The organism is Dorea amylophila (assembly GCF_025567265.1).
Taxonomy (GTDB): domain Bacteria; phylum Bacillota; class Clostridia; order Lachnospirales; family Lachnospiraceae; genus Dorea_A; species Dorea_A amylophila.
The window spans coordinates 1-57,671 of the sequence record NZ_JAOQJW010000009.1 but is presented as its reverse complement, the minus strand read 5'-3'; the positions used below and the strand labels follow the sequence as shown (position 1 = coordinate 57,671).

The 57,671-nt window shown below is 35.5% G+C and carries 62 protein-coding genes and 1 pseudogene (1 of these 63 running past the window's edge); 57 read left to right on the top strand and 6 right to left on the bottom strand.

The window, feature by feature from the left end; all coding sequences use genetic code 11:
• The 7 genes from OCV72_RS07170 to OCV72_RS07140 form a co-directional block, all read left to right on the top strand.
• Positions 1-421: the 3' portion of an accessory gene regulator ArgB-like protein gene (locus tag OCV72_RS07170; protein ID WP_055056082.1), read on the top strand. The gene continues 134 nt to the left of window position 1, outside the view; only the last 421 of its 555 coding nucleotides appear in the window; its start codon lies beyond the left edge, outside the window; the stop codon is at positions 419-421.
• 105 nt (positions 422-526) lie between these two features.
• Positions 527-1,246, top strand: coding sequence for a LytR/AlgR family response regulator transcription factor (locus tag OCV72_RS07165; protein ID WP_055056081.1), 720 nt, complete (start codon positions 527-529; stop codon positions 1,244-1,246).
• A 16-nt stretch (positions 1,247-1,262) separates the two neighbouring features.
• On the top strand, positions 1,263-2,555 hold the full coding sequence (locus tag OCV72_RS16615; protein WP_055056080.1) for a sensor histidine kinase: 1,293 nt from the start codon (positions 1,263-1,265) through the stop codon (positions 2,553-2,555).
• A 185-nt stretch (positions 2,556-2,740) separates the two neighbouring features.
• Complete coding sequence (locus OCV72_RS07155; protein ID WP_055056079.1) at positions 2,741-3,070, top strand: winged helix-turn-helix domain-containing protein; 330 nt, start codon at positions 2,741-2,743, stop codon at positions 3,068-3,070.
• 187 nt (positions 3,071-3,257) lie between these two features.
• Positions 3,258-3,869: a hypothetical protein gene (locus tag OCV72_RS07150; RefSeq protein ID WP_055056078.1), complete on the top strand. Its 612-nt coding sequence runs from the start codon at positions 3,258-3,260 to the stop codon at positions 3,867-3,869.
• Between the two features lie 315 nt (positions 3,870-4,184).
• The gene (locus OCV72_RS07145; RefSeq protein WP_055056077.1) at positions 4,185-4,364 is read left to right on the top strand and encodes a hypothetical protein; all 180 of its coding nucleotides are present in this window, start codon (positions 4,185-4,187) and stop codon (positions 4,362-4,364) included.
• Between the two features lie 5 nt (positions 4,365-4,369).
• Positions 4,370-4,951 (top strand): hypothetical protein, encoded by a 582-nt coding sequence (locus OCV72_RS07140; protein ID WP_055056076.1) that lies wholly within the window; start codon positions 4,370-4,372, stop codon positions 4,949-4,951.
• A gap of 192 nt (positions 4,952-5,143) precedes the next feature.
• Here OCV72_RS07140 and OCV72_RS07135 read toward each other — a convergent pair whose 3' ends face one another.
• The 4 genes from OCV72_RS07135 to tnpA all read right to left on the bottom strand — a co-directional run bounded on the left by OCV72_RS07135 (position 5,144) and on the right by tnpA (position 9,388).
• Entirely contained in the window at positions 5,144-6,391 is a 1,248-nt protein-coding gene (locus OCV72_RS07135; protein WP_055282856.1) for an IS256 family transposase, read from the bottom strand.
• A gap of 287 nt (positions 6,392-6,678) precedes the next feature.
• On the bottom strand, positions 6,679-8,340 hold the full coding sequence (gene tnpC, locus OCV72_RS07130) for an IS66 family transposase (RefSeq protein WP_055056075.1): 1,662 nt from the start codon (positions 8,338-8,340) through the stop codon (positions 6,679-6,681).
• A gap of 311 nt (positions 8,341-8,651) precedes the next feature.
• Positions 8,652-9,011 (bottom strand): IS66 family insertion sequence element accessory protein TnpB, encoded by a 360-nt coding sequence (gene tnpB, locus OCV72_RS07125; protein WP_081019426.1) that lies wholly within the window; start codon positions 9,009-9,011, stop codon positions 8,652-8,654.
• Entirely contained in the window at positions 9,005-9,388 is a 384-nt protein-coding gene (gene tnpA, locus OCV72_RS07120; RefSeq protein ID WP_055056074.1) for an IS66 family insertion sequence element accessory protein TnpA, read from the bottom strand. The genes tnpB and tnpA overlap by 7 nt, the downstream gene beginning before the upstream one ends.
• A gap of 226 nt (positions 9,389-9,614) precedes the next feature.
• Here tnpA and OCV72_RS07115 point away from each other — a divergent pair, with 226 nt between their 5' ends.
• The 10 genes from OCV72_RS07115 to OCV72_RS07070 all read left to right on the top strand — a co-directional run bounded on the left by OCV72_RS07115 (position 9,615) and on the right by OCV72_RS07070 (position 18,283).
• Entirely contained in the window at positions 9,615-9,743 is a 129-nt protein-coding gene (locus OCV72_RS07115) for a hypothetical protein (protein WP_257465767.1), read from the top strand.
• Between the two features lie 58 nt (positions 9,744-9,801).
• A complete protein-coding gene (locus OCV72_RS07110) occupies positions 9,802-9,939 on the top strand; it encodes a hypothetical protein (RefSeq protein ID WP_155512665.1) in 138 nt (45 codons plus the stop codon).
• Positions 9,940-10,036: 97 nt separating this feature from the next.
• On the top strand, positions 10,037-10,693 hold the full coding sequence (locus tag OCV72_RS07105; RefSeq protein ID WP_055056073.1) for a P-loop NTPase family protein: 657 nt from the start codon (positions 10,037-10,039) through the stop codon (positions 10,691-10,693).
• A 14-nt stretch (positions 10,694-10,707) separates the two neighbouring features.
• On the top strand, positions 10,708-11,073 hold the full coding sequence (locus OCV72_RS07100; protein WP_128865981.1) for a hypothetical protein: 366 nt from the start codon (positions 10,708-10,710) through the stop codon (positions 11,071-11,073).
• Between the two features lie 96 nt (positions 11,074-11,169).
• A complete protein-coding gene (locus OCV72_RS07095; RefSeq protein ID WP_055056071.1) occupies positions 11,170-11,499 on the top strand; it encodes a winged helix-turn-helix domain-containing protein in 330 nt (109 codons plus the stop codon).
• A gap of 59 nt (positions 11,500-11,558) precedes the next feature.
• On the top strand, positions 11,559-12,056 hold the full coding sequence (locus tag OCV72_RS07090; RefSeq protein WP_055056070.1) for a hypothetical protein: 498 nt from the start codon (positions 11,559-11,561) through the stop codon (positions 12,054-12,056).
• Between the two features lie 93 nt (positions 12,057-12,149).
• On the top strand, positions 12,150-12,314 hold the full coding sequence (locus tag OCV72_RS16780; protein WP_081019425.1) for a helix-turn-helix domain-containing protein: 165 nt from the start codon (positions 12,150-12,152) through the stop codon (positions 12,312-12,314).
• Between the two features lie 354 nt (positions 12,315-12,668).
• Entirely contained in the window at positions 12,669-12,872 is a 204-nt protein-coding gene (locus OCV72_RS07080) for a plantaricin C family lantibiotic (RefSeq protein WP_055056069.1), read from the top strand.
• Positions 12,873-12,972: 100 nt separating this feature from the next.
• On the top strand, positions 12,973-16,110 hold the full coding sequence (locus tag OCV72_RS07075) for a type 2 lanthipeptide synthetase LanM family protein (protein WP_055056068.1): 3,138 nt from the start codon (positions 12,973-12,975) through the stop codon (positions 16,108-16,110).
• 70 nt (positions 16,111-16,180) lie between these two features.
• Positions 16,181-18,283, top strand: a complete 2,103-nt coding sequence (locus OCV72_RS07070; protein ID WP_055282854.1) for a peptidase domain-containing ABC transporter — start codon at positions 16,181-16,183, stop codon at positions 18,281-18,283.
• Positions 18,284-18,322: 39 nt separating this feature from the next.
• On the opposite strand, the gene OCV72_RS07065 is transcribed toward OCV72_RS07070, so the two are convergent.
• Both OCV72_RS07065 and OCV72_RS07060 read right to left on the bottom strand, forming a co-directional pair.
• Positions 18,323-19,717 (bottom strand): sensor histidine kinase, encoded by a 1,395-nt coding sequence (locus OCV72_RS07065; protein ID WP_055056066.1) that lies wholly within the window; start codon positions 19,715-19,717, stop codon positions 18,323-18,325.
• Positions 19,717-20,409 carry a response regulator transcription factor gene (locus tag OCV72_RS07060; protein WP_055056065.1) on the bottom strand — a complete coding sequence of 231 codons (693 nt, stop codon included), beginning with the start codon at positions 20,407-20,409 and terminating at the stop codon, positions 19,717-19,719. The genes OCV72_RS07065 and OCV72_RS07060 overlap by 1 nt, the downstream gene beginning before the upstream one ends.
• Positions 20,410-20,572: 163 nt before the next feature.
• Between OCV72_RS07060 and OCV72_RS07055 the strand changes: the two genes are divergently transcribed.
• The 40 genes and pseudogenes from OCV72_RS07055 (at position 20,573) to OCV72_RS06860 (ending at position 57,573) form a co-directional block, all read left to right on the top strand.
• A complete protein-coding gene (locus tag OCV72_RS07055; RefSeq protein ID WP_055056064.1) occupies positions 20,573-21,496 on the top strand; it encodes an ABC transporter ATP-binding protein in 924 nt (307 codons plus the stop codon).
• Complete coding sequence (locus OCV72_RS07050) at positions 21,489-22,274, top strand: ABC transporter permease (RefSeq protein ID WP_055056063.1); 786 nt, start codon at positions 21,489-21,491, stop codon at positions 22,272-22,274. Before OCV72_RS07055 ends, OCV72_RS07050 begins: the two co-directional genes overlap by 8 nt.
• A 2-nt stretch (positions 22,275-22,276) precedes the next feature.
• Positions 22,277-23,059, top strand: a complete 783-nt coding sequence (locus tag OCV72_RS07045) for an ABC transporter permease (protein ID WP_055056062.1) — start codon at positions 22,277-22,279, stop codon at positions 23,057-23,059.
• Positions 23,060-23,086: 27 nt separating this feature from the next.
• Positions 23,087-23,512 (top strand): hypothetical protein, encoded by a 426-nt coding sequence (locus OCV72_RS07040; RefSeq protein WP_117467776.1) that lies wholly within the window; start codon positions 23,087-23,089, stop codon positions 23,510-23,512.
• Positions 23,513-23,745: 233 nt separating this feature from the next.
• Complete coding sequence (locus OCV72_RS07035; RefSeq protein WP_055056060.1) at positions 23,746-24,408, top strand: DUF6973 domain-containing protein; 663 nt, start codon at positions 23,746-23,748, stop codon at positions 24,406-24,408.
• Positions 24,409-24,543: 135 nt separating this feature from the next.
• A complete protein-coding gene (locus OCV72_RS07030) occupies positions 24,544-24,918 on the top strand; it encodes a helix-turn-helix domain-containing protein (RefSeq protein WP_055056059.1) in 375 nt (124 codons plus the stop codon).
• Positions 24,919-25,647: a LytR/AlgR family response regulator transcription factor gene (locus OCV72_RS07025; RefSeq protein WP_026648513.1), complete on the top strand. Its 729-nt coding sequence runs from the start codon at positions 24,919-24,921 to the stop codon at positions 25,645-25,647.
• Entirely contained in the window at positions 25,634-26,944 is a 1,311-nt protein-coding gene (locus OCV72_RS07020) for a sensor histidine kinase (protein WP_055056058.1), read from the top strand. Before OCV72_RS07025 ends, OCV72_RS07020 begins: the two co-directional genes overlap by 14 nt.
• A 98-nt stretch (positions 26,945-27,042) precedes the next feature.
• Complete coding sequence (locus tag OCV72_RS07015) at positions 27,043-27,456, top strand: hypothetical protein (RefSeq protein WP_026648511.1); 414 nt, start codon at positions 27,043-27,045, stop codon at positions 27,454-27,456.
• A gap of 141 nt (positions 27,457-27,597) precedes the next feature.
• Positions 27,598-27,747 carry a cyclic lactone autoinducer peptide gene (locus OCV72_RS07010; protein ID WP_081019423.1) on the top strand — a complete coding sequence of 50 codons (150 nt, stop codon included), beginning with the start codon at positions 27,598-27,600 and terminating at the stop codon, positions 27,745-27,747.
• Between the two features lie 4 nt (positions 27,748-27,751).
• Positions 27,752-28,333: an accessory gene regulator ArgB-like protein gene (locus OCV72_RS07005; protein ID WP_055056057.1), complete on the top strand. Its 582-nt coding sequence runs from the start codon at positions 27,752-27,754 to the stop codon at positions 28,331-28,333.
• 223 nt (positions 28,334-28,556) lie between these two features.
• A complete protein-coding gene (locus OCV72_RS07000; RefSeq protein WP_055056056.1) occupies positions 28,557-28,799 on the top strand; it encodes a hypothetical protein in 243 nt (80 codons plus the stop codon).
• A gap of 502 nt (positions 28,800-29,301) precedes the next feature.
• On the top strand, positions 29,302-29,997 hold the full coding sequence (gene vanR, locus OCV72_RS06995) for a VanR-ABDEGLN family response regulator transcription factor (protein WP_055056055.1): 696 nt from the start codon (positions 29,302-29,304) through the stop codon (positions 29,995-29,997).
• Positions 29,998-30,008: 11 nt separating this feature from the next.
• The gene (locus tag OCV72_RS06990) at positions 30,009-30,515 is read left to right on the top strand and encodes a VanZ family protein (protein ID WP_055056054.1); all 507 of its coding nucleotides are present in this window, start codon (positions 30,009-30,011) and stop codon (positions 30,513-30,515) included.
• A 14-nt stretch (positions 30,516-30,529) separates the two neighbouring features.
• Positions 30,530-31,594, top strand: coding sequence for a sensor histidine kinase (locus OCV72_RS06985; protein ID WP_055056053.1), 1,065 nt, complete (start codon positions 30,530-30,532; stop codon positions 31,592-31,594).
• A gap of 131 nt (positions 31,595-31,725) precedes the next feature.
• Positions 31,726-32,613 carry an ABC transporter ATP-binding protein gene (locus tag OCV72_RS06980; RefSeq protein ID WP_055056052.1) on the top strand — a complete coding sequence of 296 codons (888 nt, stop codon included), beginning with the start codon at positions 31,726-31,728 and terminating at the stop codon, positions 32,611-32,613.
• Between the two features lies 1 nt (position 32,614).
• On the top strand, positions 32,615-33,853 hold the full coding sequence (locus tag OCV72_RS06975; protein ID WP_055056051.1) for an ABC transporter permease subunit: 1,239 nt from the start codon (positions 32,615-32,617) through the stop codon (positions 33,851-33,853).
• Positions 33,854-33,996: 143 nt separating this feature from the next.
• Positions 33,997-35,550 (top strand): radical SAM protein, encoded by a 1,554-nt coding sequence (locus OCV72_RS06970; RefSeq protein ID WP_227159163.1) that lies wholly within the window; start codon positions 33,997-33,999, stop codon positions 35,548-35,550.
• A 63-nt stretch (positions 35,551-35,613) separates the two neighbouring features.
• Positions 35,614-35,814: an Apre_1838 family putative sactipeptide bacteriocin gene (locus OCV72_RS06965; RefSeq protein ID WP_081019422.1), complete on the top strand. Its 201-nt coding sequence runs from the start codon at positions 35,614-35,616 to the stop codon at positions 35,812-35,814.
• Between the two features lie 64 nt (positions 35,815-35,878).
• The gene (locus OCV72_RS06960) at positions 35,879-37,654 is read left to right on the top strand and encodes an ABC transporter ATP-binding protein (RefSeq protein WP_055056049.1); all 1,776 of its coding nucleotides are present in this window, start codon (positions 35,879-35,881) and stop codon (positions 37,652-37,654) included.
• A gap of 494 nt (positions 37,655-38,148) precedes the next feature.
• Positions 38,149-38,478 (top strand): winged helix-turn-helix domain-containing protein, encoded by a 330-nt coding sequence (locus tag OCV72_RS06955; RefSeq protein ID WP_055056048.1) that lies wholly within the window; start codon positions 38,149-38,151, stop codon positions 38,476-38,478.
• Positions 38,479-38,665: 187 nt separating this feature from the next.
• The gene (locus OCV72_RS06950; RefSeq protein WP_055056047.1) at positions 38,666-39,274 is read left to right on the top strand and encodes a hypothetical protein; all 609 of its coding nucleotides are present in this window, start codon (positions 38,666-38,668) and stop codon (positions 39,272-39,274) included.
• A 365-nt stretch (positions 39,275-39,639) separates the two neighbouring features.
• Complete coding sequence (locus OCV72_RS06945; protein ID WP_055056046.1) at positions 39,640-40,272, top strand: PBECR4 domain-containing protein; 633 nt, start codon at positions 39,640-39,642, stop codon at positions 40,270-40,272.
• A 94-nt stretch (positions 40,273-40,366) separates the two neighbouring features.
• On the top strand, positions 40,367-40,546 hold the full coding sequence (locus OCV72_RS06940) for a hypothetical protein (protein ID WP_025578814.1): 180 nt from the start codon (positions 40,367-40,369) through the stop codon (positions 40,544-40,546).
• A gap of 278 nt (positions 40,547-40,824) precedes the next feature.
• A complete protein-coding gene (locus tag OCV72_RS06935; RefSeq protein ID WP_025578817.1) occupies positions 40,825-41,181 on the top strand; it encodes a helix-turn-helix domain-containing protein in 357 nt (118 codons plus the stop codon).
• Positions 41,182-41,207: 26 nt separating this feature from the next.
• Positions 41,208-41,663: a sporulation initiation factor Spo0A C-terminal domain-containing protein gene (locus OCV72_RS06930; RefSeq protein ID WP_025578820.1), complete on the top strand. Its 456-nt coding sequence runs from the start codon at positions 41,208-41,210 to the stop codon at positions 41,661-41,663.
• 639 nt (positions 41,664-42,302) lie between these two features.
• On the top strand, positions 42,303-42,848 hold the full coding sequence (locus tag OCV72_RS06925; RefSeq protein WP_025578821.1) for a recombinase family protein: 546 nt from the start codon (positions 42,303-42,305) through the stop codon (positions 42,846-42,848).
• The gene (locus OCV72_RS06920) at positions 42,848-43,102 is read left to right on the top strand and encodes a DUF6870 family protein (protein WP_025578823.1); all 255 of its coding nucleotides are present in this window, start codon (positions 42,848-42,850) and stop codon (positions 43,100-43,102) included. Before OCV72_RS06925 ends, OCV72_RS06920 begins: the two co-directional genes overlap by 1 nt.
• A gap of 150 nt (positions 43,103-43,252) precedes the next feature.
• Positions 43,253-44,920 carry a recombinase family protein gene (locus OCV72_RS06915; protein ID WP_055056045.1) on the top strand — a complete coding sequence of 556 codons (1,668 nt, stop codon included), beginning with the start codon at positions 43,253-43,255 and terminating at the stop codon, positions 44,918-44,920.
• Positions 44,913-46,604 carry a recombinase family protein gene (locus tag OCV72_RS06910; RefSeq protein ID WP_055056044.1) on the top strand — a complete coding sequence of 564 codons (1,692 nt, stop codon included), beginning with the start codon at positions 44,913-44,915 and terminating at the stop codon, positions 46,602-46,604. The genes OCV72_RS06915 and OCV72_RS06910 overlap by 8 nt, the downstream gene beginning before the upstream one ends.
• Positions 46,594-48,168 (top strand): recombinase family protein, encoded by a 1,575-nt coding sequence (locus OCV72_RS06905; RefSeq protein WP_055056043.1) that lies wholly within the window; start codon positions 46,594-46,596, stop codon positions 48,166-48,168. Before OCV72_RS06910 ends, OCV72_RS06905 begins: the two co-directional genes overlap by 11 nt.
• Before the next feature lie 134 nt (positions 48,169-48,302).
• On the top strand, positions 48,303-48,773 hold the full coding sequence (locus tag OCV72_RS06900) for a hypothetical protein (RefSeq protein WP_055056042.1): 471 nt from the start codon (positions 48,303-48,305) through the stop codon (positions 48,771-48,773).
• A 179-nt stretch (positions 48,774-48,952) separates the two neighbouring features.
• Positions 48,953-49,531: a hypothetical protein gene (locus OCV72_RS06895; RefSeq protein WP_044961781.1), complete on the top strand. Its 579-nt coding sequence runs from the start codon at positions 48,953-48,955 to the stop codon at positions 49,529-49,531.
• Positions 49,532-49,544: 13 nt separating this feature from the next.
• The gene (locus tag OCV72_RS06890; protein WP_021651973.1) at positions 49,545-50,450 is read left to right on the top strand and encodes a bacteriophage abortive infection AbiH family protein; all 906 of its coding nucleotides are present in this window, start codon (positions 49,545-49,547) and stop codon (positions 50,448-50,450) included.
• Between the two features lie 142 nt (positions 50,451-50,592).
• A complete protein-coding gene (locus OCV72_RS06885; protein WP_055218782.1) occupies positions 50,593-50,841 on the top strand; it encodes a hypothetical protein in 249 nt (82 codons plus the stop codon).
• An 11-nt stretch (positions 50,842-50,852) separates the two neighbouring features.
• Positions 50,853-51,599, top strand: coding sequence for a hypothetical protein (locus OCV72_RS06880; protein WP_022462583.1), 747 nt, complete (start codon positions 50,853-50,855; stop codon positions 51,597-51,599).
• 25 nt (positions 51,600-51,624) lie between these two features.
• A complete protein-coding gene (locus OCV72_RS16875) occupies positions 51,625-52,146 on the top strand; it encodes a DUF4314 domain-containing protein (RefSeq protein ID WP_416386355.1) in 522 nt (173 codons plus the stop codon).
• Between the two features lie 61 nt (positions 52,147-52,207).
• Positions 52,208-52,741 (top strand): annotated as a pseudogene (locus OCV72_RS06870) (ABC transporter ATP-binding protein); the annotation flags it as partial.
• Between the two features lie 15 nt (positions 52,742-52,756).
• Positions 52,757-55,129 carry an ABC transporter permease gene (locus tag OCV72_RS06865; protein WP_055057152.1) on the top strand — a complete coding sequence of 791 codons (2,373 nt, stop codon included), beginning with the start codon at positions 52,757-52,759 and terminating at the stop codon, positions 55,127-55,129.
• 62 nt (positions 55,130-55,191) lie between these two features.
• Positions 55,192-57,573 carry an ABC transporter permease gene (locus OCV72_RS06860; RefSeq protein ID WP_055057153.1) on the top strand — a complete coding sequence of 794 codons (2,382 nt, stop codon included), beginning with the start codon at positions 55,192-55,194 and terminating at the stop codon, positions 57,571-57,573.
• Positions 57,574-57,671 lie beyond the last annotated feature (98 nt).

Sequence of the window (57,671 nt, the reverse complement as noted above, 5' to 3'; positions counted from 1 at the left end):
GATTTGCAAAAAATTCATATGTACAGCAGTGTTCTTGGTGGCATATGCCGGTATACGAAAGTATGCCGGCGGATATCATGCAAAAAGTTCGAAAGGATGCTATGCTTGTACAGGGATTGTTACTTCGTTTTCCATACTTCTTTTTTATATTCTTGAATATGTAGAATTATTCGTGATATATATTATTTTAGGTATTTGTGCAGGGGCTATTAGTACTTTTTCTCCACAAGAAACTTCAAATAGACCGTTAAGTCGAGAGGAATTGACAATATATAAGAAAAAAACAATAAAAACTTTAATTATAGAAGGGATAATTTGTCTGTTATCCCTATTTTTTAAGGAAATTATAAATGGAATTATATGTGCTTGGGTTATAGAAACAATTATGTTACTGATTGGGAAAGGAAGACAAAAAACATAAGTGATTTTCTAGATATTATTTATTAAAAATAGTGAAAAATCCTCTTTTTTTAGGTATGATATAAAATTATAAATATACTTGCGTTGGATAACGGAGGTGATACAAATGATAAAAGTAGCTATTTGTGATGATGATAAACAGATATGCAGCAAACTGATTGCTATAGTGAAAGAATATTTTGCCGATATCGGAAGACCTGTGTGGGTGGCTGAATTTACAAGTGGTTTAAAATTATTAAAGGCAAATATTCGTTTTGATGTCATATTTTTAGATATAGATATGCCAGGGCTTAATGGAATAGAAACTGCAAAGAAGTTAAGAAACTGGGATGTAAATAGTAAAATTGTTTATGTAACAAATTACAGTAAATATGCAAGTTGTGCTTATAAAGTACATGCATTTGATTATGTTGAAAAACCAGTGCGAGAAAATAGAATCTTTAACGTTCTAAAAGAAGTTATACATTACTTAGATAATTCAATAGAAAAACAGAAATTTGCATTTACAACAGAAAAAGGAGTTTTGACATTAGAATTAGATGATATATATTATTTTGAGTATATGTCAAGGCGAGTTTTGATTAATACATCACAGGGTGAGTACATAGCTACGTACAGTTTGAAAGAATTGTATGAAAAATTTAATAAATATAATTTTGAATCGCCACATAAGAGCTTTATCATAAACATGCTACACATTAAACGCATCAAAGGGTTTGATATACTTATGGAAAACGGAGGTACTATCCCATTGGCACAGAAACGTGCAGTAGGATTTAAAGCAAAGTTTAATGATTTCTTGCAATCAACATTTGATAAAATTTAAATGGGAGGTGTTTGACGTGCTTCGGCTTATAGGGGTTATGTGTTCCTGTATAGTAACTGGATATGTCTTTTTTGATGTTATGGAATCTTTATATGAAAGAAAATTTAGTTATAATAAACTAACATTTACAGGAATATATGTCATATATGTGATTTTGAGTGTCGGAATAGCATGGTTTGGAATTCCGATATTAAATGTTTTGTTTTCAACACTTTTGTTATACGGATTAAGCAAAAGTTTGTATATAGCACATGATAAAAGTATATTAATTAATTCTGGAATAATAATTATCTATTTGGCAATTGCGGATATAGTGGTAACAGTTATTTTCTCCACAGTGTTACAAAGTAGTACATATAATACTATAACCAATCCTAAATATTTTTTGGTATCAGGTATAGGAAATGCAGTTATTATTTTATGCACATATAAGTTAGTAATACAAATTTTGCAACACTGTCAAATAAATACTATTTCAAGAATTTTACATTTCTATATGATTTTTCTTATGGTTTTTGAATTTAGTATTTTAGGTTATTTCGTCAAACACGAAATAGGGAAAAAAAATAATATAGAATTATTAATTGTAAGTTTTGGGGTGGTAATTCTTGATGCGGGAATTCTTTATTTGTATAAGATGTTATCCAAAAAGGCTACAATGGAAAAAAGAGCAGAATTAGTTGAACAACAATTAGAGATGACGCAGAGGTATTATGAAGGTCTACAAGATAATTATGAACAAATGCAGCAGATACTACATGATACCAAAAAACATATACAAGTTTTGAGTGAACTGACTGGAAACGATAAAACAGATTACGAAAAGGAATTGATTAGTAATATTACAGAAATTCAACCACAATTTTATTGTAGCGATAAAATAGTTTGTGCAATCATATGGAACAAAATGCAGATATGTGAACAGAGAAGAATTGAATTTGAAGTAAATATGCAAGATATTACTTTTGATTTTATGGATAAAACAGATATTACAGCTTTATTTGCTAATTTGTTAGATAATGCTGTAGAAGCGTGCGAAGAAAGCAGTATTCAATGTAAAAAAATCATTTTACGTATCCATAGATTTAAAGAATATATTGTTATAAAGGTGTGTAATACAATAGGTACAAAACCTAAAATTAAAGAAGGGAAGTTGGTTTCAACTAAAAATGGGCATCTCGGTATGGGCATGATGATTTTAGAAAACCTAGCAAATAAATATTGTGGCAATATGGACTATGAATATTCAGATACATATTTTGAAACAAATTTAATTTTATCAGTATACAATGGAATGTGTGAGCGATAGTGTATTAGAATACTCACAATAGGAAATTTGGAACAATGGGTAGGGCACATTATGCTTTGCCCATTGTTTGTATCTAAATAACAAAAAATGTATTATTTGGGATAACGTATAAAGTATCAAGAAAATTGTTAATAGCATAAAATAGTATGATCCAATTTAGTAGACGCTAATGGAGGTGAAAATGAATGCAAACCGTTTTTCCAGAATATAAATCTGAAATTGTATTAGGAAATGGTAAATTTCAACTTGATTCCATGTCATATACTGTTATTTATGAAGAAAAAGAAATCAGTTTAGCTCCCAGGGAATTTGAAGTTCTGTATCTTTTAGCACAAAGACCAAATTGGGTTATTCCAAAGAAGAATATCTATTGTTCGGTCTGGGGGAGTAATTATTATGATGATCAGATTCCGTACAAAACAGTGGAACACGTAGTATGGAAGATACGAAAAAAGATGGGGCATGATATTATAGAAACATTGATCAATGTAGGGTATAGACTAAAAAAGATGTAAAGGCAGGATAGTGTGAGTAAAAGTTTTTATATTCTGATTGAATTTTTGGAAGATACGCCATATAATATTGGCAACTACTAAGAAGGCGCGCACATACGTCATTTGACTAAATATCATGTTGTAACCAGAAATTAATATAAACCCTTACAGAACTTTTGTGGATAATCCAAAGAAAAGGAGGCTGCCTATGAACGTATATGAAGAAATAGATCAGGAAACAATGATGCTGCTTTTAAATTCTTTGTGTAAACGGACAGTGGAAGGAAAACAGATATGGGAAAATATGGAGTATAATCCTATTTCCTTTTTACAAAAAGATATTTATGAAAAAGAAGGTACCTGTATATCACAAATGTTTGAAGCAACGACAGTATTCAATGGTATTGAATATGAATTAGAGCTTTCAGAGTCAATCGAACTTCCGTCTGGCAAGGGAGATATTTTTGGAACCATTTCTTATGAAACAGAAGACGGAGAAGAGAATACGTATGATTTCTCTTTATTTTTTGATGTAGAGAAATATGATGATGCGAATGCGGAAGAATTGCAGGGTATTTTTGGAAACTCAATCATTGTACAGTTTACAGATGCAATGGTGGGAGTATTTGAAAATTCAGATGCGGTAGCGGAGGGATTTGCTTATGCAAGATACTTTCATCAAACAGGAATTGATCCGGAATGGGAAACCAATCCTCTTGTGAAATTGGGTGAGAAACTGATGCAAGAGCACACAATGTTGGATTTTCATAAAATAGTATTGGATACAGATTATAGAAAAAGTTTATGGAAACGACCATGAACCTTCTATAACAGGATACAAATTTTGGGGAAACCATTGATATTTCTTAGGATATCACATATAATATAGTTAAGCCAAAAGGTTTCGTGTAGCGGCACGTAAAAGCTGTACTGCGTCTAGGCAGGGTAAATATTGGGACTATTTTATACTCGAAAGAGTATTACGCCCACACCAGGGAGATACGGTGAGTCCGCACCGGGGACTGAATGATACCGGCGACATTTCAGACATTCGGAAGGGTGTCGCGGCTGACAGCCAGCATAAAACCGCTTTTTAGAACAAAGAGAATGATAAGAGAAGAGGAGGTGCTTTTATATGGCTACATCAAGTATTCTTACCAATGTTGTAATTGAAGATCCGAAAAAAGCAGAAGCATTTGTAGATGCACTTGAAAAGTCCAGTCAAGATCCAGTATGGAAACCTTCTGCACCGTCTATTCCAATATTAGATAGTGTAGAAGAATTACGCAGATTCCTGGGTAGGAAAAGGAACTAAGAGAGATGTATTATGCAGTTGTAAATATTTTAGATTATATAGAACTTATAGGAGAGGAGTCAGTGGTTGATGTCCTCTCCGGTTTTTCGTGTCCGAAGAATAAAGAAATAGAAAATTTTGTCCGGAATAATGCGGTAGAGTTCGCAAAACGGAAGATGTCCATTACTTATCTTTTGTTAGATGAGTATAGCAGGGTTTTGGCAATTTTTGCAATCACACATAAAGCAGTGCAAATCTGGGGAAAAAATCTTTCTTCTACGTTGCAAAAAAAGATACAGCGGTATGCACAAAAAAATGAGAAGACAGATGAATATGCTCTTTCTGCTTTTCTGATCGGTCAGTTTGGAAAAAATTATCAGCATAAAGACGCACCTGTTCCAGATGGCGGAAAGATGATGGAAGCGGTATTGACCATTCTTAAACATGTACAGCGTGAAATTGGCGGTGGCGTTGTGTACTTAGAGTGTGAGGAAAAGCCGGAGCTATTGAATTTCTATCAGAACGAGAAAAACAGATTCCGGAAATTCGGAGAACGTTTATCAGAAAAAGAAAATGTGAATTATATTCAGATGCTACGAATTTTATAAAAAAGAATAAGGATACATAAGGGAGAGCGTTTCAAGTTTTGTGTAAACAGAAAAAACTGATATAAGATATGTCATTAGTTATCGAGGACAGAACCTGTTTTTCAGGGTTCTGTCCTTGTTTGTATTATAATGCAGTTTTAAGGCATGTCAAGCAGGACTGGCTGTGCCAGCCCTGCCTAGCATGCATTCTGCTTATAACCTTTCCAATCTTTCTTCGAAGAAAATTTCCAGCTGAGAATGGATCTGTCCCCAATCCTGACGGTGTCCGGTCCATTTCTTGGTGATATCTATCATGGCCAGATACAGCATTTTCAAGAGACTGTCATCGGATGGAAATACCGTCTTGGATTTGGTGACTTTTCGGAGTTGGCGGTTAAATCCTTCAATCGTGTTCGTGGTATAGATCAGACGTCTGACAGCTTCCGGATACTTAAAATACGTTGAAAGATTTGCCCAGTTATCTTTCCACGACTTTGCAATCTTAGGGTATTTCCCGCTCCATTTTTCGTCAAAGCTGTCCAGTTCTGCCAATGCAACTTCTTCTGTAGGAGCTGCATATACACGCTTCAGATCTGCCATAAGTGGTTTGATCTCTTTGTAAGAAACAAATTTCGTGGTGTTCCTGATCTGATGGATGATGCACTGCTGGATCTCGGTCTGGGGAAATACTGCTTCAATTGCCTGTGGAAAACCGGTCAGTCCATCCACACACGCAATTAATATATCTTCTACACCCCGGTTTTTCAGGCCATTCAGGATGGAGAGCCAGAACTTGGCACTTTCATTTTGGCCAACATACATTCCGAGGACATCCTTACGTCCTTCCATATCGATCCCAATCGCAATGTAAACAGCACGTTTTACAATCCGCCCCTCATTACGGGCATGGAAATGGATCGCATCCATAAATACAACAGCATACACACTTTCTAATGGCCTTTCCTGCCATTCTTTTACTATTGGCAGGATCTTATCAGTAATCCGGCTGACAGTACTGTCGGAGATCTCAAGATCGTATAATTCACGCATGTGGCTTTCTATATCGGCAGTAGTCATTCCTTTTGCGTACATGGAAATGATCTTTTCTTCCATGTCCTGCGTAATCGAATTCTGATACTTCTTTACAACCTGTGGTTCGAAGTCACCTTTTCGATCCCTTGGAATATCAATCTCCATATCTCCGTAACTGGTATGTAACGTTTTCTGGGAATATCCATTCCTGGAATTATCGGTTTCTTTATTTCGATAATCATACTTGGAATATCCCAGTTCTTCATCCAGTTCCTGATCAAGGGCACCTTCCAAAATGATAGACATCATATCCCGCATAATGGAATTAACATCTGTTCCATCTTTTACTTTTACATTGTTTTCTTTCAGGTAGTTTCCCATGAGTTCTCTAAGCGCTGCTTTTTGTGGTGAATCCTTTTTTCTTGCCATAAAATAAACCTCCAAACTGAGTAATTCTATCTTACATCAGTTTGGAGGTTTACACAAACTTTGGGATACTCCCACATAAGGTGCAGGTGATTTCAAAATCTTGGGATCACCTGTTTTTGTATCAAGCACTAATATTCTCTAAAAGATGAAAACTCATATCAAATTATTTCTGACAGAACCAGAGTTTCACATGGTTTTCACTTCAATAGCACATCAATTTCAAAAGAAAATGTTATCTTTTAATCGTAAGCGATGAATAATCACCCGGTCACGACTTCCTGGGAACCTTAAATATTCAGGTTCCCACGTTCTTCAGGTCTTACTTTTTCGATATCTATGATCCCGGTACATCTTTCTTTTATAAAGTCACTCCATGGCAGCAGCTGTTTTATGCCTGCGGGCTCATTTTTATAGTCCGGCATATACAGCAGCAAGGTGTAGAGATAATGATAGATGTTCAGGTTATTGGCTTTCGCTGTTTCTATGAGACTCAATACAATGGCACTTGCCGTTGCTCCATCAGCAGTATCATGAAACAGAAAGTTTTTACGCCCCGTCACATAGGTTTTTGCCCGACGTTCCGCTGCATTATTAGAGATCTCGCATCTTCCATCCAGTAGATAATTCATAAGGGTCTCTTTATGATTAAAGGCATAGTTTACCGCTTTTTCAAGCTTACTCCCGCCAGCAGGCTCCAGGGTTTCCAACCATGTCCAGAATTCATTCCAGATGGCAGGTTCTGTTTCCTGGCGTTTCTGTTTTCGTTCTTCCTGTGGAAGTTCTTTGTAGAGACGTTCCATATAGAAAAGACGGTTACAGAATGCAACTCCTTTTTCGGCAGGGAGCAGGGAACTGTCTTCTGCAGTTCCCTGCGGAGGTTCTGCAAGTTCCTGTTCAGAATTAATGTCCAGAAGTTTCAGCTTTTTCTGACGTGCTTTTGGGACTGCTTCAAAGAACTTACGCCTGCAGTGGGCAAGACAGCAGACCAGGACAACATCTTCGATCCTGCCGTATGCACTATACCCATCACACTGGAGCATCCCAGTGAAACCATGGAGAAATTCTATCGGATAATCCCCGCTCCGTCCGGGTCTGTAATCATACAGGATGATCGGTGGTTTTCCATCAGTCCCGCTCAGGTAGATCCACATATAGGATTTTGAAGTGGCAGTTTTTCCCTCTTCATGAAGCACCTGACAGGGTACCTCGTCTGCATGGAGGATCTCTCTTGCCAGCAGTTCCTGATGCATTACTTCATAGACTGGAGAGAGATATTCCAATGAACAGTAATTGTACCAGTGCGCTGCAGTTTCTCTTGGGACAGGCACCCCTTTTTCCATCCAGTCTTTTGACTGACGGTAAAAGGGAAGGTGCAGAAAGCTTTTCTGGTACATGACCATTGCCACCATATCCGGCGATGCGGGACTATGGGCAAGAAGCGGTGTCGGTGTTTTTGCCTCTACGATCATTGTTTCATCCTCCTGCCGACATACAGGACACATAAGGGTTTCCTGCATGTAATGGACCCTTACCACTTTTGCCGGAGTGATACGCAGTTCTTCCCGGACAAACTTATACCCCAGGTGTTCCATCGGGGAACCACAGTCCGGACAGATCCTTTCTTCCGGGGGAACATCGCAGGAGATCTCTTTTATGGGAAGGGCCTCATACAGATCTGCACGAACAGACTTTTTTCTTCTGGTCCGTGTATGTTCTTTTACAACGGTCACCGTTTCTTCCTCCTGGATTCCTTCCTCCTGATCAGGACGCCTGGTCTTTTCGCTGGATGTTCCAAAGATCTTCCTTTTCAGTTCATCTATCGTCTCGTTCAGGTTCGCAATAGTGCTGCGGAGCTCTTTTATGGTAGCTCTGAGATCCACAATGGTCTGTTCCTGTTCTTTATTCGTGTTTAATAAAAGCTGGATCATATCTTCTGTATCATGAGGCATGGCATTTCCGTCCTTTGTTTTCTTATCCCTATTATAAAAGAAGTACGGGGATATGGCAAACAGACGGGACAGATGGTACTGTCAATCTGACGGTACCTCAGTTGTGGATATCTTTCCTAAAAAAATGAAAGATATGCCTGTATGCTCATTCTTTTAGGAAAGATATCCACCTGCTGTTTTAAAACAGATGTTTTTTTGAGTCTCATCCACATCGCATTCGAAAGGAAAAAAGAAAGCAGTGGATAAGTGTCTGGCGGCTGCCTGCTGTCACGGATATAGAAAATTTAAAATTCTCTGTTTTGCACAAAGGATCAGAAATCTTTTTTTCTGCCTGTGCCTTTGATTGCTTTGGGCTGATCGATGGAAAGACCTTCCATAAGCCACCGGAATTCCTGACGCGTCAAAAGACGGGCTTCCGAAGCATTCCGCGGCCACTGGAACCTGCCGTTTCCGTCAAGCCTTTTCTGGAGCAGCACAAAACCATCCTTATCAAAATGGAGTGCCTTAAGTTTACGGCTATCCCTTCCACAGAAAAGATAAACTGCATTTGCATACGGATCGAGTTCATAAGTATCGCGTATGATAGCCATAAGCCCGTCGAAACTTTTTCGCATATCTGTACGTCCGGTGATAACGAAGATCTTAGACACACCGGACAGATCACCTAACATAAATCCTGCAGCGCTGATAACGTATGAAATATGGTCTCACGGTCTGCTGCGTTGGTGATCTCAATCTGGAAACTGTGATAAGTGATCTTTATAACAGAGTCTGGAATGGTATCCGTTTTGAGCTGCACTGAGGATGGGCAGACTGCCGGTTCCTCAAAAGAAAGCGGTACAACTTCCTGTTTTCCTGAAAAAGAAGAATGGACTGGTTCCGGTATCTCACAGGCTTTTTGTCGAAGTCTTCGTATCTGGTAATAAAAGTTGCTTGTATGGATATGATGTTCCTGACACCAGCATTTATCAGAAAGACCACTGGACCGGCATTCCTGGATCAGATCCAACCATTCTTTATCTGTACGTCTTGGATTTTTTTTAGGCATAAAAATTCAACTCCTGTTTTTTATTTGGAGTGAGATTAGCACAGGTACCAGAAGAACTGAAGTGAAATGGTCCTAAGTGCAAAAAACTGGAAAAGTTATAGAGATACCACTCCTTAGAGGGATTATCTCATAAATTTTGGATACTGAAAAACCGGTGGATTATTCATCGCTTACTTTTAATCCATAGGAAGTTCCTATAAAACGCTTGTAGAAAGGAGGATGTGACATGTTTGAACCATTATCAATGTTAAACGGAACATCATTAGACGAGGCTATGTTGACAGACTTTGTCCCTGCGGCAAGTGCGGGAGGCGCAATTTTAAGTATTATTGTAATTGCGATTGTTCCTATGTAGTTTTGGACAGGGCGGTGGGCAGGTATCTGCCCATCGCTTTGTAGAAAAGGAGGTTATTATGAAGGAATTAGAAAAAGTAGTACAGGAAGAAATGTTTGAAATCGAAGTACAGTACTGTGATCCTGATGATTGTTTACAAGATTGTATGGAGAGTGGATACAATAACTGTACAGCAGTAGTAACTGGTTGGTGGTAAAACTTGCAAATGCAGGCAAAGGCAGTTTAGAAAAAGGCACTAGGTAAGAATAAAATTTTCTGTTATCTAGTGCCTTTTAATGTGAGGGAGAGAAACTATGTATCCACTTCTAGTTGAAAATATGACAGACGAGGAAGCCTATATACAAAATTTAAACATTGAGGTAAATTCCAAAGAAGTTTGCTTTTTTATGTGTGGGGAAAATTTTGGACGGATACTTTTTGAAATCTTTTGCGGATATAGAAAACCGAAAACAGATGAGATATTTGTATGTAATAAAGACTGGCTTGATTTGGACGAAAATAGTCGTTCTCTTTTAAACAGGCGCTTGTTTGGGATAGCGGCAGAAGAGTTTCCGCTGATTGAATTTATGACGATTGAAGAAAATATTTCTATGCCAAGTCTGTTAGACGGAGATAAAACCAATATAGAGGAATTGGTTAAGGCTTTTGACATAGGGTACTTATTACAAAAATATCCTTCGGATCTTAATCATAGAGAAGAAATGAGATGTATCTGTGCGCGTGCCTTTTCCGGAGGCAGGAAGGTTGTTGTGATATTCGATTTATTCAAAAGAATGCAAGAGCAGAGCAAGGCAGAACTTGCAATACTTACTTATCATGCAGCAAAAAGTTTGGGAATATCTGCTCTTTACATAAGTGAAGATTTAGACGAAAATTATGGCGCTTATGATTTTATATACAAATACCGACCGGAGAAAAAGGAATTTTCTATTATTGATTTTCGTGCATGAATGGAGCTGTAGAAATGGAACGTGATAGAGAATGTAGACTGCTGTTAAATGATTTGAACGATATTCTTTCTGAACAATGTTTGGAACAAAGAGTTAGGTGCAGGTATTTGAATGATCCGGTGCAAGAGTTGGCAGAGTGTATCAATCAACTGCTGGATATTTGTGAGAGGGCAGTAACAATGACACTGGATATAGAAAATGATTATCGTACTATGCGGGCGGAACTGCAGAGCAATATCCGAAATCCGCTAAGCTGCATAAAAACAAGTTGCTTTCTAATCAATTCACTTGCAGAAAAAAATATCCAGTCTGAAAAGCTCCAAGAGTATCTTCAAATTATAGAAAAAGCAGCGGAGGATATAGAGAGTGCATTAAAATAACTGATAATTGAAGAAGTGCTGGGCGAGGAGTTTTCGTCCAGTATTTCTTTCTGGAATGAGAAAAGTTGAATTTACAAATCAAGAGGAGACATACACATGAAGTATGTTTTTCCAGAATATAAAGAGAATGTAGTGTTGGGCAACGGGAAATTACAGTTAAATCCAATGTCCTATCAGGTTATCTACGAAGGAAAGGAGATAGACCTGACACCCAGGGAATTTGAAGTTTTATATCTACTGGCTTTAAAGCCAAACTGGGTAATGCCAAAGACAACTATTTATCATTCTGTATGGGGTATTCATTATCATGATGATCAGATACCATACAGAACAGTAGAATATGTGATATGGAAGATAAGAAAAAAGATGGGACATGATATTATCGAAACGTTGGTCAATGTGGGGTATCGGTTGAAAAAGTTATAGTTTTTGGGAGATATAATTGAGATGAAATAGTATGTTATTATTAATGGAGGATTTATTACATGAACGGAAATAAGAAAAGTGCAAAACAGTATCACCAATCTGTAATTACTGCTTTAGAGAAAAAAGTAAATGACATGAAAGATTCCGCTTATTCAGGATTGTATAGTGAAATAGCATTTATCATTGGAATAGCAGTTATCATGATAGATACCTTTTTTCCACCAGAGGAAACGAAAGTTAATTGTGTATGGAAAATAATACTGATAGCTGTATCTATAGTCTGTATGCTTTATTTCGCCAAAAAAGTGAAAACAGTGAATGAAGTGGAAGAAGAGAAAAAGTTTTGGCCGAACTTTTTTATTCAATGGGCAACAAGTTTAGGATATATAAACATGCCTGTAGCTGTGATAGCTATTTTGGTAACCTTTGATAAGGGCAAAGCATGGACATTATTTATGATGGGGGTTGCTGTAATTCTGACAGGTTTAACTTTAATAGAAGCACTTGTAAAAACTTCTAAAATTTTAAAAAAAGAAAATGTTGGTAAGCGGAAATAAGATTGATTAAAAAAATTGAGGTAAAAGGTAGACGGTGTATTTGATATTATTTACATCTTTTTGTTGAAATTTGATAATCATTTTTGGTGATGAATATTACATCATTATTATTCCAATCTGCTGGAAAATACAGATAAAAGGATTATGGATATTTATCTTGAATTCGGATTTGAAAGCCAAAGGACGTTTAACCAGGCGTTTCAGCAGAAGTATGGGAGGACACCTAGCAAATATCGAAAAATATGGTGGGATAATTGAATATTATGAGAGTTGCAGAGAATATATAGGGAAATATTATTTGCGGTTTGAAAGAATTTGGAGCGGATATGCGATTTAGCGCATATCCGCTTTTGACATTGTAGAAAAGATTTTTGTTTTGAACGGTTACGTTGGTAGACAGTAATATTTTTATATGGAAGATGTGAAAAAATAAAACTATTAATATTCTAACAAAAATTACATAGACAGTCGATTTTATTACATGAATAAAATTTCAAGAAATAAAAGGTGTATTATCTAAAATGTAAGGAACAGAAGAAAATAATTCAACCATTTCAATTTAGAATTAGTATCTGTACTGTACAAAATTGATTTATGAAAGGAGAAATAATTATGAGTGAAATGAGAAATCCTATTACAAGAGAAGAAAACTTTAGCAATCCAGCTGGTAACGTTATGATGGAGCTGCAGGAAGCAGATTTAAACAAATTTGTAGCAGGAGCTGGTGAAACCAGAAATTCCGGCGGAGTTTTATGTACAAGTACAGCAGAATGCTATTTTGGTACTTTGCTGAAACCTTGCTGCCCTAAGAAATAAACACAGGTGTTGATAAAGAGGGTAAGCGTTAATTGAAGTTTGTGCAGTACAGATACGAATTGTGAGTTGAAATGGAAAGCAGAATGGGGTGTTTAAGAACATGAATACTGAGAGAGCATCATATTTTACAGAAAGAAGTTATACAACATCAGAAGCAGAAAATAAAAAAGATATATTTGAATATTGGAAAAAGATTTTAGGAGAAGATACATTAAGAGTTGCTGAGAAATGTTATGGTATTGATTTAGTAAAAGTTTTAAATTCTGAAAATTATGTATGTGAAAACAATCACGTGATGTCAGAAATGGAAAAGGTAAAAATAGAATTATTTGAAAAACCAATCAATTATAACTATTCCGGATTCAAAGGAGAAAAATTGGCATTTGATAATTTTTTTATACCTTTAATCAATTACGGAATAGACATATTAAAAAATGGAACAAGTCTTTTTTTGACGGATTCTATTATAGATACATACGCAAATACCTTATTAGAGAGATTAGGGAAGATCAGTCTTGGAATATTAATGTTTGAAATGTATCTTTGTAAGAAGACGGGAAAACTGAATGGAAGAAATTCAGAGGAAGAATACGATTATTATAATAATAATTTTTTAAGTAAGAAATCGTATAAACAGGAGATTTTCAATATATATCCATGTTTACTACGTTCAGTTACAGAAACCGTAGAAAACTTATCTTCTTATTATGTACTTTTATTAGAAAGACTTAATAAAGATAAAAATGAAATTGCGAATAAATTTTGTGGAGGTTTAGAATTTAAAAATGTAGTTGAAATAAGTTCTAATATCTCGGATTCTCATAAAAAAGGGAATAGGGTAAGTATTCTTAAGTTGGATAATGGCACTAAAATTGTGTATAAACCACGTTCATTAAAAATTGAAAAAGTGTATTTCGATTTTCTGGGAAAGATAAATGCTGGTTGTAAATATGAGATGTATGAACCAAAAATATTAGATTGTCAGGAGTATGGTTGGGAGGAATTTGTATATTATAAAAGTTGTAAAACAGAGGATGAAATCAGACGGTATTTTTATAGATTTGGAATATTGATTTTCGGTAGTTATATTCTTAATACAAATGATTTACATGAAGAAAATGTGATTGCCGCAGGAGAATATCCAATTATTATAGATGCAGAAACTATACTAGACAACCGTAGAAGAGGGAGAACAAATTCTGCAAAGGAGGAAATAAATTATATCCTTCATGAGTCAGTATTATACTCAGGTTTATTGCCACACTATAGGTTTTCAAATTTGGGCCAAGGCGTAGATATGAGTGCAATTAAAGGTAGTGAGGGAAAGGAATATCCTATAGTTATTCCTAAAATAGCGGATTTATGTACTTCAAATATGAGATTTGTATATGAACATCCTACAACTGGAGTAAATCAAAATCTTGTTAAATTAGATGGAGAAAATGTATCAGCATTTCATTATCTAAAAGAAATAAATGCAGGATTTGAAGATGCGTATAAATATGTTTTGGAGAACAAAGAAAAGTTTCTTGAATATGCCGACATGTTTGGTAATTTAAATATTCGCCATTTAGTTCAGGATACCCAAAGATATTCTATGTTATTACACACATCTTTTCATCCGGATTTTATGCAAGATGGAAGAGATAGACAAATGTTTTTGTGTAGTTTATTTAAACAGTATGAAGCTACACAAGGAGATAAAGGTGTTGTGAAATGTGAGATAAAAGACATGTTAAACATGGACATTCCATATTTTTATCTCAATACATCAGGTAAATCTCTTTTCGGATCAGAAGGTGAGAAAATCGAAGACTATTTTGAATATACCAGTTTGGAACACTTAAAGAAAAAGATAGTATTGTTAGATGAAGATGATTTAAAAAGGCAATTAATGTTCATGAATATTATTCTGACAGAGATAAACGAATTTCAGGTTGAGGATAAAAAGATAGAGCTTCAACAAATGAAAATGATTCCGCACAGAGAAAAAAATAAGGCTCATCTGTTAAAAGCTGTTCAGAAATTGGCTGATTCTCTTATAAAAACTGCTGTTTTTAATAAAGATAGAACAGAAGTTAATTGGATTGGTGTTACTCTAATAGGAAATGAAGATGACTGCTCATGGGATATAAGACCACTTGGTACCTATTTATATGAAGGAATGTCTGGGCTAGCAATTTTCTTTAACGCATTGTATGCTGTTGATCCCCAAAAGGAGTACCTTATTATATGCAATGCGATTGAAAAGGAATTATTTACATACACAGATGAGATGTGTGAACGAAATGAGGGAATAGAAAATGAAAGCAGTGGCGCCTTTGGTGGAGAAGCGTCTATAATGTACACTTATGAGGTACTGTATAAAATTACAAATAAAGAAAAATATTTGGATTATGCAAAAAAGCACTATAAAATATTAAAGAAAGCGATTACCAGAGATAACAGTTTTGATCTGGTCTATGGTAATGCAGGCGCAGTTATTACATTGATCAATATGTATCAGCTAACTGGAAATAAAGAGTATATCGCTTCGGCAGAAATAGCAGGAGATATAATAGTAAATGCTCAGGAAAAGGAAGGCTCTATTAAAGGCGGATGGAATGGAGATGGAAGAACTTCGCCGTTAGCGGGATTTTCACATGGAGCATCTGGAATAGTTTTAGCACTGGCAAAACTATGGCAGGTAACTCAGAAAGAGGAGTATTTATTATCACTGCTCGATGGCATTAAATTTGAAAATTCTTTATTTGTGAAAGAAAAAGGAAATTGGAAAGACGAAAGGGTATATGCAGGAGAAAAAGCATCTGATGGAGGAAGTTTTACCGTTGCTTGGTGTCATGGCGCTGCAGGCATATTGCTTAGCCGATCTAAAGTAAATGTCATATTGAATGGGCGGTATTCGGATTTGATAGAAAATGATATAAAAGTAGCAGTGAATACAATATTAAAAGAGGGAATTTTAGGAAACAATTGTCTATGTCATGGTAATTTAGGTAATACAGAAATTTTATTTGAATATTTAAAAGACCATTCAGATAAAAAGATAGAAAAATATTATGTAGATATTCGTGATATTATTGCTGAGAATGTATGTAATGGTGTATTTGATTGCGATAATGCGTATCTATATGGATATAAATTGCAAGGATTTATGACAGGACTATGTGGCATGGGATATTCTTTGCTGCGAGATATAAAAAAGGATTTACCTTGTGTAATTGCTCTGGAAGTCTAAAATGATAGTATTGGAAATAATAGAATTTATTATTTCCAATACTAATTTATTATACTAGGGAGGTGTATTTATGCACAAAAAAAGTGTGCCATTGATTCGCCAGATGGGGACAACAGACTGTGGTATAGCAGCATTGACAATGATCTTCCAATATTATAAATATAAGATAGATATTAGTGAATTAAAAGCTACAACAAGTATTGGAAGAAATGGTATGTCTTTAGCAAAAATGAAAGAAATTACGGAAGAACATAATTTTTCATTCAAGGCGTATGGAAACTACGAAACCGAAGAAAATTTGATAAAATGTTTACCGATTATCATGTGTTCAAAAGAAAATCATTATGTTGTAGTTGCGGAGAAAAAATATGGGAAATATATACTTTTAGATCCTTTAAAAGGAAAAGAAAAGGTTGATTATTCATATATTAAAAAGAATTTTTTAGATGTACTTGTATGTGTTCGACCAACAGAAAAGAATTATAAACGTGAGAAACGTGAGTCTTTTCTTATACCTATAAATAAAAGCAAATTATTTCTGGCAAGTATTCTAACGTTGGTTACACAGGGAATTATATTGATTCCACCGCTCATTATAAAAAAAATAGTCAATGAAATAACGTATGATACATTAGGCTTCAATTTTGTAAAATATGCGTTACTGATATTATCAGTGGCATTAAGTTATTTACTTGCAAATTTAGCTAAAAAAAGGGTAATACTTATTTTACAGAATAATATATACAAAGATACTATATTTTTAATGCTGAATAAAATATTTGATATTGATTTAAGTTATTTTGAAAGCCATTCATCAGGAGATATTGAAAATCGCTTTAATAGTGTCAGTGATATATACGAATTTATATCAACAGCTCTAATTTCAACAGTGATAGATGTGGTTACTGCTGTTTTTTGCGGAATAATGATGATAACACAGTCAATACCATTGTTTGCAGTTATAATAGTAATGACTGTTATACAGATAACAATAGTAATGATTTTAAATCAAAAAGCTAGAATAAAGGTTAAAAATTATATTGCAGATCAGAGTGCATTACAGGCACGAATGGTAGAAACTTTGACTAATATCCAGCAAATAAGGTGCATGAGAATAGAGAATATGCTGAGTGATAGTCTGAAACAGGATTATAAGCATTTAATTAAGAGATTACGTGAGCGTGTACAAATAAGTGATATTATGGAGTCGGTGGTGGGGGCTTTTTCAATAGCTTCTTCATTGATACTTTACGTTATAGGAGGATACTTGGTTTGTGATAATAGGTTGGAATTAGGAACGTTAATAGCCTTTGTCACACTTGCCGGATATTTTACAGGTCCATTTCAAACTCTATCTTTGGTGGTACCTCAAATTAATGTTTTAAAGGAAACAATGATTCGTTTAAAAGAGTTAATGAATTATAAATCTAACCGTAAAAATGGTACTCAGCATATTAATTCATTTGAGTCTATGGAAATGCAGCAAGTAACATTTTCTTACTATGGAAGCACGAAGCCAGATGTAGAGAATGTTAGTATGATGCTAAAAAAGGGGGAGAAGATAGCATTTGTAGGAAGTTCAGGAAGTGGAAAGACTACAATTACAAAATTATTATTGAACGTCTTTTCTCATTATCAAGGACAAATTTTAGTAAACGGGGAAGATATAAAACAAATATGCAAAGAGGATATAGATCGGATATTTGCCATAGTTACTCAGGTTCCAATGGCAATGAATGGAACAATTAGAGAAAACGTGGATATTACAAATACGTTGACAGATGAGGAAATATATCATTATTTAGATTTAGTAGAACTGAAAGATGATATAGAAAAATTCCCATTGGGACTTAATACATTTGTGGGAGAAAATGGACAGAACATTTCAGGAGGACAAAAACAGCGTATTGCTATAGCAAGAGCATTGGCACTGAAACCGGAAGTTATTATTTTTGATGAAGCCACAAGCAACTTAGATCCTCTTACAGAACGAAGAATATGTAATAATTTGAAACAACTACATATTACCCAGATTGTAGTTACACATAGACTGAATGTCATACAAGATGCTGATACAATATACGTAGTTGAAAAAGGAAAAATAATTGAATCCGGAACACATGTGGAACTACTTCAGTTAAAGGGAGCATATTATGATAGTGTAAATAATTAAGAACAGGTGAAAGTCAGATAATGGCTTTCACCTGTTCTTTTAAGAGATCTTTTCTTCATACGGATCAATATGTTCAATAGGTATCTCTAATATGACCTTTAAGCCATGAGGAAGTATATTTTCATATTTGATATTTCCGTTATGGGCGGTTAATATTTGGTAAACCAATTTTAGACCAAATCCATGAACAGACTCCCCATTTGAATTGTACATATTATTAGGAAAAATACCACTATTCATTTTTTCTATTTGTGTAGAAGTCATACCGCCACCATTATCAATGACGGAAATAATACAGGTATCATTTTCTTTTAAAATTTCAACTGTTATTTCACAACCATGAGGATTATGATTAATACAATTTTGAATTAGATTGCTTAGCATTCTTGAAAAAAGTTCCGTATCTCCTTTGATCAATACTGGAATCATATCAGATGATGAATGAAAATCAAAAGAATATTTGTTGTCTATTGGTCCATTCATAAAGCCAATGATTACTTGGCGGGCAATCTCCACAGGAGAAAAACTGGTTTTTATTAAAGGCTGCATAGAGTATTCTAGTCTTGAAGTTAAATTTAAATCTGCGATTAGGCTACGGAGTTTTTCGCTTTGTTTACGAATTATACTTGCTTGTAGTTGTACAGGTTGCGAAGCATCTTCATTTTTTTCGATTTCAGAAGCATATCCCAAAATAATAGAAAGAGGTGTCCGGACATCATGCGAAACACCATTAATCCATTCGGCACGCGCCTGTTCTTTTTGTAGAAGATGTTTTCCAGCCTTATTTAGTTCAGCATTTATACTTGAAAGTTCACCTGTTTCTGAAAGGGTAATGGGTTTTCCCTGAGCAATAGAGTCAATACCGTCAATGATTGGCACTATAGATTTTTCTATTTTATGTGTATTACGCCAGAATAATATAAATATCAGTAATATATTAAAACAAATCATTAAAAAGATACCGACTATTAGGCTGTGAATATAATTAATATCTATTGAAAAATTGTATTTTGTTATACTATTAGGTTCGCACCCGATAACCAATAAGCCGGCAGAATGTTCTTGGATAAAAACAGGATATTCTTGTAAGTACCACCGACTAAACTTGGCTATTTGTAAATTTGAATAGGTTCTTGGCAATTCTTCGGGTAAAAATTTTTCCCAAATGACATTTCCTTGTTCGTTTAAAATCATCGCCCAGGCACTTTTATTTTTTAGAATATTTTCTATATAATCAGTAGAAGAAATTGTTCCATCTACATTGAGCGTGATATTTTTGCTAATGGTTTGGACGGGTATATCTGGATCAGTAGAATTATTCCATGCCATGAGTAAAGTCCCACATATTAAAATAATATTTAGTACAAAAAATAAAATCAATATAATAAGGGTGGAAAGAAGATATTTTTTAAAAAAACGCTTGGCAAGCTTCATTATTTTACTCCTTTCACTAGCAATTTATACCCTAGCCCCTTAACTGTTAGCAGTGAAACAGGAGAAGAAGGATTTTTTTCGATTTTTTCTCGAAGATGCCGAATGTGTGTCATGAGGGTAGTTTCATACCCTTGCCACATTTCACCACAAGCAGTTTGGCAAAGAGTTCCTATTGTTACAATGTGATTGGCATTATCTACAAGTTTTAATAATATATTGTATTCTTTAGCAGTCAAAGGAATAATTTTATTTTCACGATGTATTTCTGCCTTATCAATATCTATAAAAGAATTTTCTAATTCTATAATTCGTTTCTCTGTAGGATAACTTCTTTTTAAAATAGCTTGAACACGTAACAATAGTTCTTTAGGCAAAAATGGTTTGATTAAATAATCATCTGCTCCCAATTCAAAACCAGAAAAACGATCTTCGGCTGCATCTTTGGCGGTCAGCATAAGAACCGGAAGTTTACTGAGGGCTCTGATTTCTTGCAATACCTCAAATCCGTCCATACCAGGTAACATAACATCAAGAATAACCATGTCAGGTAGAGTTTCTCTTATTATTTGTAAAGCCATTTCTCCAGATGTTGCGGTCATTATTTTTGTATAGCCTGCTCTTTCAAAGATTGTTTTAATAAGGGTGAGTAGTTCTTGTTCATCATCAACGATAAGTATAAATTTATCATACATATATTTTTATCTCCTAAAATTTTATAGTTTAAATTATTATACATCTTGTGGAAAAAGAAGTATAGAGAAAGAGGAAAATCTCAAGGTTACCTCAAGGTTACTTCAAGGAAATCTCAATGTAGTTGGTATATAATTACAGTATAAAAAAAGGAGGTATAAAAAAATGAGTGAATATATTATTCAAACCAATAATTTAACAAAACAGTATGGAGAGCAAAAGAGTGTTTCTGCAATGAACTTGCATGTGAAAAAAGGAAGAATTTATGGACTGTTGGGACGTAATGGAGCAGGAAAAACGACTACAATGAAAATGCTGTTAGGATTAACAAAACCGACATCGGGAAACATAAAAATATTTGGGAAAAGTATGGAAACCAATAGTAAAGATATTTTACCGCATATAGGTAGTTTAATAGAATCACCAGGATTTTATCCTAATTTGACTGGGACTGAAAATCTTCGTATTTTTGCGGAGCTTAGAGGATTAAATAAAAGTAAGTGTGTAAGAGATGCTTTGGAAGTTGTCGGTTTGCCCTATCGTGATAAAAAGTTATTTGCGGAATATTCACTTGGGATGAAACAACGACTGGCCATTGCATTGGCAGTTATGCACAATCCCAATTTGCTGATATTAGATGAGCCTATTAATGGTTTGGATCCTATAGGTATTGCAGAGGTACGTTCGTTTATTAGAGAGTTATGTGATGTTCAGGGAAAAACTATTTTGATTTCTAGTCACATATTATCAGAGATAGAATTACTGGCAGATGATATAGGGATTATTGATAAGGGAATTTTACTTGAAGAAGAAAGTATGAAAGAATTGGCGAAAAAAAATAGTCGCTATGTCAATTTTATGGTATCGGATAGCCAGCGCGCAGCGGAAATTTTAAGAAAAGAATTTGAATGTGATGATTTTCAAATATGTGATAAAAATAGACTTCAATTATATAATACAACAATCCCTAGATCAGAAATTACTTATGTTTTTGTAAAGCAAGGATTGGAAATTACAGAAGTTCATTTATGCGAAGAAACATTGGAAGATTATTTTAAAAGGGTGACCGGAGGTGAAGGAATTGCTTAAATTAGTTAAGGTTGAATTTCAAAAATTGAAAAGAAAAAAGTTTATTCTTTTAGTAACTTTAGCTGCATTTATGTTTCCGCTTCCATTGGCTTATTTAATGACAACACCAGCTATGATGGAGCAATATATTGATAAAGCGGACGCATTTGACGGACTATTCAATATGGTATTGGGGTATGGAATCCAATTTTTATTACCCTGTATTATCGGAGTAGTAGCTGCTATGTTGTTTTTTATTGAACGTGATAATGATACATTTAAAAATATTAAAACAATCCCATTATCCAGTACGCAAGTAGTTACAGCAAAAATTATAGTGCTATTTATTATAGGCGTTGTATTTTGCATAGCATCAACGGTAGCAACAGTTCTGGTTGGTATGTTTACGTTAGATGTATACGGTTTAGGATACAAAATATTTCTGGCGGTTGAAACAGGAATATTTATTACCGCAGGAACATTACCATTGATTGTTATAGTGGTATTTTTTAGTCGTACTTATGTTTTCTCTGTTTTATTATGTATTTTTTATAGCGTTTTAAATATGAGTGCAACAGCACTTTTCGATGCATTACCTAAGACAATATTATGGTTACTTCCTACGCCGCTTACAACATTTTGGAGTGCTGGAGATATGAAAAGACATGGAATTAATATGAACCTTGAACAAATGAATGGATTAATTCCTTCAACTTTTCAAGTAATATTAATTCTTGGGATTATGGCAGGAATTTCAATACTATTAATTGACTGTTTGTACAAGAAAAGGGGGGAATAAAATTGAGGACTATTGTAAAAACCGAATTATTGAAATTAAAACGTTATCATATTATATGGGCGGGGATAGCTCTTATGCTACTCTCTGTTCTATTGACACTTTTTACTTCTATGGCTAATGATGGATCTGTATGGGATTTTCGATACTTAATAGAGCAGGTAATCAAAAATAATATGTCAATGATTTTCCCAATGTGCATAGCTTTGATTGCTGGATATATTATATCGCGGGAAGAAAAAGACGATGTTTTGAAGAATATTATTACCATTCCAATTTCATTTAAAAAGTTGTTGGTAGGAAAACTTATTGTATGTGCAATGTTATCAATATTATTTGGGCTTATTTGTACAATATTTACGTTAATTGCAGAATGTATAGTTGGTTTTCCTGGATTTACAGTAAATTTGGTAATTCAAGGATTAGTACAAATAACATTGGAAAATTTATTTTTGTATCTAGCGGTATTACCAATTATTGTTATAACAAGCAGACTATCAGGCGGCTTTATGATAGGTGTCATTGTTGCTTTTGTGTATGGATATGGAGGTATGTTTGCAGCAGGAAATATGACATTGGCTAATATATATCCTATTACTGCAAGTCTGGGATTAATTGGGTATAGAAGTTATGATACATCCGTACAATGGAGTTTTCCATTGTGTTTATGTAGCTTGATAATTATTGTTGCTATTTCTGTAATTTTAGTCGCAACAATGAAAGAAAAGGAGAACAAAAAAACTCGTACAAAAACAAAAAAAGTCAAACCAAAGAAAGGGTGGTTATAAGTGAAAAAAAGTTGTTTCTTTATTCTAATGTTTTGCTTGTTATTGTCTGGGTGTTCAAAAGAGGAGGTGTTGGAAAAATATAATGCAGTAGTCGAAAAGGTGGGAGAAGTACAATTAACCAATGATATAAACCTGCAAGGGAAAAGAGATTATGGGGAAGATTATTATACGGGGACATATCAAGCAGAGTACAAAAAATTTTCTGATACAGAATATCTTTTTGGAGGAACAACAATAGAAAGAGCGGCAGGGAAGCAGGTTGAATTGTTTTGTAACCTAGAAATAACAAAAGGAGAAGCTGAAATATTCATTATTTCTGGTAGCAATGAACCTAAAACTTTAATAAAAACAACAGGTACTTATGAAAATACAATAACATTACCAGATGGCAGTAATTATATCGGGATTGTAGGTAATGATTTTTCAGGAACAGTAAAAATAGAAGTGAAATAAAGATAGAAAATGCTAAAAATGGGTAAATTTGGAAGATACCGGTTGGGTTGCATTTTACTGTGGTAAAAAGTATATGAAGAGTGGAATGGCGGTTGTTTAATACTGCCATTCTTTTTTTTGAAAATGCCTCTATGGGAATTATTACACAGCGAATCGAAAAAATTACATGTAGATGGGATAGTACATTAAATATGGTAAAATATAATCATAATATGAGATTGGAGGTATATTCTATGAAGAAACTATTTAAAGTATTCAGCCTAATGCTGGTGGTGATAATGGCTTTTCCATTCTCTGTTATGGCAAGCGAAAATGACCAGCAAAGAAGTGATTTGATTGGTGCAGAAGAAGAGGATTTTGAAAAATTGATTGCAGAAATCCAGAACATTAAGGCTACTCACCCAGATTACTCAGAAGAAATGCTCATGTCTTTTTTGGAAGCCAATCATCAAGATGTGGAAAGAGGGATTATAGATATTTGGAATGCGCTTACAGATTCAGAAAAGAAACTATGTATTCGTTATCCTTTTGATGCCCTAAAGGTAAATAAAGCAAAAAATATTGCTACTTCGCAGACAGAGGCAAAATTTGGGACAAATGGTTTAGGAAACAGAAGTGATGCTTTTCGTCATGGAATTTGGAATGCTGAAATGACTGTTTTAATAGGAAAAGAAAGGGCAGAGTTATTTGCAACTGCTCATGAAGACAAAGATGTTACAGGAACAGAATCAGATGGATATCCAAAAACAGCACATAGAGATATGGACTTACATAACAATGAAGTGGGAAGAGAAATAGGAGAAAAAAATAAAGAAGCTTCTGAAAGTGAAATGGCGGATATTATTTATCAGGAAATATATTCCGCAACAACATCATTTATATGGCTACATGAATAAGATTTGAGCAGTGCGATTGCACTGCTCGTCTTCGTATTTTGCATATTTTGCGTAATTGATTACTTCTATTATTTGTATCGCTATGAATGAAATAGGGTAGCATGATAGTACAACATGATTAAGAGGTAGGCAATTATGGAAAGTCGTATTAAACAATTACGTGAGAAAAGAGGGTTAATACAGGAAATCCTTGCAGTAGAATTAGGGATAACACAGCAAATGTTGAGTAAGTACGAAAGAGATGTTACGTTAATAAAAGTAGATATTCTGAAAAAGATTGCTGCTTACTTCAATGTAACAACAGATTATTTGCTGGGAGTTTCAGATGTAAAAAGAGATTTGAATGGGCAGATGAAAATGAACGAAGTACTAGACGAATATTACGATTTAGTGGAAGTGTATAAAGAGTTAGATCCATGTGATCAGGAGATGATTTGGTCAATTATACAAATAGTAAAAAAAACGAGTGAGAAGAAAAAATCAGCAAACATGCAGAAGAGAGTGGAGTGAATGTTAAATATAGCAATTTGTGATGATGATATTCAAATAACTGGAAAAATCGAAAGACTTCTCCAGGATATAGCTAAAAGAAATTTTGTTGATACTGAAATAGAAGTATTCTGGAATGGAAAGAGTTTAGCAGATGCTATCGCAGCAGGTGAGAGGTATGATGTTATTTATCTGGATATAGAAATGGATAAAGAAGATGGTATTTCGGCAGCTAGAAGAATTAGAACATACGATAAAAATGTGCGAATTATTTATGTTACGAGCCATGAAAGTTATATGAGGGAATCCTTTGAGGTAAGACCGTTTCAGTTTCTTGTAAAACCTGTAACAGATAAAATAATGGAAAAGTGCTTTAAGTCGGTATATGAAGACATTAATAGTGAAGATTTTTATTTTCGCTATAGTTATCAACGTATGAATCATAAAGTACCAATCAAGGATATTTTATATTTTGAAAGCAACAAACGAAAAATATTTATTGTAACGGAACAAGAAATCCTTGAACTGTACGGAAAACTTAATGAGATTGAAGAAACCCTTAAAACATGTAAAATTTCTTTTTTGCGAGTTCATCAGTCTTTTCTGGTGAATTATAAACATATCTCCGGACAATCTTATGATTCTGTAGTAATGGATAATGGACAAAAAATTTCAATCAGTGAAGACCGGAGAAAGATAATTAGTGAACAATATTGTTCTATGGAGGATACGTTTTATGTGGACGAATAGGGTATTAATGTGTGGGATAGATATATTGCTTTGCCTTTGGGCAGTATATTTATTCTTTTTTTATTTCGATATATTTTTTGCTCGTAAGAGAAAAAGGTATTTGTCGGTGATCGGTATAACGCTGTTCGTGATTTGGCAATTTGGAATAACAACGATTATTAGTTTTCCTGCCTACATCAATATTGCTGTGACGATTATGTTTACGTTTTTGGCAGTTATGATGACTTATGAAGGTAGATGGTGGAACAAAGGTGTATTTGTAATTACCTTTAATGCGATTTGGATGTTGATGGAAACCCTGTGCAACTATATTTTGATAACATACTGCCCTCAATATGCTGCAGTTCGCCAAGTAGGCTCTTTTGTTTCAAAAATATTTTTTAATGCAGTAATTCTTGCATTAAAGAAAGTGTTCACAGATGATGATATTAAGGAATTGCCGGTCAGATACAGTATTTTACTTGTGTTGATCCCAACAGGAAGCATTTATATCATGAACAATATATTTATGCTTGGATTTGCAAATAATAATGGACGTACTCGTATAAACTCTACATTTACTGTACTTATTTTACTTGGTATGAACATATTGATATTTTATGTCTATATGAAGTTGGCTGATGATTTGCGGTTAAGGAGAATGGCAGCAGTATATGAACAGCAACTGGAATTATGCGAACGTCATCAGCAAGAAAGAGAACTTTCAATGTTGCAGTTGCGGGATATAAAACACAATATGAAGAATAATCTTATTTCCATTCTTGCTTATGCAGAAAATAAAGAATATGAAAAAATGACAGGTTTTATTGAAGAAATTATGGGAGAGGGCGGTATGGTGATTGCCTCAATATCGAATAGTGGGAATATTGTGATTGATTCACTTATTGGATATTGGTATGTAACTGCCCAAAACAAAAAAATAATTTTTAAAACGGATATTTGTATTCCGATGATAATGCCTTTTAAAGGAGCTGATCTGAGTCTGATATTGGGAAATTTACTGGAAAATGCAGTGGAAGCAGCAGAGAAGGTTGAAGAAAATAAATATATAAATGTCAAAATGAAATTTGATAAAAATAATCTATTATTGTTCGTAGACAATAGTTATAAAGGGAAGCTGTTAAAAACAAGAGATAACCGCTTGAAATCTACAAAGTCAGATGCAGAAAATCATGGAGTAGGTTTAGCCTCTGTGTATCGGGCAGTAGCAAAATATCATGGATCAGTGGTAATAGAGGATTCAGAACCAGGAAAATTTAAAATTCGGATAGTCTTATATAGTAATGTGCAGGAATAATTACATGAACACTCGAAATAATTACATAAAAAATAATGAGAAAGGAAAGAATGGTAAAATGGAAAGATAAATTTGGTATGCGGTATGGGGACTGATATATGGATAGTGTGAAAATATTGCTGTTTAGTGATGATGAGAAACTGTATAACAGTACTGAAAGGATTATTGGGAAAAAACACCAATTAAAATGGTGTACTTATCAACAGTTGGAAAACAATAGATATCCAACGGCAGATGTTGTGATTTTCCATTTTACTAAAGAGATAATAGAGAGGGAAAGGGCATTTGCGGCTATTATAAAAATAAAAGGGAGTTTGGGGCATTTAACGCCTATTCTTGCTATTAGCGAAGGGGGATCAATACAGGATATTTTTTCTATACTGAAAGCAGGAGCTTACGATTATATAGAAACAATAGATAACACACGAAAATATAAGAAAAAGATAGAGAACCTGATTTTATGGAATTGGTATATAAAAAAACATACATCAGCAAAAAAGAGGCAATGTTGAGAAAGAACCGGAGAAACATTGCTTCTTTTTTTCTGCCTTTTTGGGAAAAATTACATCAATACTCGGTTTTTTTACAAGAGAACCGAATGGGAGATTTTTTGTAGTAATGTATTGGTAAACAAATGAAAGGAGATTTTAATTATGAAATCTAAAAATTTAAAAAATCAGCCAGCAAAAGTATTAGCAAATTTATCTCTGAAACTTGGTAAAATGTCAGCGGACAGTGCTTGCTGTTATATTTATCATCAGCCAAAGATGCCAGAAGCATTGAAAAAAATGAAGAAACTTTAATTTTATGGGAAAATTATCGGAAAAAATAACAAGATACGTTATTGATGCCGGTGCAGTTTCAGAGGAGTTGTATGCAGTATATCAATATGGATTTCAGATTGGATTAGAGATGTTAATTTGCCTATTCGTCTGTATGAGTATAGCGATATACTTGCATACAATCCCAGAATTCCTTGTGTCTACAGGTGTTTTTATGTTTTTAAGAACCTATGCTGGTGGTGTACATCTGAATAGCTTTAAGGCTTGTTTTACATGCTCTGTTACTGTTCAAGTTATGATTTTGCAAATTAATAACAAATATCCATTAGAGCTGTTTGTGGCTTGGGGGATTATTTTGGTCAGTTCCATTTGTATATGGAAACTTTCTCCTGTAGAAAACATTAACCATGAGTTGAAAAAAGAAGAAAAGGAACATTGCCGAAAAGTAACAGGTAAAATACTAGGAGCTATTTTCATTGCTGCTGGCTGTTGTACAGCTTTAGGTATGAAAAAATATTTATCCTTGATTGCGTTGACAGCGTTGACCGTTTTTATATCACAATGTATCGGCATCATAAAGTATAAAGTTGAAAAAGAGAAAAATTAGCGGGAATGATAAAATATTATTGTTTCCGCGTTTTTTATTTAAAATGGTAAAACTGTACAGAAATATAGAAAAGACTGTTGTGGGAGGAAAAGATGCAGAATATTTTTTCGGAATACAAAGATACCATAATTGTTGTTGACCTCATGAATCATCAAACAACTGATTTACTTGCCTGTCTCTGAATTAACCTGTATACTGCCATCAGCATACAAAAGGAAAGCGTGTGAAGAAACAGTTAGTCATCCGTCAACGCATCGATATGCACTGTACAGGATGTAAGCAAGAGATATTTACAACCAAGGCATTGGATGAGATCCATAAGGCATCTGCAGGAATCCCACGGATGATCAACCGTGTCTGTGAAAAAGCTTTGATGTATGCGTTTCAAAATCAGAAACGATTAATCGATGATTATATGATCAAGTTCGTTGTGGAACACGAGATGCTTAGGATGGTAACTTCATAAAGCAGGTACCGCCTGGAAACAGGCGGTATTGCCTAACTGACTGGTGACAGAAAGTTAACCAAACGAGCGTCAACTGATGTGAGCAATCTTGTGACATCTCATGAAATCACTAACACATAATATTGAGAAAAGAAAGGGAAAACTTTAGCTTGCTTTTATACCTTTTAGCTTAAAAATCAATTTTAGAAGGATGCCGCGGCTGACAGTCAGCATAAAATTGCTTTGAAAGATAATGGACATGGGATAACAAGATAGAGAAAAAATTATAGAGGAAATTAAGATAGATGTTGACTTGTACAAAAAACATCTGGTAAGTAATAGAGCTTTATATAACGATATCAAGAATTCTTAATAGGATTATAATTAAATAGCACGAAAAGGCAGAAGTGTTTGTATATATAAAAGTTCTTATGAAAATCTTAATAGTTTTTAATGAAAATCATAATGAATAAATAAAGGAAATTTGTTATAATTCAAATTATGGAAAGAGGGTGATGATGGTATGTGCGAAAAAATATTAGTTATAGATGATGAGAAGGATATAGCAAATTTACTGGAAGTTTATTTGCAAAATGAAAATTACATTGTTTATAAATATTACTGTGCTAAAGATGCAATACCTTGTATTGAAAAGGGCGATATAGATCTTGCTATTCTTGATATTATGCTCCCGGATATAAATGGTTTTTCCTTATGTCAGCGTATTCGTGAAAAATATACTTACCCCATTATTATGCTAACTGCCAAAATTGAGGAAACAGATAAAATTACTGGACTTACATTAGGTGCCGATGATTATGTGACAAAGCCATTTCGTCCTTTGGAAGTGGTTGCCAGAGTAAAAGCCCAGCTACGACGCTACAAAAAATATTCATCCGTTACAAGTGAAGAAGGAATAAAGCCAGAACTTTCATACAATAAATTACGATTGAACGTGCAGACACATGAATGTCTATTGGATGGTGAGAATGTGTCGCTGACTCCGACCGAGTTTTCAATTCTTAATGTTTTGTTGGAAAATGCCGGGACGGTTGTAAGCATTGAATATTTATTTCATGCAGTATGGAAAGAGGAATATTATTCAAAAAATAGCAGCACTATCACAGTGCATATCCGACATTTGCGTGAAAAATTAAAAGATACTTCTGATACCCCGAAATATATCAAAACAATTTGGGGAGTAGGTTATAAAATCTGAAAGGAGAACCCATGAAAAGAAAGCGAAAATTTGGGGTGTCAGTTCTTTTTTTGATTTATCTGGCACTTTTGGTTTGGATAATATTATTTAAGCTGCAATTCAATATCAATGATTTAGACACTGTAAGAAAGATAAATATTATTCCATTTTATTACGATAAAGAGATTGGAGTAGATTTTCACATAAAAGAAGTTCTTGAAAATTTATTGATTTTTGTCCCAATGGGCATATATCTGCAAATGCTTTTGTTTAAGAGCAAATCCTATTTGAAATTATTGATAATTGCTGGAATAAGTCTATTGCTGGAAATTACACAGTATATACTTGCTATTGGTAGTTCTGATATTACCGACCTGATTACTAACACAGCAGGCGGTCTTTTGGGTATTGCTTTATATTCTATTGTGGCTCGATTGCTAAAAAGTCGAGAAAAAGCAGATAAATTATTTTTGGTTATTGCTGTAATTGTGAGCACCTTCATAATCGGTCTGTTGGCACTTCTTTTATTTTTAAATTGATTGGAGGCGTGCTTATGAAAAAAAAGCAACTTACTACGGAAAAGCGGCTTGGAGTACAATTATATTTAGTACTATTTTTATATACTGTAACTGGTATAGGACTGGATATTTTGGCACAATTCATTTTTCCGAAATTCGATAGCAAAATTTTATCATGGCTATACTGGCGTATAGATATGATTTTTATTTTCTATCTAATCATTGGTTTTGTATGTATATTTAATTACTTCTGGAAAAAACCATGGGGATATTTGGATGAAGTTATTTCCGCAACACAGACAGTTTATGAGCAGAATGATCATCCTGTAGCATTGTCTGATCCCCTTAAAGAATTAGAGGAACAACTTAACCAGATTAAACTGTCTGTGTTGTTAAGCAAACAGGTAGCAAAAGAAGCTGAGGATAGGAAAAATGAAATTGTTATGTATCTGGCCCACGATATACGCACTCCCCTAACAACAGTGATTGGATATTTAAGTTTACTCCACGAAGCACCGGATATGCCTGAAAAACAGAAAGAAAAATATGTTCAAATTGCATTAAGTAAGGCTGAACGACTTGAAAAGCTTATCAATGAATTGTTTGAAATTACAAAATATAATGCACACACTGTCTCGTTAAAGAAAGAAAAGGTAGACTTACAGTGTTTGTTGGCACAGGTAGTTGATGAAATATATCCCTCTTTATCTGCAAAAGGCAATTCGGCTGCTTTTACGGTTGATGATGATTTAGTTGTATATGCTGATCCGGAAAAGCTGGCAAGGGTTTTTAGTAATCTTTTGAAAAATGCAGCGGCATACAGCTATCCTAATACAGAGATTATTATAACTGCAAAGCGTTGTGGTAATAGCGTTCAAATAAACTTTGAAAATCATGGGCGGACTATTGAACCTGAACAAATTTCTGGCATATTTGAAAAATTCAATCGCTTGGATGAAGCCCGCCTTTCTGATACAGGCGGTGCAGGATTAGGACTGTCGATTGCAGAGGAAATTATACGATTACATGGTGGAACCATTACTGCGTTTAGCGAAAATGAGATGGTGTCTTTTGTGATTATGCTTCCCATTTCTGATTAGGCATTTAGAAGTAAAATCTTAGGAATTTCTTAGGAGATTTTGTTCCATATCTTTGAGATTAAACTGTTTTTGTTCGGTACAATAGTTACTGAACAAGGACAGTTTTTTGTTTAAGAGAAAGGAGTACACCTATGGAATTAAAGATTGAACACATCAGCAAACAGTTCAAAGATAAAACTGCAGTCGATGATGTCAGCCTTACATTAACAACTGGCGTATGGGGATTATTGGGGGCAAATGGGGCTGGAAAAACCACTCTCATGCGAATACTTGCAGACATTATGACACCTAGTAGTGGTCGTATATCTTTGGATGGGAAAGACATTCATAAAATGGGAGCAGATTATCGCAATATCTTTGGCTTTTTGCCACAAGATTTTGGCTATTCCCGCGATTTTACGGTCAAAGACTATCTGGAATATGTTGCTGCACTAAAGGATGTGCCGCTCAGAGAAACCACAAAGAAAATCAACTATCTGTTGGATATTCTTACCCTTTCTGATGTGAAGCGAAAAAAAATTGCACAACTATCTGGTGGTATGAAACGTCGTGTAGGAATTGCACAGGCCATGCTGAATGACCCTAAAATTCTTGTTATGGATGAGCCAACAGCAGGACTTGACCCTGGAGAAAGAGTACGGTTTAGAAACTTCATTTCGGAATTTTCCCATGACCGTATTGTGTTGATTTCTACGCATATTGTTTCTGATATTGAATATATTGCAACTCGTAATGCGATTATGAAAGCTGGAAAGATTATTGATGTGGGAACAACAAGCGATTTGGTAAAACAGATTGAGGGGAAAGTATGGAGCTGTGCGATTCCTGCTCATAAGATGATGGACTATGAAATGCGTCTGAGGATTATCAATCAGCGAGGCGAGGACAATAATCAAATATCTATTCGTTATCTTGCAGAGCACTCCGAAGTAGAGGGTTCCATTCTTGCGGAGCCGCGTTTGGAAGATTTGTATTTATGGTTGTTTCCACAAGAAGATGTCGAAAGGGAGGAAAAATAATATGCGTTTATTTTGTTTAGAAGTAAAGCGTGTCCTGAAATCACGACGCACACTTATCTTAATTGCTGTGGCTCTGGTTATGTCTGTTGTTATGGCATATCTGCCGATTGCTTTTGAGTCCATAAATCGTCCAAACCCAGATGGAACAAAAACAGAACTTGATGGTATGGAGGCAATCGAATTTAAGCGTGATTTATATTCTGCTATAAATGGCGAAGTTACTCCAGAAAAAGTGAGTGAGGCTTTGAGAATTTATCAAAGTTTGATAAACGAATATGGTCCTATGGAAAGTGACACATTTCCGCTTTCTGTCAGTATTAAACAGATTGTACCTATTCGTCCATTGCTTAAAGCGTTGCCAGAACTATATGCTGATCCGTTAACTGGAATAGGACCTGATCTTATGGATATTGATCCAGAAGATGTTGCACAAAATTATTATCAGAAATGTGAAACTCATCTGGCAGATGTTATGAGGAATGAGCAACGCAATCATCCGGCCGCACAACAACAAGCCTTAGAACAATATAAAAAAGTCGATATGCCATTTCAACTTTATGCAGGATATTCCAAAGATGCGTTTGACTATGTTGAGCTTTATATTATGATTTTGGCAATTTTATGTGTTTCCATTATCACGCCTATTTTTTCTGGTGAATATCAATCAGGCGCGGATAGTATTTTGCGTTGTGCAAAGCATGGTCGTACCAGATTAGCTATTACAAAGATATTGGCTTCCAGTATGATTGTGATGGTTGTGTATACTATGTGTATTACACTGCACTTAGCAATTTCAGATATCACATTTGGAACAAATTGTTTACAATCTTCTGTTCAAATGTTGTTTTCTATTATTAACTTGCCAAACTGGGACTTAGCACAGATGCAGATTGTTATTTCGTTAGTAGGGTTGATATCTGTTTTAGCTTGTGTTTACTGTACTTTTTTTTTATCAGCAAAATGCAAAGATACATTGACGGTATTGTTGATTGCTATTGGCATAGTCCTTATTCCGACTTTTGCTTACACAGCATTAGGGGTAAATTGGATTTCAGCTATTTTTCCATCTGCGGGACTTGGTATGCAAAATAATTTTCTGTATCAACTTATCAATTTTAATTACCTACATATTGGGGGAATGAGTTTTTGGACACCGTATACTATATTAATTTCCGCATTGATTGAGATTCCTGTTTTCTTATTTCTTACAGTTCGAACTTATTGTAGGCACCAGATGTAAATATAAGGAAAAAGGGCTATATTCATAAAGTATAGAGGATTTATTACATCAAGTATCGAAATTGTTACATCAAAATATATTTTGGGGGATTTATTGATATAATCGGTTCATAATAAAAAATCCAAATGAAAGGAGTGTTTAGAGTGAAAGAGCAGAAAAAAATATCTTTAGAATCGCTGGTATCTGAAATCGAAAAAAATGGAAGAATTGGGCGCTTGGGTAAAGTTTTTAAGACAGAAAAAAATTATTATTTTTATGATACAGGAACTGGAAAAGTTGCCAAATTAAATTCGAACGTTTACATTGTACTGAAAAGTTTATTGGAGGGAATGCCAGTCGAAGATATTAAAAATCTTCAATTAAGTAAAAGTGAGTTTGAGGATGCAATTTCAGAAATTAAGTCGGCAATGGAAAATGAACATATTTTACAAGCTCCACCATTAAAAACGCTGACAGGTGATGCAGTAACAGAGTTAGATGATATTCTTGAAAATAAGGTTGAGAATGTTACTCTTGAAGTTACTGAAAAATGTAATTTACGTTGCAAATATTGTATTTATCATCCTTCTCATCCAGAATACAGGGCGTTCGGACATGAAAACATGAAATGGGATGTTGCAAAAAAAGCTATTGATTTTTTAAAAGAGCATTCCCAAAATGCAGAAAATAGGCACATTGGATTTTATGGTGGAGAACCTTTACTAAATTTTGAACTTATTGAAAGAGCAGTTGAATATGCTAAAAAATTATTTGGCGAGGATATGTCCTTTGCAATCACTACAAATGCAACATTGGTAAATGATAAGATCGCAGAGTATTTTGCCAAAAATAATTTCAATATTATTATTAGCTTGGATGGTCCTCAGGAAATGCACGATGCAAATCGGCTTATGGTTAATGGGACAGGTAGCTTTGAAAAAACAGTTATGGGAGCAAAAAAACTATTTGAAGCATTCCATAAGGAAGGAAAGAGTTCTAAGATTGGATTTAATATGGTTGTATCGGGACCAGGTTATCTTGAACAGTATACAAAAATTCAGGAGTTTATCGAAAAAAGTGAATGGATTCCCAAAGACGTTATGATTTTGACTGCAACGGTAGATCATGGACCGTCAGAGAGTGATTACTTTTTACCGCAAGGAAAAGAAGATAGATGGTTTATGGAAGAGTTTTATGAACCTTTAATGAAATGGGAAGAAGTGTATAAATCAAATCCAGATAATACAGAAAAAACTTTGTTTACGGATGGTTATATGGATAAGGGAATGATGATTATACACAAACGCTTGTTGACAGAAACACCTATTCAACAGTATGGAATGAATGGATGCTGCGTGCCGGGACAAAGAAGGATTTATGTCACTACAAAAGGTGAATTTTTACATTGTGAAAAAGTAGGAAATATACCTTGTTTAGGCAATGTGAATGAGGGATTTGATAAAGAAAAAATTAAGAAACTTTATGTTGAAGACTTTATAGAAGAAGCAAAAGAGTATTGTAAAGAATGTTGGGCAGTTAATTTATGTACATTATGTTATGTTAATTGCTACGATGCTAATGGATTACATCTTTCATATCGACATAATTCATGTCGAAACGAAAGAAAGTATTTGGAAGACAATTTAAGACGATATCATGCATTAATGGAGGCAAATCCAAGCGAATTGGAACAATATAATGAAATGGAAATTCATTAACAAAGGTAAATACGTTTATATTTACATAGATGTATTTAAATTACAAAGAAAGGAGGAATCGTTATGAAGTTTGTAAATCCAATTGGAAGAACACCTGGATCAGGAGTGCAGCCGAGAGCATGCATGTGTACTGATGGATATGCAGGTTACAGAGGCAATGATGATGGTTGTGTTCATTGTGGCTGTGGCTGTGGTGGCGAAGGAGAGTATCGTACAGGTAACAGAGTAAATGCTGTTGCTACATTCCGTTCTAGTACTCTCTAAGAGGTAGTAAAAACGAAGGCGTAGTACTATATGTGCTACGCCTTCACTATATAGGAGAAAAATCATGCTAAAAAAAATAAAAAGGAATATTTTTTTGATTTATTATACGATAAGATTAATTTGTAAAATATGTAAAGCAAAATTTATTCTGGCATTTATTTTGTCTATAATAAATGGAATTCTTCCTGTTTCGTCCTTATTGGTAATGCAACAGTTGTTAAATGAAATACAAAACAAGACACAATCATATCAATATGTGGTGTATCTTTTGATTTTATATTTCGGGCTAATTATCTCGGAATCGCTTTTACAGAATTTAGCAAGCTATAATTTAAACAATTTAAACAATCATTTAGTTTATGGAATAAATTACATTCTTATGAAAAAATGTGGGGATTTATCATTGGAAATGTTAGAGAGAACAGAAACATATGATATGATAAATCGTTTAGAACAAGAAATTGGAAATAAACCATATCAGACCATGCAAGGGGTATTAGGCTTAGCATCTAATTTAGTTTCGTTATTTTCAGCCGCAATGATACTACTTTCATGGAATCCAATTCTTGTGATTATAATGATTGCTGTGTCAATATTAATGTTTATAGGACAAATTTATGTTGGTAATAAAGAATTTCTAATGAGATATGAGCGCAGTGGAAAAGAAAGAAAAGCGTGGTATTATACATATTTACTTACACATGATACAGCATTTAAAGAGGTAAAAGCATATGGATTAAAAAAATATTTGCTGGATAAATATTGTAGCTTAGTCAAAACTTTCATAAAACAAGCCAATGAAATTGAAAAAACCAGAGCTGTTTTAAATATGATTATTTCGTTTATACAAGATATAGTTTGTATAATTATAATGATTATTGCAATATATTTGGCTTACGTAGGGAAAAAAATGATAGGAACCACTATGTCATATTTAAATGCTGTGTCCATGATGCAAAATGCTACAAATAGCATTGCCTCTAATGTTTATTCTATTTATAACGCAAATTTATATATACAATTACTAAAAGATTTTTTAGAAATAAAAGAAGGGGAGAATGCGTTAGGTGGTACAAAAGTAGATAATATAAAGACAATTGAACTAAGAAACGTATCTTTCGATTATCCTCAATGTAAAATGGCACTATCTACCATTAATTTAAAAATTAAATCAAACGAACAGATTGCAATTGTAGGAAAAAATGGATCTGGGAAAAGCACTTTATTTAAAATTTTATGTGGGTTATATAAACCTACTAGTGGGAAGCTATTTGTTAATAATCTTGATTTGGAGAATATTGATGTAAAGAGTTACAGGAATTGTATATCTGTTCTTTTTCAAGATTTTTTAAAGTATGAAGGTACATTGGAAGAGAACGTTTATATAGGAGATATTAGTACAGAAGTCGATGAAAATAAAATTAAAAATTCATTGTGCAAAGCAAACGTTGATTTTTTAAAAACCGAAAGAGGATACGAACTAAAAAGAGGATTAGGAAATTGGTTTGATGAAGGAGGTCAATTATCAGGTGGTCAATGGCAGAAAATAGCGTTAGCAAGAACCTATTATAAAAATGCAGATTTATATTTGTTGGATGAGCCTAGTTCCGCATTAGATGTAACAGCAGAAACCAAAATTTTTAAGAGTTTTTTTGAGGTGAGTAAAAATAAGATAGCAATATATATAACCCATAGAGTAAAAATTGCACAGGATGCTAATAAAATAATTGTATTAGATGGGGGTAAAATAGTAGGTATAGGAACACATGCAGAGTTATTGAAAAATTGTAGTGTATATCAAGATTTATATAATCAAGAGAACCTAAAAAATAAAGGGTAATGCATGATGCCTACTCTCCTTTTGGAAATAGAGAGAAATGCTGCTGTTCTAACATTTCCCAACAATTATTTATAGGATGAATATTCGGTGGATATGCACAACTTTAAAATTAGGCGCTTGCATAAAACGGAACATATCTAATCTGAAAAGTAAGAAGCATATTCATATTATTGTGAACTTCTGTGAAAATTAACGCTCGATTGAAACAACTGAGTGTTTTCAATGTTTCCATCGGATTTAAAGTAAAATTCTGAGAGTTAATTAACTCTACGAGGAATTATATAAAATTCACTGTAAACGGCTGAAATAAACTATTTTTAGAAAATGAGAGTTAATTTTTCAGGAAGTTCACAATTATAGAAAAGATGGCAGAGATAGAAATTATGTAAAAAGTAAAAATAACTAAAAAAGTGCCGGATGTTGGATATTTCGTTCGGTATTTCTTTCTGGAATGGGAACAGTTAGAAATTTATAAATCAAGAGGAGGCATACAGATGAAGTATGTTTTTCCAGAATATAAAGAGAATGTAGTTTTGGGCGATGGAAAACTGCAGTTAAATCCAATGTCCTATCAGGTTATTTACGAAGGAAAGGAAATAGATTTAACGCCCAGGGAATTTGAAGTTCTGTATCTTTTAGCCCAAAGGCCAAATTGGGTTATTCCAAAGAAGAATATCTATTGTTCGGTCTGGGAGAGTAATTATTATGATGATCAGATTCCGTACAAAACAGTGGAACACGTAGTATGGAAGATACGAAAAAAGATGGGGCATGATATTATAGAAACATTGATCAATGTAGGGTATAGACTAAAAAAGATGTAAAGGCAGGATAGTGTGAGTAAAAGTTTTTATATTCTGATTGAATTTTTGGGAGATACGCCATATAATATTGGCAACTATAAGAAAGCGCGTACATACGTCATTTGACTAAATATCACGTTGTAACTAGAAATTGAGATAAACTCTTACAGAGCTTTTGTGGACTATCCAAAGAAAAAGGAGGCTGACTATGAACGTATATGAAGAAATAGATCAGGAAACAATGATGTTGCTTTTAGATTCCTTGTGTAAACGGACAGTGGAGGGAAAACAGATATGGGAAAATATGGAGTATAATCCTATTTCCTTTTTACAGAAAGATATTTATGAAAAAGAAGGTACCTGTATATCACAAATGTTTGAAGCAACGACAGTGTTCAATAACATTGAATATGAATTAGAGCTTTCAGAGTCAATCGAACTTCCGTCTGGCAAGGGAGATATTTTTGGAACAATTTCTTATGAAACAGAAGACGGAAAAGAGAATACGTATGATTTCTCTTTGTCTTTTGATGTAGAGAAATATGATGATGCGAATGCGGAAGAATTGCAGGGGATTTTTGGGAGCTCAATCATTGTACAGTTTACAGATGCAATAGTGGGAATATTTGAAAATTCAGATGCGGTAGCTGAGGGATTTGCTTATGCAAGATACTATCATCAAACAGGAATTGATTCGGAATGGGAAACCAATCCTCTTGTGAAACTTGGTGAGAAACTGATGCAAGAGCACGCAATGCTGGATTTTCATAAAATAGTATTGGATACAGCTTCTAGGGAGCGTTTATTGAAACGGTAAGTAACGGGTTATAATAAGATACAACCAATCAATTTTTTGTGGAAACTATTGATATTTCTTAGGGTATCGCATATAATATAATTAAGCCAAAAGGTTTCGTGTAGCGGCACGTAAAAGCTGTACTGTGCCCGGGCAGGGTAATTACTGGGACTATTTGATACTCGGAAGGGTATTACGCCCACACCAGGGAGATACGGTGAGTCCGCGCCGGGGACTCAATGATACCGGCGACATTTTAGACATTCGGAAGGATGTCGCGGCTGACAGCCAGCATAAAACCGCTTTTTAAGATTATGGGCACTGGATAACAAAAAAGTTGTCCAGTGCTGTTTTTTTATACTATAGTGATGATTGGGAAAAGATAGATGGGAAAACAACAGGATAGAGAGAAAATTGTACAGGAGATTAAAGTAGCTGCTGATCTGTATAGGAAGCATTTAGTAGGTAAAAGATTTCTATATGTATTTGAAGGCAGATATATTGAGGTGCTTTATAAAGCTGCCAATTTTAGGCACTTGACAGGTGTGGCCACGAACCTTTCAGCAAAAAAGTTTTATAGTTATGCAGCAAAAAAAATGCTTCAGGCTTCGCAGATATTTTTTACACCGCAGCACCCTTTTTCATTGTGTAAGCGTAAGATTAAGCATATCGGACAGATTGCAATGCTGGCTGGCTCAGAAGGATTTATGCTGGAAGAGATTGTCACAGACACGAGAACTTATAAGTTTGGCACAACAGATCTTAATTTTACTCTATGCTTAAATAAAGAGTATGATGATAAGGGGCAGCAAAAGGGCGATTGCTTTGTAGTAGAATCGCTGCGAGATGAAGATTGCTTCTCTAAAAGTAGAACAGCATATACAGTAACTCATATTTTTTCAGCACCGAATGATGCGAAAAAATATACAAATTTACTGTTTTTAGATGAAAATGCAACGATAGACGGTCTTCCAGATGAAATTAAGAACATGCTGGATCAAACTTTATTACATAAATAAAAATGGAGCGTACAGGTCTTGGCGTATAGAAAATACTGCAGGATCTTTTTGCGAAAGAATTTTTAAGATATGAGAGAAAAGAGGTGCTTTCTATATGGCTACATCAAGTATCCTTACAGAGCTTGTGATTGAAGACCCCAAAAAGGCAGAAGCATTTATTAACGCACTGGAAATGTCCAGTCAAGAACCAGTATGTAGCCCGTCTGCCCCGTCCATTCCCATATTAGATAGTGTGGAAGATATACGGAGGTTCCTGGAAAGAAAAAACAAATAAGCCTATGTATTGGCAAATATCTTAGATGAATAGAAGCTATTGGAGAGGAGTCGATATGTGACGTTCTCTCCTTTTTTATGCCTAAATGAAGAGATAATGCAGTGCTTTTTCGTAAATGGTGCAAAAATCGTTTTCAACTCGTTCAGATATAATAAATCTCTAAAACCAAAAAAGGAAAGAAATGGTAATGAAACAGAAAAATCTTGCCTCCATAGTCCATTACCAGGGAAAGGATTTGTAATTATAATAGAGCCTGTAATCAACGAGGAGATAAAAGAATGCAGAATGAACTTTGTATTGTAGCAGATGCAATAAAAGCCTTGCGGGAAGCCAGGGGGCTGACCCAGGAGCAGCTTGCGGAAAAAGCAGATATTTCCGTATCCCATCTGGCAAAAATCGAAACACATGCCAGGGCCATGGGCATGAAAACTTATATCCGGCTGTTGGAAGCTATGGATATTCCCATAAAAGAACACTTCATGCACATGGGTACAGCGAAAAAAGATATGATGCTGAAGGAAAAGATCTGGTATCTGGTACAGGATTGTAATGAATGGGAAACCAGCCTTTTGATTTATTCGATAGAAGGAATTAAAAAAGGGTTAAAGGAATATCAGCAAGACAGCAGGAAGTGAGAATACAGACGGGGAGGAAAAGGGAAATGTTATCAAAAGAAAAGGTGGAAGCAGTATTATTTAAAATGGGAATGCCGGCCAATGTGAAAGGATTTGGCTATATTGTAGACAGTGTTTTGCTTCTGGAAGAAGACAGCAAGATTAAAACGACATATCTGTATTTTAAGGTGGCCCAGCAACATGGCACGACAGGACAGAGGGTAGAACGGGCAATCCGTCATGCGTTTGATATTGTCCGAAGCTGCAGAGGTGATTATGATGTGGTGAACCATTATATCGGTTTTATTAACTGTGCCAATTCTCCTTCCTTATCCATGCTTACAATGAAGATACGGGAAGAAGCACTGGAAGTACAGGAACCAAAACCGGAAAAGAAAGAAGAAAACGTAATTACAGGAATTACCGAAGCCCGGCTTCTGGAGTTAATGCGGCAGGCATACACAGAATTCTGGGCAGATATGATTATCCGGTTAAAGAAATAAAGAGAAATGCAGACAGAAAACAGTCTGCCAAAACACATCAGGGTTATGGTGTCTTTTGGCAGGCTGATGTTTTCAGCCGGAGAGAACCTTGAAAACTGAATATCGGTATGGTGATATTTTTTTGAAACAAACGTGTCATTTCTGACGCTAAAATATAGAAATATCTTAAAGGACACAAAACATTTCGGCACATTCTATTTTGTATGATGCAGGGTCAAGAGCTGTGCGAAGATACATTTGTCCGCAGTGGCAGCAAGTAAGGCAGAAAAGAAGCGGATCAAACAAGGAATCGTAGAAGATGAAGGAAAAGTGTGAGCAGCGCCCAGACATAGGCTGTTGGTGGCAGGCAGCCTGAAAGCCGAATGATAATGATACCTTTGCATAAAAACACTGCAACCAGGGTAGCGTCTGGGACATGCTGCAGCGAGAAAGGGGGCTGCAGGGTGTCAGGCGGCCAGCCGGGCCGGTCCTACATGCTCCCGTTCACACCGGGGTGAGAAAATGAAAAAATCATGCTGGCAGGGAAAGCCCTGCCGGTATGGTGTGTGAAACAGGTTCATTTTAGGGCTATGGGGAAACAACAGGTTTCCTCATAGCCCTGGAATGAAAACAGGAGCAAAAGAAAGAGGAGGCAGAGCAATGAAGAGAGAGAGGTTACAGAAACTGTTTTCAGAAGATAAAGAGATCTTTCAGGGAGGAATGCTGTTTCCTACATGGATCTGCAAAGGAAAAGAAGAGATAGAAAATAGGAATATTCCCCAGCGTGCGGCAGTGTATCTGGATATTCCCATTCCCTGTGCCGGGCTTTTGTATTATGAAAAAGAAAAAAGCCTGCATTACTGTGAACAGCAGACATACCAGGTGGTTACTTTGTTGGAAGGTGTAGGGTGTGATTATTCCATAGAAAAAGAAAACTGGCAGAGGCTGGCAGTGCTTGCACGAAAAGGCATGATTGATGTGATTGTGGTATCCGGACTCAGTAGGTTATCCTATTGTCCGGAAGAAATTTTACAGACAATGGAAATGCTCCAGTCTTTTCAGGTACAGATAGATTGTATCGGTTATGGAATTTTAGACTATGCCAGACTGAAACAGTATTTAATGCACACCTGGGAGAAACAGGAACAGTTTGAGCAGGAGTTAGATGCGTATCTGTGCAGTTGCTGTACTAGGGAAAGGATATAATGCTCTCGCGGGCAGAACTGCTGAAGATGCGGGAAATGACGTTTGAAGACATTGACCCGAAAGAGATACAAGATGTAGAGAAACTGAATATTGATGTAAAAAAGAGCAAACCGGAGAAGATCCGGGAAATCCTGGAGTCCGGAAAGAATCCTTATTTTCTGAAATATAAGGGGATCACCATAAAGATTGGGTTTGCTTCTACCAACCGTACCATAGAGGAAGCCATAGAAAGCCTTGTGCAGATGAAATGGTAAAGCCACGACAGGGATAGGGAAGAATGCGGATTGTTGGCAGATTACAGGGTGGACAAACCTTCTGGACTATGGTAGGATGATGGCAAGGACCCAGTAGCCTCTATCATTTAGGGAATCGGCTGACGAATCTAAATGATAGGAGCGAATACAATGAAAAATCAAATACTTAAAAAAATCTATCGTGCGGTTGTTTACCTGCGCCTTTCTGATGAAGACGGTGATAACAGGGAAAGCGACAGCATATCAAACCAGAGGATACTGATTCATAGCTTCCTGAAGAGCCACCCTGAAATTCAGGTGGTAAAAGAATGTGTGGATGATGGATATACCGGCACAAACTTTAACCGCCCTGGTTTTCAGGAAATGCTGCGTATGCTGGAAGAGGGGGAAGCAGACTGTATTATTGTCAAAGACCTTTCTCGCTATGGAAGGGACTTTTCCGGTGTTTTACAGTATGTGGAACGTATCCTGCCGAAAATGGGTGTGCGCCTGATCCTTGTCAATGACAATTATGACAGCCTCACGCCAAATCGTGATTTCCTTACCCTGAGATTTAAAAGTTTAATCAATGACCTTTATCCTGCGGATACTTCCAAAAGTGTGCGTTCCCATTTGTATGTCAAAATGACAGCCGGGCAGTGTGTAGCGCCTTTTGCTTTTTATGGTTATCTGAAATCCGAAGAGGATAAACATAAGCTGGTTATGGATGAAGTGGCAGCTTCTGTTGTACGGGATATTTACCACATGAAAATGCAGGGCTACAGCCTGACAGATATATCCGAAGAATTGAACCGGCGTGGGATCTTGACACCTCTTCGGTATAAGCAGGTGTATTTAAAACAGAAATTAAAGACAGGGTTCCGCTTGACGGAAAAACCGGTCTGGATGCCAACTATGGTACGTCGTATCCTTCTTGATGAACGCTATACCGGAGTGCTGATACAGGGAAAAACAACAACGCCAAACCATAAAGTAAAGGTTGTGATCCACAAAGAGGAAGCTGAGTGGATACGGTACGAAAATGCCTTTGAGCCGGTTATCAACAGACACCAATATGAAGTGGTAGGTAACCTGATGAAAATGGATACCATGAGAGGTGCAAAGGGGCTAGCGCTTCTTTCAGGCCTGGTAAAATGTGGGGACTGTAAAGAAAGCATGGTACTGAAAAGCCCAGATAAAGTTCACCACTATTATGTATGTTCGACTTCCCTTTATGAAAAGCAGTGCAGTTCCCATAGTATCAGTGAGAAAAAACTGGTAGGAGCTGTGACAGAGGCAATCCTGCATTATATTTCTGTTCTGATGGAGCTGAAAGAGATACTGGCGTATGTAAAAACTGCCTCAATCCCAAGACAGCGGCTTTTGGAAGAAGACAAAAAACTGGAGATGCTGGAAAAGGAGAGCCAGAGGATTTTAAACATTAAAGTAAAACTGTATGACAGTTTTGCAGAAGAAATCTTGGACCGGACAGAATTTGAAACCTTCAAAGCAAAGTATGACCAGTCTTTAGAGGAAATCCGGCAGGCAATGGAGTGCCAGCAAAAGGAAATCCGAAATTTGCAGGAAACCCTTGAAAAACAGCAGGAGTGGCTGGAATATTTTCTGGAATACCGAGACCGGACGGAAGTGGATCGCTTAATGCTGGTAAATCTGGTCAAACGGATTGAGGTATATGAGCAGAAGCGCATTATCATTCATTTTTGGTTTGAAGATGAATTTGAAAAGGTATTGGGACTACTGGAAACTGTAAACAGAGCAAAGCCGGACCGGAAAGTGGAAGCCTTCCTGAAAGGAAAGGGGGCGGAAGCAAGTGCCTAAGATAAGCAAAAGAGGACAGAAAAGACAAAGCAGCAAGCCGGAAATGAAGTATCTGAGAACCTATATTTATGTAAGGCTTTCCGAAAGGGACGGAGGGCATGGCAGAAGGGATTCCATTTATATCCAAAAACAGATCTGTGAAGACTACGCAAAGAAACACCCGGAAATGCTGGTGGTAAAAGTCTATGCGGATAATGGTGTGACAGGTACAACGTTCCAAAGGGACGCATTTGAAGAGTTGATGGAAGATGTGGCAAATAAAAAGGTTGACTGCATCATTGTAAAGGATTTTGCCCGTTTTGGAAGGGACGCCTTAGATGCTGTAGATTTGATTGATGTGATTTTCCCAACCTTAAATATCCGGTTTATTTCTGTTATGGACGAATATGACAGCGCAAACCCAGCTTGTGTAGAAAACAGGACCCCCAATATTTTGAAACACTTTATGAATGATTATTATGCCAGGGAAGTTTCAGAGAAACTGGTACAGGCACATCGGCTGTCCAGGGAACGGGGAGAGTTTTGGGGTTCCAGACCTCCTTATGGATACCAAAGAGCAGAGGAAAACAGTAAGAAGCTGGTGCCGGAACCAGAGGAATCAGAAATAATCCGGCAGATTTTTTACTGGTATGTGTTTGAAGAAATGTCAAGCTATGATATAGCAAGGGAACTGAATGGCAGAAAGGTATTAGGACCGGAAGACAGCTACCAGAAAAGGAAACAGGGAAAGGTGCCGGAAAAAAGGCGGTTATGGAGATCAGACGGTATCCGGAAGATTTTACAGAACCCCGTTTATATAGGTGCTGCTGTTTATGGGAAAACAAAACAGATGCTTGCGCAGAATATTCCCCTTCAGATGATACCAAAAGAGCAGTGGGAAGTGTGTGAAAATGCCTGGGAAGCAGTTGTTGAACGGGCGATTTATGAGGAAGCACAGAAAATTGCAAAGGAACGCTGGAAAGATACGTTGGATAACTGGGCTGCAAACCCAAAAGAAAAACAGGGGGCAGATGGTCCTTTTAAGGGAAGGATTTTCTGTGGACATTGCGGAAAACGCCTTGGAAGAAGCAGGAGCGGAGGCAATAAGAAACACAAATATATGGTTTATAAATGTCCTTCCTTTTCCCTTACAGATCATACGGAATGTTTCCGGACGGTGAATGAAATCTACATCAATCAGGCAGTCAAGGCAGCACTCCGTTACCAGATCCGGCTTGCTGTAGAAAGTAAGAAAACCTATGGTGCAGAGTTTTATCAAAAGCTGGAGCAGGAGGTGGCAGAAAAAGTAAAAAGTGCCAGACAGAAGTATGAGAAATATGGAAGAAAACTGGAAACCTTGTTTGAGCATTATGCTACCGGGCTGTTGGACTGCAAGGAATATCAGGAGATTAAATCAACCTATCAGGAAGAACAGCAAGCAGCCAGGCAGAATATGAAGCAGATACAGCTTCGTGGACAGCACCTGTTAGATCAAGTGAAGGCAAGAATGGACTGGACAGAGGAACTTCTAAAGTACCAAAGATTCCAGAAGATAGAGAAAGGGATTGCGGACCGTTTTATTGAAAAGATTACGGTATATTCCAAAGACTATGTGGAAATCGTGTTCTGGTTTGGGGATTTATTTGAAAAAGAGCTGGAAAAAGAACTGGCCAATATGGAAGGAGGCCTTCCGTATGCAGTGTGATTTTATTTTTGCTTATCTGCGTCTTTCCAGAGATGATAAAGAAAAAATGGAGGAAAGCAACAGCATTAAAAATCAAAGGCTCTTGATCCAGCATTTTGTAGAAAACCAGCCGGAGTTTGCAGGGGCAAAGCTTTTCTTCTTCGTAGATGACGGTTACAGCGGTACAACGTTTGACCGCCCGGAATTTAAGCGCATGATGGGGCTGATTACCAGGAGAAAACGGATCTGTATCATTGTCAAAGACTTGAGCCGCCTGGGAAGGGATACCATAGAAACACAAAACTATATCGAAAAAATATTTCCGTTCCTTGGGGTTCGCTTCATTTCAATCAATGATTTTTATGACAGCAGCCAGAAACCTTCCGAAAGAAAGGATACGGAGATTAAATTTAAGAACCTGATCAATGGGATTTATCCCCAGATTTGTTCCGACAATATCAAAAAAGTTATGAGGAAACAGGCTGAAATGGGACAATATCATGGTTCAATCCCAACATACGGATATTGCTTCCATGACGGTGTTCATACAAAACTTCATCTGGATACGGAGGCAGCTTCCGTTGTAAGGGGGATTTTCGACCAAAGGTTGGAAGGAAAGACCTATGCAGACATTGCCAGGGACCTGAATAAAAAAGAAGTTGAAACACCTACCGTATATCTTCAAAGGAAAGGCTGGGCGCCAGAAGCAAAGAAATCTGTGAAATTCTGGGACGGAAATTTAGTAAAGCTGATTTTGTTTAATCCGGTTTATGCAGGACTGACGGTAAGAGGGAAAACAGAAACCAGGGTTCCGTCAAAAAGAGAGTACCGATATATTTCAAGAGAGGATTGGATTTGCGTAAAAGGAGGACACGAAGCGATTGTGACGGAGCAGGAGCTTCAGAAGATCCAGGACATGGTACAGAAGGACAGAAAATATCATGGGTCTACACCGTCTTCTGAGAATATTTTTGCAGGCTTGATCCGCTGCGGGCATTGTGGTCGGAAAATGCGGATACGGACAGAATACAAAGAAAAGCCGATTTATTGTAAAAGTGTTACGACAGCCCCCAATGCTTCCTGTTATCCAAAGAAATATAAGCAGAAAGAGTTGGAAGAACTGGTGCTAATTATGATAAGACAGCAGGCAGCCCTTGCAGAGGATACCATAAAGCAGTTAAAGAAAGCCAATCAGACTTTGAATATTCCGAAACTCCGATATCGGAAAAAGCAATATGAAAAGAAGTTGGCGCTTTGTAAACAGGAGAAAATGGAATTGTATGAACAATATGCAGAAGAACAGATTTCCCTGAAGGATTACTTGGCACGAAAACAAACCTGTATGGAGAAGACAGCAGTTTATCAGCAAAAGATACAGGAGATAGAAGCAAAAATTTTAAAAGGGGAGGAGGAAAAACAAAAGGAGAAATCAGAGGGACTGCAACTTTTTGTAAAATATAAGGGATTGGAAGAGCTATCTTATGAAGTTCTGCATGAGCTGATTGAAGTCATAAATTTTTATGATCCGGAACATATTGAAATTGTATGGAAATACAGGGACGAATTTCTGGAAGCAGTAGGATAAGAAAGAACCGGGAGAGCTTATTGTCCTGGATTCTGGTAGAGAAAAAGATTTCATAAAAGAGGAGGAAAACGCTGCGGTGTCTTCCTCTTCTTTGTATTAGGAGAAAATTAGGCAAAGAAGATGGGGGAGGAGCCATGTATCTTGAAACATATTCTATGGAGGAACTGATGGAACTGATAGAAGAGAAAGGGTATTGCTCTGTGGAGGCAGTAGAAATCCTGAAAGAAATGGAACAGGCAAAAAAAGAGTATGATTTTTTACTCCGGGATTGTGAGGAAAAAGCATGGAAAACAGACCAGGTGGTAGTTGATTATTACCGGCATCTCTTAGAAGAATTGCGGAAAGCGTTGCCCTATGATGCTATGGGAGGGCAGAACACGATTCCGATTTTGGTGTTACAGGAGTTCCGTAAACCGGACATTGTAGAAAAGATCAGGGATTTTATTGGCTGTCAGGCTGGATTTTCTGATCATGATCTGTTACAGGAAATACAGAAATTTATGACCGTACATCTGGACCCGCAGGGAATTATTCTCTATATGGATGTACTGGGGAATCAGCCGGTGGCAAGGAATGCTTACAAACAGGGAGGACAAATGTGGTAAAAGAAAGAGTATTAGCGGTTTTTGACATCATTATGAAAATAAGATATAGGAAGATTATTGAAAAAGTGGTACAATAAAATATAAAGAAAAATAAGCATTAAAAGTAATATAAAAACCAAAGAAAATATGATAGGTTAATAATTTAACTTAGAAATAGAATACGAATGGAGATGTTTAAAATGGGTACATTGATACGTGAAAATAAAAGGAAAATAGCACTTAGTCTTAATATGGGTTTGTTGTTAATGGGATGTTTAATGTTAACGATTGGTGCATATCCAGCCTTATATAGTGGTGGAGCAAATGAAACACGTTTATCAATAGGAGCCACATGTATTGCATTTTGGTTTATTAGTTTTCCTGCTTTATCGAGAGAAACTAAAGAGAAAAAGATAGTTACAGTAAGCATCCATGCCATTACTGCATTTTCTGTTTTAATTATATTTTCTTGGGAGATACATTATATTCTTGTTAATTGGAAAAAGGGGTCTCACTTGGGAGATATAGGATTTTGCATAGGGGGCATAATCGTGTGTTCCTATTTGTGTTATATACTTATCTCGTTCATTAAAACATTTTATTTTTTAATACAGAAGGTAAGGAGATTACTGTTTCCTAATAGTACAAATCAAAATGTTTCCAGAATTGTACATCTGCTAGAAATGGCTTCTTCGTTAATAGTATCTTTAACAGCTTTTATCGGAAGTCTAACAGCTGCTTGTGTAGCAGTGCAAACATTTTTGGAACATATTTACTAGGAGAGAAAAGAAATTGGACAGATTGGTTATTATAGGAAATGGTTTTGATCGGGCACACAATTTGCCCACTTCGTATTATGATTTTAAGGAGTATTTGAGAATATATGCTCGTGAATTTTATGAAGCTATATGTAAATATATACCAGAAGAAGAATTGTGGTTTCAATTTGAAATGGCTTTAGGCGAATTAGATAAATATCAAGTGCAAGAAGAAAATGCTTCATATTATCTTGATTATGGTGATGAAAATTGGAAAGACAGTGCTAATCATGACTTTCAATTTATGGTTGAGCAGGATTTGGCATTTGCATCTTATATTCCATATTATTTTAAGAAATGGATTGAGCAAATAGATACAAACGTTTTACCTTTGGTATCAAAGCGTATAATAAATAATACGTGTAAGATTCTAAATTTTAATTATACGGATACATTAGAAAGAGCATATAAAGTACCTGCTGAGAATATTTTATACATTCATGGAAAAGCCCTGAGCAGTAAGAAACTTGTAGTGGGACATCATGATATTTCTACTTTTCAGTACGGAGCTGTTTCTCCATTTAATGCAGCGGAAGAACATGGAATATATATACAAGATGATGATGAAGATTTTAGAATAACTGAAACAAAAGAAATCATTAAAGCCTATTTTCAAAAGACATATAAAGATACGTTTGGTATTATACAAATGAATCAAAATTTTTTTGACTCTCTTATAAATATAAATGAAATATTTATATTAGGTCATTCGTTATCTTCTGTAGATATGGATTATTTTGTTGAGATTAGAAAGAGAGTATTACATTCGTGTAAATGGTATATTTCATATTTCTCAGAAAGTGATTTAGATAATATGGAATATTTTGCAAAAAGGTTAGATATTAAAAATTTTCAGCCGGTAATGCTAAGTAATTTATAATACGATTATACAGTCAGAAAAGACTAATAAAAGAAGAGGAAAACGCTGCGGTGTCTTCCTCTTCTTTTATTTAGAAGAAAATTTAGAAAAGAAAGAAGGGGAGAAGAGCCATGTATCTTGAAATATATTTTATGGAAAGACTGTGAAAAAGCTACCATATAATGCTATGGGAGGTCAGCACACGATTCCGATTCTGGTGTTACAAGAGTTCCGTAAACGGGATATTGTAGAAAAAATCAGGAATTTTATTGGCTACCAGGCTGGGTTTTCTGATCGTGATCTGTTACAGGAAATACAGAAATTTATTACCGTACATCTGGACTCGCAGGGAATTATCCTCTATATGGACGTACTGGGGAATTTGCCGCGTGCAAGAAATAGTTACAAGTAAGGAGGACAAATGTGGTAAAAGAAAGAGTATTAGCAGTTCCAGATACAAGCTTTTTTATTGCGGAGTTGCCGGAAGCAACCAGAAATATCATACGGAAAGATTTAGAGGAACATGCAAGGGAACATCATTACCGGCTGGAATGGGACCGGGAAAGTAAGGATTATGTGGCAATGAGCCGGAGATTTTGCGATATGGAAAACATTTATACGGATACATATCTGCATTTCTGCGAGACAGGCGAAGATATAGAACCCTATGAAAAAAGCCTGAAGCGGACTATTTCTATCAGGTTGTATCAAGATGAGGTAGAAGAGCTCTGTAGGAAGTCTGGAAAAGTTGGGCTATCAATCGGTGAACTATTTGAAAACTTTGTTGCAGATTTGATTTGTGGTACACATACCAATGGTTCTGATGAACGCATGTATATTGAGCAATGGTTTGACCGATGCTATTTCAGTATTATGCCAGAGGAAACATTTTTATCTTATCTGCTTGAAATGCAGGAGATAGACAGTGTTTTGGAATGTTGGGAAATCTTGCAGGAGTTGAAGGAGCTGGAAGAGCCGGATTGTTATGATAAAGAGGAACTGGAGATACAGCAGAACACTTTGGAAGAATATTTTCAGGAATATAGAACCTATACAAGAGAACCGACAGAAGACCAGTTGGAAGCTGCTATGGAAAAGGTGCTGGAATGGAATAAAGAAAGAGAGCATTTGTTGGAGGGAAATGTTCCAGAGAAGTCTTTGGGACGGTAGCCGGATTGGAGAAAGGAAGAAAACAGTGATAAGTAATGCGGAAAGAATTGTGTTAAGAAATATGTACCCACCGGGGTGTCGGGTAGAGTTGGAAGATATGGAAGCTGATCCGTATGTAAAACTGAGTCCCGGTGATTTAGGAACCGTACAGTTTGTAGATGATGCCGGACAGATTCATGTATCCTGGGATTGCGGACACAGCCTTGCTATGGTATTTGGTGTTGATCATTGCAGATGTATTATGAGAGAGGAACGTTTGCAGGAGATATTACAAAGAGTACAGGCTATGCCATTTGAGAGTTTGGAAAAAATGGAACTGTATATTACAGAAAAATTATCCGGAGCTTTCCCTAAAATCAGCTTTCAGGAGAAAGAAGGGCAGGAGGTTATTGCAGATATGGGAGTTGCCGCATTTATAAAGAAAGATCTTGGTGTAGCAATTCAATATGAAGCTGACAGTCAGCAACACATCTTTATAAAAAAGATGGAAATTCAAGGACAGGAATTGGAGAGGAAAAATCCTTTTCCAGTACAGAAGAAGCGATAAGAATGGTTTTCTTTAATTGCAAAAATCGACAATTTTTTTTGGATATTACTTGACAGGATAGGGAAAATCCACGTTGCTTCACATGATGGGAGGATTGGATACTCCAACATCAGGAAGTGTAGTTGTAGCAGGGAAGGAACTGGCTAAAATGAATGATGAACAACTTACTATTTTTCGCAGGAGGAATATCGGTTTTATCTTCCAAAATTACAATCTGGTTCCGATTTTAAATGTCTATGAAAACATTGTTCTTCCGGTAGAGCTAGATGGAGATACCGTAGATCAGAAATTTATGGATGAAGTTGTTACTATGCTGGGATTGGAAGATAAGCTGAAAAGTATGCCAAATAATCTTTCAGGTGGTCAGCAGCAGAGAGTGGCGATTGCAAGAGCCTTGGTTGCTAAACCTGCAATTGTGTTGGCCGATGAACCTACAGGTAACCTTGACTCTAAAACTAGTGCGGATGTTTTAGGACTGCTTCAGAGAACCAGTAGAGAGTTCGATCAGACATTGGTAATGATTACACATAACAATGCTATTGCACAGCTTGCTGATCGCATTGTGAGGATTGAAGATGGAAAAATAGTAGGATAGGGGGTGTGGGCATTTATGACATTACCTTTTGAAAATGATACCAATCCTATTGTCAAAAAAATTTCAAAGAGAAATCTTAAAGCAGATAAAAGCAGAAATGTACTTATTATCATTACAATAGCTTTAGCCACATGTTTGATTATGGCAACAGCTCTATACTTTTTAGGCTCGCAACGAAAATCATTAAATGATGCAATGGGGCGCTATCAAGCAGTCATTAACGACATAGACAATGATAAAATAGAAAAATTAGTAAATGATGATAGAGTAGATGTTGGTGTGAGTCATTTATTAGGAATGGTGTCTTATGGGGATTTTAAATTAACAGTTCGTTCCATGGATAAAACATTAATGGATTTAGCAAAATATCCTGATTTGCAGGGAAAATTGCCAGAAACGGAAAAAGAGGTTGCCATTACAAAAGCTTTTCTTGAAAGAACTGGATTATCTAAGTCTGTGGGCGATAACATATCAATAGACTTAGGGGATGGAAAAAAAGAATACAATTTATGTGGCATTTTGCCTGTAGATAATTCAAATTATTCATTATTTGTATCGCAATCATATGTTGCAAGTAAGATTAGTGACCCTACATATTCTGCATATGTTCGATTAAAAGGATCTGATGGATGGTCTAAAGCTGCTATCCAGTCAGAATTACTAACATTGCTCAATGATTGGGGAATTCAGCAGGAAAATATACAATTTTCCACATATTATTTTTCCCTTATTGAACAAAGGAGCAGTCAATACATGTTGATAATAGCATTTGTCTGCCTTATTGTGACTTTAGCTTGTACTCTCGTTGTTTACAGTCTGTTTTATGTATCTATAGTAAGAAAAACAAATGAATATGGAAAATTAAGAACAATAGGAACAACTGGAAAGCAGATAAAAAGAATAGTCTTTCGGGAAGGACATTATCTTGCCGGAATTGGTATTCCAATGGGACTAATAGCAGGTGGTGTGGCAGGATATATTCTTATTCCTAAAGGATGGAATGCATTGGTTACATTGATTATCGCTGCTGTTACTGCACTGTTTATGTACTCCTGCATTATGTTTACTATTATGAAGCCGGCGAAAATTGCCTCACGCGTAACACCTATGGAAGCAATACATTATACTGAAAATAATGAGAAAATAGCATTTGATTATGCCAGAAAATCAAAGCAACCTTTAACTACAAATAATTTAGCTTTCCTTAATTTTTTACGAAACAAGAAAAAAACTGTTTTAACCATTTTATCATTAGGCGTATGTGGTGTTTTGTTAATGGCAAGCTCTGCATATTTTAATTCTATTGATCCTGAGGAGATGGCACGAAGAAGTTTTCCTTATGGAGAGATTCGTCTTGAACTTGGAGATTATGGACCACAGTCCCATAATAGTGAGCAATATGTTGAACTTCAAAAATCTAATTTGCTTACAGATGATTTTATAACATCTATCAAAAATATACATGGAGTCCAGGGAGTCAAAGCATATCAAGGCACCGTTTTGAATGTTCATGTTCCAACGGGAGATGTTGAACCTATTGTTTCAGAGGTATATAGTACAAACAATCAAAAAATAGTCGAAAAATATTTGATTGAGGGTACAGCAGATTTATCAGAACTTATTAGGAATAATGGAGTTGTTATTGCTAATGATTTACAATGGAAAGAAATTTTTGGATGGGATGTAGCTCTGGGAGACGAAATATCGCTTGAGGTTGGAGGACAGAAAATTCAAGTAAAAGTGATGGGAATTGTAGATGGAAATATTCCCTATGGTGGATATGATACTCTTTTTATTCCACTAGAAATGCTGAATACTATTACGCCTGTAGAAAATCTTAATTATCAGCTTATTATAGATACTGCTGATAATGAATGGGATATTGTAAAAGAGGAGATTCAAAAAATAGTATCATCAAATGCCTGTCTTTATATTAGCACTTTTAATGATTGGGTAGAAGCATACAATGAAAAACTGTTAAATTATCGCATTCCAGTATATATTTTTGTTATGTTTATCGGCGTTTTTGGAATTATCAATTTACTAAATACTCTTATCACAAATGTTTTAACAAGAAAACGGGAGTTAGGTGTTTTGCAAGCAGTGGGTTTAAGTGGCAAACAACTCTCAAATATGTTACTGATGGAGGGGGTATTCTATACTATTTGTGTGCTTATTCTTTCTATATTATTTGGAACAGTTATAGGATATCTTCTTTGTACAGTATTTAGTTCAATGAGTATTTTCGGAAGAGTAATCTATCATTTTCCAATCGTGGAAATGTTTATATATTTTATATTGATGTTTGTAGTTCAGACATTATTTTCTCGTTTGACAATCAAACAAATAAAAAAACAATCATTAGTAGAACAAGTGAAGGAATTATAACTAAGAACAGTTCTATAATATTGAAAATCTATATTTTAACAAGCTAGAAGGGGATGATTTATATGACGCTGCCTTTTGAAAATGATACAAAAACCATAATAAAGCGTATTTCGAGCAGGAATATATCAGCGAATCGAAAAAGAAATATCTTTATTATTATTACGATTGCACTTGCGAGTACATTATTATCTGCAATTACCCTTTATGGATTTGGAATTACACAGAAAACAAAAAATCTAAATAAAAAAACAGCACAGATTGTATATCATGCAATTTCAGAAAAAGAGGGTTCGGAATTATACAAAGAAAGAGAGATCGCATGGATTGGAGAATTTTTCAATGCATTTTCGGAAGAAATAAACCATTCAACCGTAAATTTTACTTACGCAAATGCAGATATGCTAAAATCTCAAAGTATGCCTTATTCGGGAAAGTTACCAACTGCGGAAGATGAAATTGTAGTACAGGAATCTTTTTTGGACAGCTTGGGATACTCAACTGAATTAGGACAGACAATTAAAATACCATTTTCTGACGGGATGAATCATGATTTCAGGTTGACAGGAATCTTAAATGTAGAAACCGGAGATATTGGACGATATACAGCTATTATATCGAAAGAATTAGTGAAACAACAGTATGGAAATAATACAGTTATAGATTATTACCTTGGATTAAAAGACGCTCAAAACATGAGCGAAGAAGATGCTACGGAATATGCAGACACTCTTGCAAAACAATTACACATCCCCGATGATAATGTGATTGTTCGCTCCACTTATTTTAATGTGAAGAGCGAAAATTCTGGAAGCGAAATGTTATTTTATTTCGTGATTGGATTTGTAACCCTTATTGGCTCCGGCATTGTGATCTATTCCATTTTTTATATTTCCGTTGCAAGCAATATTCGTAACTATGGACAGCTTCGCACGATTGGAACAACGAAACGGCAGATTAAAAAAATGGTTTACCGAGAAGGGAAGTTACTTGCTGCTGTTGGGATTTCCATTGGTTTGATTATAGGTAATGTAATCGGATATTTTCTGATTCCGGAGGGCTGGTACTGGCCGACTTCTTTATGTGTGACGCTTGGATGTGGGTTCTTTGCTTTTACAATGGTAATGCTCTCTATTCATACTCCTGTAAAAAAAGCTGCCGCAGTATCTCCAATGGAGGCTCTTCGATATTCGGATTATAAAGGAAAGCCTAAAGAAAGTTCGGCGCTGTACCGAAAAATAACGCCTACATCACTTGCTAAAATGAATCTGTCCAGGCAAAAAACAAAATCTATATTAACCATATTTTCACTCGCATTTGGAGGCGTGTTAGTTGTATTGATTTCAACGATATTAGTTTCCTATGATGGAGTTGCAGAAGCGCGTGGGAGGGATTTTTCAAAAGGCGAATTTAATATTCACCTTAATGCTAATCAATCCTTTGATACTGCAAAAGTTTCGTTGACTAAATTACAACAAAAAAATATGCTGAATGACAATTTTGTGAAAACAATCGAAGCTATCGATGGTGTTACCGGAATCAAGCGGTGGTATTATACGGACGCAGAATATCGTGTAAATGGAATTTCAGAAGATTGGATTCAGGGATTTAGTCAAGATGAACAATCTGATTTAGAAAAAAATCTCATAAAAGGAACCGCTGATTATGATGAATTGATTGCGGACAATGGAATTATCCTATTACAAGAACGTGCAGCTCTCAATGGAATGGATGTTGCTTTAGGTGATACAGTAGAAGTTGATTACGAAAATGTATCCGGTGATATTATGACGAAAACTTATACTGTGAAAGGCATAGTAAGCGATTATAATTATACGGGATTCGATAAATGTTTTACTCTCCCGGAACAACTTATAAATGAGGGAACCGGGATGGATTGCACAGGTACTATTTCCGTAATTACAGACAAAGATAAATTCGATACAATTGAAACTTCATTAAATCAGCTGATAGATAAAAACAGTGATTTGGTTATGGATACCATAGAAGAAAGCGTAAATTATTATAATAGAAATCAGCAACTAGTTTTCGGTGCATTTCTGATAGTAGCTATCATTGTTGTGTGTTTTTCGCTGATTAATCTCGTAAATACAACCATTACAAATTTTTTGTCTCGGAAGCGGGAAATTGGAATGTTACAGGCGATTGGTTTAAGCAAAAAACAACTCATCCGAATGCTTTGCTATGAGGGCATGATTTATTCACTCTTTGCTGTGCTTGTAACATTGATATTAGGAGTTGGATTTGGGATTTTATGTATTCAGATCATGCGGTCATTAAATCCATATTTTTTCTATTCATTCCCATGGCCGGTTGTATTGATATATTCGGCTGTTCTGTTGGCTGTTCAGTTGATATTAATTGCATATACAACGGGAAATTTGAAAAAGCAATCTCTTGTTGACCAAATCAAAACAATGGAATAAAACGAATTGGAGGCTAACTTGAAAAAGTAAATTCCAGTGCAGAAGTAAATTCCACACTCATTTAAAAGTTCTTGATTTTCTAAGAGTTTTATAAGCTC

Coding starts and splice junctions, on each gene's coding strand:
- OCV72_RS07140 (WP_055056076.1), top strand. CDS start 4,370: ATGTATTATGCAGTTGTAAATATTTTAGATTATATAGAACTTATAGGA.
- OCV72_RS06945 (WP_055056046.1), top strand. CDS start 39,640: ATGGGAAAACAACAGGATAGAGAGAAAATTGTACAGGAGATTAAAGTA.
- OCV72_RS06980 (WP_055056052.1), top strand. CDS start 31,726: ATGGAATTAAAGATTGAACACATCAGCAAACAGTTCAAAGATAAAACT.
- OCV72_RS07075 (WP_055056068.1), top strand. CDS start 12,973: ATGAATACTGAGAGAGCATCATATTTTACAGAAAGAAGTTATACAACA.
- OCV72_RS07040 (WP_117467776.1), top strand. CDS start 23,087: ATGTTTTGCTTGTTATTGTCTGGGTGTTCAAAAGAGGAGGTGTTGGAA.
- OCV72_RS07025 (WP_026648513.1), top strand. CDS start 24,919: ATGTTAAATATAGCAATTTGTGATGATGATATTCAAATAACTGGAAAA.
- OCV72_RS06915 (WP_055056045.1), top strand. CDS start 43,253: ATGAAAAATCAAATACTTAAAAAAATCTATCGTGCGGTTGTTTACCTG.
- OCV72_RS07060 (WP_055056065.1), bottom strand. CDS start 20,409: ATGTATGATAAATTTATACTTATCGTTGATGATGAACAAGAACTACTC.
- OCV72_RS07150 (WP_055056078.1), top strand. CDS start 3,258: ATGAACGTATATGAAGAAATAGATCAGGAAACAATGATGCTGCTTTTA.
- OCV72_RS06865 (WP_055057152.1), top strand. CDS start 52,757: ATGACATTACCTTTTGAAAATGATACCAATCCTATTGTCAAAAAAATT.
- OCV72_RS06965 (WP_081019422.1), top strand. CDS start 35,614: ATGAAGTTTGTAAATCCAATTGGAAGAACACCTGGATCAGGAGTGCAG.
- OCV72_RS07070 (WP_055282854.1), top strand. CDS start 16,181: ATGCACAAAAAAAGTGTGCCATTGATTCGCCAGATGGGGACAACAGAC.
- OCV72_RS07100 (WP_128865981.1), top strand. CDS start 10,708: ATGGAACGTGATAGAGAATGTAGACTGCTGTTAAATGATTTGAACGAT.
- OCV72_RS07065 (WP_055056066.1), bottom strand. CDS start 19,717: ATGAAGCTTGCCAAGCGTTTTTTTAAAAAATATCTTCTTTCCACCCTT.
- OCV72_RS06955 (WP_055056048.1), top strand. CDS start 38,149: ATGAAGTATGTTTTTCCAGAATATAAAGAGAATGTAGTTTTGGGCGAT.
- tnpB (WP_081019426.1), bottom strand. CDS start 9,011: ATGTTAGGTGATCTGTCCGGTGTGTCTAAGATCTTCGTTATCACCGGA.
- OCV72_RS07020 (WP_055056058.1), top strand. CDS start 25,634: ATGTGGACGAATAGGGTATTAATGTGTGGGATAGATATATTGCTTTGC.
- OCV72_RS07030 (WP_055056059.1), top strand. CDS start 24,544: ATGGAAAGTCGTATTAAACAATTACGTGAGAAAAGAGGGTTAATACAG.
- OCV72_RS06925 (WP_025578821.1), top strand. CDS start 42,303: ATGAAGAGAGAGAGGTTACAGAAACTGTTTTCAGAAGATAAAGAGATC.
- vanR (WP_055056055.1), top strand. CDS start 29,302: ATGTGCGAAAAAATATTAGTTATAGATGATGAGAAGGATATAGCAAAT.
- tnpA (WP_055056074.1), bottom strand. CDS start 9,388: ATGCCTAAAAAAAATCCAAGACGTACAGATAAAGAATGGTTGGATCTG.
- OCV72_RS06905 (WP_055056043.1), top strand. CDS start 46,594: ATGCAGTGTGATTTTATTTTTGCTTATCTGCGTCTTTCCAGAGATGAT.
- OCV72_RS07010 (WP_081019423.1), top strand. CDS start 27,598: ATGAAATCTAAAAATTTAAAAAATCAGCCAGCAAAAGTATTAGCAAAT.
- OCV72_RS07080 (WP_055056069.1), top strand. CDS start 12,669: ATGAGTGAAATGAGAAATCCTATTACAAGAGAAGAAAACTTTAGCAAT.
- OCV72_RS06990 (WP_055056054.1), top strand. CDS start 30,009: ATGAAAAGAAAGCGAAAATTTGGGGTGTCAGTTCTTTTTTTGATTTAT.
- OCV72_RS06895 (WP_044961781.1), top strand. CDS start 48,953: ATGGGTACATTGATACGTGAAAATAAAAGGAAAATAGCACTTAGTCTT.
- OCV72_RS06975 (WP_055056051.1), top strand. CDS start 32,615: ATGCGTTTATTTTGTTTAGAAGTAAAGCGTGTCCTGAAATCACGACGC.
- OCV72_RS07005 (WP_055056057.1), top strand. CDS start 27,752: ATGGGAAAATTATCGGAAAAAATAACAAGATACGTTATTGATGCCGGT.
- tnpC (WP_055056075.1), bottom strand. CDS start 8,340: ATGCCTCATGATACAGAAGATATGATCCAGCTTTTATTAAACACGAAT.
- OCV72_RS06920 (WP_025578823.1), top strand. CDS start 42,848: ATGCTCTCGCGGGCAGAACTGCTGAAGATGCGGGAAATGACGTTTGAA.
- OCV72_RS06950 (WP_055056047.1), top strand. CDS start 38,666: ATGAACGTATATGAAGAAATAGATCAGGAAACAATGATGTTGCTTTTA.
- OCV72_RS06930 (WP_025578820.1), top strand. CDS start 41,208: ATGTTATCAAAAGAAAAGGTGGAAGCAGTATTATTTAAAATGGGAATG.
- OCV72_RS07105 (WP_055056073.1), top strand. CDS start 10,037: ATGTATCCACTTCTAGTTGAAAATATGACAGACGAGGAAGCCTATATA.
- OCV72_RS07145 (WP_055056077.1), top strand. CDS start 4,185: ATGGCTACATCAAGTATTCTTACCAATGTTGTAATTGAAGATCCGAAA.
- OCV72_RS07015 (WP_026648511.1), top strand. CDS start 27,043: ATGGATAGTGTGAAAATATTGCTGTTTAGTGATGATGAGAAACTGTAT.
- OCV72_RS07155 (WP_055056079.1), top strand. CDS start 2,741: ATGCAAACCGTTTTTCCAGAATATAAATCTGAAATTGTATTAGGAAAT.
- OCV72_RS07115 (WP_257465767.1), top strand. CDS start 9,615: ATGTTTGAACCATTATCAATGTTAAACGGAACATCATTAGACGAGGCT.
- OCV72_RS06860 (WP_055057153.1), top strand. CDS start 55,192: ATGACGCTGCCTTTTGAAAATGATACAAAAACCATAATAAAGCGTATT.
- OCV72_RS06940 (WP_025578814.1), top strand. CDS start 40,367: ATGGCTACATCAAGTATCCTTACAGAGCTTGTGATTGAAGACCCCAAA.
- OCV72_RS07165 (WP_055056081.1), top strand. CDS start 527: ATGATAAAAGTAGCTATTTGTGATGATGATAAACAGATATGCAGCAAA.
- OCV72_RS06935 (WP_025578817.1), top strand. CDS start 40,825: ATGCAGAATGAACTTTGTATTGTAGCAGATGCAATAAAAGCCTTGCGG.
- OCV72_RS06985 (WP_055056053.1), top strand. CDS start 30,530: ATGAAAAAAAAGCAACTTACTACGGAAAAGCGGCTTGGAGTACAATTA.
- OCV72_RS07035 (WP_055056060.1), top strand. CDS start 23,746: ATGAAGAAACTATTTAAAGTATTCAGCCTAATGCTGGTGGTGATAATG.
- OCV72_RS06960 (WP_055056049.1), top strand. CDS start 35,879: ATGCTAAAAAAAATAAAAAGGAATATTTTTTTGATTTATTATACGATA.
- OCV72_RS07095 (WP_055056071.1), top strand. CDS start 11,170: ATGAAGTATGTTTTTCCAGAATATAAAGAGAATGTAGTGTTGGGCAAC.
- OCV72_RS07110 (WP_155512665.1), top strand. CDS start 9,802: ATGAAGGAATTAGAAAAAGTAGTACAGGAAGAAATGTTTGAAATCGAA.
- OCV72_RS07135 (WP_055282856.1), bottom strand. CDS start 6,391: ATGGCAAGAAAAAAGGATTCACCACAAAAAGCAGCGCTTAGAGAACTC.
- OCV72_RS07055 (WP_055056064.1), top strand. CDS start 20,573: ATGAGTGAATATATTATTCAAACCAATAATTTAACAAAACAGTATGGA.
- OCV72_RS07090 (WP_055056070.1), top strand. CDS start 11,559: ATGAACGGAAATAAGAAAAGTGCAAAACAGTATCACCAATCTGTAATT.
- OCV72_RS06900 (WP_055056042.1), top strand. CDS start 48,303: ATGTATCTTGAAACATATTCTATGGAGGAACTGATGGAACTGATAGAA.